The sequence below is a fragment of the Streptomyces sp. NPDC001941 genome, from assembly GCF_040296945.1.
Classification (GTDB): Bacteria; Actinomycetota; Actinomycetes; order Streptomycetales; family Streptomycetaceae; genus Streptomyces.
The window spans coordinates 1-53,224 of sequence record NZ_JBEOYE010000066.1; the positions used below are offsets into that span (position 1 = coordinate 1).

A 53,224-nucleotide genomic window follows, 5' to 3' on the forward strand; every position below is an offset into this window, starting at 1 on the left:
GGGGGGCCCCGGCGCCCCCCACCCCCCCGGGCCCCCGGCCCGCCCCTCCGGCCGCGGGGGGCGGGCCCGCCAAACACCCCCGCCCCCCCCCCCTGTCGGTGGAGCGGGTGGCGTCAGGCGCCGTACGGGGCGGCGCCGCCCGGGTAGGCCCCGACACCCTTCGGGTTCGGGCCGTACGCGTTGTGCTGCGGCTCGCTGTCCAGGCAGAGGAAGACGAGCAGGATGATCCCGCCGACCAGCGGCACGAAGGCGATGAAGAACCAGCCGCCGGAGCGGCCGGTGTCGTGCAGCCTGCGGACCACGACCGCCAGGCTCGGGAGCAGCACCGCGAGGACGTACAGGCCGTAGAGGGCCGCGAAGACGGTGGACCTGGTCGTCATGGCCAGGATGACCAGGACGAGGATGACGAGCGCGTTGAAGAGCGCGAACATCCAGTACTCGGACCGGCGGGCCCTTCCCTGGAAAGTGGCGTACTTCTTCAGTACGTCGGTGTAGTGGTGCACGGGTCCCCCCACTGAGCTGCTGGCTTGAACCTTGTCATCTGTGCATGACAAGGCGACTGAAGGTAAGGCCGGGGAAGGCCCTTGGTCAAGCGGGTTGGGCGCCCGATATAAAGATTCCGTTTATGTCCCGGGCGGTTGGCCGCCGGCCTCGGGTTTGGCTGATCCTCGCCGTTGCGGAGGAGGCGCGTCCACGTCCTCCCGCGCGGGCGTGCGCGCTCGCTCCGGTTCGCCGCAAGGTATGTGACGGTACGTCAGAAATGCGTGGCGATCCCGAAGGCCGACCGCAGCCGGGCCATGTCGTGCAGGTCCCGCTCCGACGGCTCGTACCCCTGGTGGAAGTACACCTGCTGCTCGGCCGACAGGCAGGGGACGGGCCTGCCGCCGACCGTGCCCGAGACGAAGGACGAGGGCGCGTAGGCGAACGGGTGCTCTGGTTCCAGGGAGGACTGGAGCGCCGAGCCGTCCGCCGCGAACACCAGCGGGTGCAGGTCGAGTTCACGTCCGTCCGCACGGGCCAGGACGAACCGTACGGGTCGCCAGTCCACCGTCTCCGCGTACCCCGCCGCCCCCAGACAGGCGAGCAGCGCACCCTCCTGGTCCCGGCGGTGCATGAGGTCGAGGTCGCGGTGCTCGCGGGTCTGCTCGCCGAGCAGCGCGTCGACGCCCCAGCCCCCGCCGATCCAGACGTCCAGGCCGGCGCGGCGCAGCAGGTCGAGGACGCCCAGCACGTCGTCGGGTGTCATCACGTCAGCGGTCCCTCTTCCCGTCCCGGTACGCGGCGGCCTTGATCCTCACGGTCGCCGGCGGCTTCCGCAAGTGGCCGCTACCCGAGGTCTTCGGCGTGCCTCCCCAGCAGGGTCAGCGCCCCGTCCGCAGCGCGGCGCGCGGACATCCCCGTCCGCAGGAAGCCGTCCGCGGTGAAGGCCCGGGCGTCGTGCTCGGGGGCGCGGTAGTGGCCGCGCGGCGTGTACGGGCCGCGGACCAGCAACTCGCCCCGCGCGCCGTCCTCGACGGCCCCGCCCTCCGCGTCGGCCACCCGCACCTCGTCGTCCGGCGACAGCGGCCTCCCGCGCCCCGCCGACGGTGCGTCGCCCGGCTCCGTCAGCACGACCGGCCCCGTGACGGGCGCCCAGACGGACTGCACCCGGCAGCCGAACCCGGCGGCGATCCGCTCGCCCACCGAGCCGTCGAACGGCGCGCCCTCCACCTGCACCAGCCGCAGGCTTCCCACCGCGGCACCTCCGCCCGCCAGCGCCTCCAGCCAGGCCCGGCCGGTTGCCGGCGCCATCGACGCGACGGTGACCCGCTCTTCCTCGACCGCGCGCAGGCAGGCCCCGGCGTCCCCGTCCACCAGCACGACCGTGCCGCCCACCGCGAAGGTGCCGACGATCCCGGGCCCGCCGAGGGCGGCCCCCGGTCCCAGGGGCGACGCGGCGAGGTACACGTCGTCCGGACCGAGCGCCACCGCCCCGGCCGCGGCGCGCGCCTGGTACGCGTAGTCGTTGTGCGTGCGCGGCACCAGGAGGGGCCCGGCCCCCGCGTCGCCCTCGGAGCCGGCCGAGGAGGGGAGGAGGAACGCCACCTCGCTGGAAGCGTGCGAGGGCGGAGGCTCCACGGGAGCGTCGACGGACGACAGGGGGAAGTAGTGGCAGCCCGCCGCGTCCGCCCTGAGACCGCCGTAAGAGGACGGGGCGTTCGGCGGCTCGTACGTGAACACCCTGCGCAGGAAGGGACGTCGGGCGGCGACGTCCGCCACCGCCGCCGCGTGGTCGTGGCCTCCGTACGCCGACGGGCCGACGTACCCCACGGCCTCGGCGGCCTCCACGAGCCGGGACAGCTCGGGCGCGCGGGCGTCCACGGGGCAGGGCACCGGGACGGCGCCCACGCGCAGCAGCGCGAAGACGGTCGTGACGTACTCGGGGACGTCCGGGAGCTGGACGACGACCCGCTGCCCCGGGCCGAGGCCGCGCAGCCGGAAGCCGGCCGCCACGCGGTCCACCCGGCGGTTGAGGGCCGCGTACGTCAGGCGCGTCCCACCCTGGACGAGCGCGGTGCGCGGGCCGTGCTCCCGCGCCGCGTCCCGCAGCACGCCGTCCAGGGTGACGCCGCGCCAGTGCCCGGCCAGCCAGTAACGGTCGACGAATTCCTCGGGCCAGGGTGTACAGCCGTGGAGCATGGGTGCCAGTCGCTTCCTGTGCGGTCCTCGCGGGCGTACGGCACGGTCGCGAAAGGGAGTTGCCGGTCCCCGGGAGTCCGCGCCGCCCCGGACCCGGCCATCCAAACCGCCGGGTGCGCCACGGGCAATGCGCTGTCCCGACCACGCGGGCGGGCGGCGCTCGGCGGAAGGTCCAAAGAGCGGGGACCGGCGCGGAGCGCGGCTGCCGGCGGCGGTGTGCGCGCGGGGCCGCGTCAGCCGTGCTGCTGGCCGGGCACGGCGGTGGCTCCCGCCGGGGCCGAGCCGTCCGTGGCCGGTGGCGTCGGCGTCCTGGGCTCGGCCAGGTTCCAGGTGGCGGAGACCGTGAAGCTGGCCTCGCCGCTGCCCGAGAAGACGCCCAGGCTCAGGTCCGAGCCCAGGGTCACGCCGAACTCGACGGTCACCTCGTCAGGCCGCTGCGCGAACTGCGAGAAGCTGCGGTGGATGCCGCCGAGCACCCCGCCCAGCGGACGCAGCGCGTCGGTGAGGGCCTGGCCGCTGCGGGTCAGGGCCTGCGCCGTGCGGCCGCCCGCGCTGACCGGCCGCGCCGAGCCGAAGCCGTCGGGAAGGTCGAGGTCCTCGTCGGCCGGTTCCTCGTCGGCCGGGACCGCCGGAACGATGTCGTTGCTCTCCGGCGCCAGGTGCAGCCGCACCGTGGAACCGTCTTCGAAGGTCAGCCTCACGTCCCCCATGGGCGCATTCTGGCACGTGGGGCAGTCCGGATCCCCCCGTTCCCGGAACCGCTCATCTCCGAATCGGCCGTCGGCTCCTTCCAGGTCGATGTGACGGAACGTCAGGGTGCCTCACGACCTCGCTCCCGGTGCTGGGAGAGCATCGCTTCCAGGTCCTCGACGCGGTCGAGGCCCGAAAGCATGGGGCGCATGCGGTGGTTGTGGGAGAGTCGCTCGCGGTGGCGGTGCAGGAAGGACCAGTACCCCGTGGTGTACGGGCAGGCCGTGTCGCCGACGCGCTGGGAGGGCCGGTAGGCGCAGCCCTCGCACAGGTCGCTCATCTTGTTGATGTAGGCGCCGCCGGAGGTGTACGGCTTGGTCGTCATCCGGCCGCCGTCCGCGTACTGGGACATGCCGATGACGTTCGGCAGCATCACCCAGTCGTAGCCGTCGGTGAAGTTGCGGTGGAACCAGTCGTTGACGGCGGCAGGGTCCCAGCCCTGCTGGAGCGCGTAGCTGCCCAGCACCATCAGGCGCGGGATGTGGTGCACCCAGCCCCGGTCGCGGACGTCCGCGAGCACCGTGCTCAGGCACCGCGCGGTCACCCGGTCCGCGTCGAGCTCCTGGAACCAGTCGGGCAGGACCCTGCGGTGGCGCAGCACGTTGCGGTGCCGGTAGTCCTCGCCGAAGTGCCAGTACAGGTTCCACACGTACTCCCGCCAGCCCGCGATCTGGCGCACGAACCCCTCCGCGGACGCGAGCGGCACCCGGCCCTCCCGCCACGCCCGCTCGGCCGCCTCCACGACCTCGTACGGGTCCAGCAGGCCGAGGTTGAGCGGTACGGAGAGCATGCTGTGGCTCATCCACGGGTCGCGGGCGAGCATCGCGTCCTCGTACCTGCCGAAGTCCGCCAGGCGGAAGTCGACGAACTGGTGCAGCGCCTCCAGCGCCTCGGCGCGGGTCACCGGGAAGACCCGCGGCCCGTCCGCACCGGTGAACGCGACCTCGCCCGAGCGCTCCCAGGCGTCGAGGTCGCGCCGCACCTCCTCGTCGATCTCGTCCTCCGTGGCGGTCCACGGGGCGGGCGCGCCCAGCACCCGCGCCCCGGACGGGGGCGGCCGGCGGTTGTCGTGGTCGAAGTTCCACCGGCCGCCGGCCGGCTGGTCGCCGTCCATGAGGAGGTCCTGGTCGCGGCGCACCCAGCGGTAGAAGTCCTCGAACAGCAGCCGGTGGCCGTCGCGCCCTGCGAGCCACTCCCCGAACCGGTCCTCGCCCACCAGGAAGCCCCGGGCGGGCAGCGTCCGCACCCACTCCAGGTCCGCCACCAGCGCCCGCGCCGCCCGTGTGGTGGGGGCGCTGACGGTGACGTCGGCCCGCCGGTGGCCGAGGGCCCGGGCGAGGCCCTCGCGGTACGTGGCGGCGCGGACGTACGTCACCCGGTCGCCGAGCTCCGCCGCCCGGTGGCGCATCGCGGACAGGACGAGGTGGGCCTTGGCGCGGTGGAACCGCCTGCGCCGCAGCACCGCGCGGGACTCGACCATGACCAGGGGGGTGTCGGGTCCCGGACCCGGCTCGGGCCCGTCGGCTGCGTCGGGTCCGCCGGGGGAGGGGGCGAGGAAGTGCGGTCCGAGCTGGTCGCCGAACAGCCAGTGAAGGGATCGTGCCACGGGGCCTGCCTAGCACTCGGGCGGGACCACTCCAAGCACCTCGGGCGCGAAACGGCGCGGGGGCCCTCGGGCGCGTCGCGAAAGGCCCGCCCGCACCCCGTCGTGTGGGCACCCGGCCGTGGACAGTGGTTGTCTGGAACCCGAGACCCTTTTCAGCCACTTTGAGAGGTAGTGCCGTGTCGAAGCCCCTGATCGTCATCACCGGTGCCAGCTCCGGCATCGGCGCGGCCACCGCCCGCCTGCTGTCCGGCGCGGGCCACCCGCTGCTCCTCCTCGCCCGGCGGCTGGAGAAGCTGGAGGCGCTGGGGCTGCCCGACACCCTGTGCCGCAAGGTCGACGTCACCGACCGGGACGCGGTCGGGGCGGCCGTGCGCGAGGCGGAGGAGCGCCACGGCCCGGTGGACGCCCTGGTCAACAACGCCGGGGCCATGCTGCTCAGCCGGCTCGTGGACCAGGACCCCGACGAGTGGGACCGCATGATCGACCTGAACGTGAAGGGCGTGCTGTACGGCATCCACGCGGTCCTGCCGGGCATGCTCGCGCGGGGCGCCGGGACGATCGTCAACGTCAGCTCCATCGCGGGCCGCAAGACCTTCCCCAACCACACGGCGTACGTGGGCACGAAGTTCGCCGTGCACGCCATGTCGGAGAACCTGCGCGAGGAGGTCGCGCCGTCCGGCGTGCGGGTGGTGACCATCGCGCCCGGCGCGGTGGAGACCGAACTGCTCTCGCACACCAGCGACGAGCGCATCAAGGCGGACTACCAGGAGTGGAAGGAGTCCGCGGGCGGCGCGCTGGACCCGCAGGTGGTGGCCGAGGCCATCGCGTACGCGTACCGGCAGCCCCCGAACGTCACGATCCGCGAGATCGTCCTCGCCGCCACGGGTCAGGAGGCGTGACCCGCGGGCACCCCCTTTAGGCCGTCACGCCGGATTTGCCCAGAGGAGAAGGGTGTCAAATCTTCCAGGAACGAACACAGTTTGATCACAAACAGCGGAACTGGTGATTTCGGCCATCTCCTGGCTCATACGCTTCGCTCGGCTGTCGCGCGGCTCGTGTCGCAGCTCCGGGTACCAGGCCGCGCGCACGTGCACCGGTCGCACCGTCGCGCGGCAGGACGCCCTCCATGGACGCAAGCCCCTCCGGCAGACGCGACGTCGCCGTCGTGCTCGGCACCCGGCCCGAGATCATCAAGCTGGCCCCGCTCATCCGGCTGCTCGGCGCCCGCGCCCGCGTCGTCCACACCGGACAGCACTACGACAGCGCCCTGTCCGGCACCTTCTTCGCCAACTTCCGCCTGCCCGCGCCCCACCTGCTCCTCGACGGCGCGACCGGGCCGTGGGGGCGCGGCGCGCAGATCGGCGCGCTCACCGCCGAACTCGCCCGCTCCTTCGTCGCCGACCCGCCCCGCGCGGTCGTCGTCCAGGGCGACACCAACAGCACCTCCGCAGGGGCCCAGGCCGCCCACTACTGCGGCATACCCGTCGTCCACGTCGAAGCCGGCCTGCGCTCCGGCGACCGGGCCATGCCCGAGGAGATCAACCGCCTCGTGGTCGGCGTCCTCGCCGACGTCCACTGCGCCGCCACCGAGCGGGCCGCCGCCAACCTGCGTGCCACCGGCACCGCCCCCGACCGCATCCGGGTCACCGGCAACACGGTCGTCGAAGCCACCCTGATGTCGCTGCCCGAGCCCGCCGAGCGCGAGCGCATCGCCCGCGAGCACGGCACCCGCGAACCGTACGTCCCGTACGTCCTCGCCACCGTCCACCGGCCCGAGAACACCGACGCGCCCGAACGCCTCGAAGCGCTCCTCACCTCCCTCGCCGCCCTCGGCGCGCCCGTCGTGATGCCCCTGCACCCGCGCACCCGGGCCAAGGCCAAGGAGTTCGGCCTCGAACGCCTCCTGGACCGGCTCCGGGTCGTCGACCCCGTCGACCACCCCACCTTCCTCGCCCTGGCCGACCGCGCCCGGCTGCTCGTCTCCGACTCCGGCGGCGTCCAGGAGGAGGCCACCGTCCTGAAGAAGCCGCTGCTCGTCGTGCGCACCAGCACCGAGCGCCCCGAGGCCGTCGACGCGGGCTTCAGCAGGCTCGTCGAACCCGGGCCGCCGCTCGTCGCCGCCGCCCGCGCCCTGCTCGACGACGGCGACCTCGACGAGAGGCTGCGGGCCACCGCGTCCCCGTACGGCGACGGGAGCGCCTCGCGCCGGATCCACGCCCTCGCCACGGCCCTGGCGGACGGGGAGCCCCTGCCGCGGATCGAAGCGGGCCAGTGAACCGCGTCGCGTGAACAGCGTCGCGTGAACCGCGCCGTGTGAAGCGTGCCGCGTGAACCGCGCCGCATGAAGCGTGCCGTTGGGGTGGTCGTCCCACCGGACATAGAACGGGCTCGTCGAACAACTCACAGCAGCCGCCGCCGACCGCGCGGCGGACCCGGAGCACGGCGTGGCGAACGCCGGGCTCCCCGACGAAAGGAGGACCCGTGTACGGGTCGGCAGGAAAGGGCGCCGTGGGCGCCGGAGTGGTCGTGGGCGGGGGCCAGCTCGCCGTCACCGGCGGCACGTTCGGGGTGGCGACGACGCTCCTGGCCGTCGCCCTGCTCCTCGGCGGCGCCCTGATGATGCGCTCGGCGCGCCTGAGAGCCGCCAGGGGCTGAACCAGCCCGGCCGGCCCGCCCGCCCCACGCAGGCCGGGCCGGCCTCCCCTCACCCGCCCGGCCCCCTCATCCGCCCGGCCCCCGCCCCGAACCGCCCTGCCCCGCCTCGACCCAGGAACCCCCGTGACGTCCTCCGAGCCCTCCGGCCTGCTCGGCCTGCTCTCCGACTTCAGCCTCGTCCTGAGCCTGTTCTTCCCGCTGTACCTGCTCGGGCTCGTCCTCCCGCTGCTCGTGCGCCGCAAACGCCGCAAGGGCAAGGCGGGCGACTACCAGTGGCACCTGTTCGTGCCCTGCCGCGACGAGGAGGCCGTCATCGGGGACACCATCGCCTACCTGCGCGCCTCCTGTCCCGAGGCGCACGTCTGGGTCATCGACGACGACTCCGAGGACCGCACCGGCGAGATCGTCCGGCGCGCCGCCGCCCACGACCCGGGCGTCCACCTCGTCCAGCGCCGCCGCCCCAACGCCCGCCTCGGCAAGGGCGAGGCCCTCAACGCCGCCTACGACACGCTCACCTCACTGCTGCCGCCCGGGGCCGACCGCGACCGGATCGTCGTCGGCGTCTTCGACGCGGACGGCCGGCCCGCGCCCGGCTGCCTCGACCACGTCGCCGCCCGCCGCTTCTTCGGGCGCCCGGACATCGGCGGCGTACAGATCGAGGTGCGCATGATGAACCGCGACGACCCGCGCCCCGCCCGTGACGGCGGGGCCCTGCGCAACCTCTACAGCCGGCTGCTCATCCGTATGCAGGACCTGGAGTTCCGCGCCCCGGTCGCCGCGCTGCAGCACGCCCGCAAGACCTCCCGCACCGTCTGCCTCGGAGGCAACGGGCAGTTCGTACGCCTCTCCGCGCTCGACGACCTGAACGCCGAGCGCGGCCGCCCCTGGACCGGACGGCTCCTGGAGGACTTCGAACTCGGCATCCACCTGATGCTCGTCGGCTGGATCAACTCCTTCTGCGCCGACACCTACGTCGAGCAGGAGGCCCTCTTCGACACCAAGCGCTTCCTCACCCAGCGCACCCGCTGGGCGCAGGGCGTCATGCAGTGCTTCGGCTACATCCCGGCGATCTGGCGCAGCAACAAGATCCCCAACGTGGGCTTCCTGGAACTCACGTTCTTCCTCAGCCAGCCCTGGCTGCAGATGCTCGGCGCGCTGCTCTACCCCATCCCGCTGATCGCCCTCGGGCTGTCCTACGCGCGCCATCCCGAGGCCGCCGCCGCGTACTTCACGGGCGGCGGATGGCGGGGAGTGGCGCTGTACGTGGCCATGGCCCTGGGCCAGTTCGTCGTCTGGGGGCCGATCTACCGCCGCAAGTGCGAGCCGGACAGCGGCTTCTGGCGCGCGCTGGGCTGGGGGTTCGTCTACCCGCTGTACCTGATGTTCCTGTACGTCGTCTCCTGGCGCGCCGTCGGCCGCATGCTCAGCGGCCGCAACGGCTGGGCCAAGACGCGCCGCAACGCGGAGGCACCGACGGCCGGCCCGGTGGCCAAGGAGGCCTGACACGCTCCGGGCGGACGATACGGCACCCTTCTCGGCCGCATGAGCGGGCCTTCCCGGGGAAACCGGGATCTGCGATCGCGGATCACCACGGCTGTGCTCAGCCGTACGAAGGGGGAGGGCCACCATGACGACCGCCGGGCACTGGAGCGAGAGAGCCGCGTGCGACAGCGGCGACGCCGACGACCTCTTCGCGGAGAGCGACCGCCAGAAGCGGGCCAAGGAAGTCTGCGCGCACTGCCCCGTACGTACCGAGTGCCTGGTCGAGGCCCTGGACCAGCGCATCGAGTTCGGGGTCTGGGGCGGCATGACGGAACGCGAACGCCGGGCGCTGGTCCGCAGGCGCCCCAAGGTCACGTCCTGGCGCGAGGTGCTCGACGACGCCCGCCGCGCCCACGAACAGGCGGACGTGGTCGGCGCGGGCCGCTGAGGGGCCGCGGCCGACTCCTCGCGGTCGTGACGCGCCCCGTTTCCCGGCCCCTCGTCGCACGCGCCGATGAGGGAGCCCGGGTTCGCGGCCGCGGGGCCCGGTGGTCGTCCCAGGGCCCCGCGGTCGCGCTCGTGCCGTCAGCGGCAGGTGATGATCAGCGGAGTCACCGCCGTGCAGGTGCGGCTCGCCGTGTCGTTGGCCGCGTTGCCGTCGACCGGGGCCGAGACCGTGCGGGTGGCCGTCACGGTGTACGGCGTGCCGAGGCTCAGCAGGCCGACCGGTACGTGGAAGCGCCGCGTCGTCGTCGCCCCGGGGGCGAGCGAGGTCAGCGCGCAGGTCGCCCTCGTGCCGGAGACCGCGCAGTCGGGGCTGGTCGGACGGGAGTTGGGCAGCGTCACCGAGATGGTGCCCGAAGTCAGCGGCGCGGGGCCGTTGTTGGTGACCGTCAGCGTGTAGTCGACGCTGCCGCCGAGGCCGGGCCGGGGTGTCGCGGTGAGGGACAGGCCCAGGTCCGCGGGGCGCGTGGGCACCAGCGCGACGGCGAACGGGCCGTCGCCCACGGGGAAGGCGTCCTTCTTGCCGAGCGCCGTCGCGTCGACGACCGTCACGTTGTCGTCCCCGCCGCACGCCACGTAGGCACTGGCGCCGTCGGAGGCGACGGCCACGTCCAGCGGGTACGCGCACACGGGCTGCGACGCGGTCACGGCGTTGGTCGCGGTGTCGACGACGGCCAGCGCGCCCGCGCGCTCGCGCGTGACGTACAGCCGCTTCCCGTCCGGTGACAGGGCCATCCCGTAGGGGCGGTTCGCGACGGGGATGGCCGTACTCGGGGTGAGGGTCCGGGTGTCGACGACGGCGACCGCGTCCTGGTCTCCGTCCAGTTCGGTCGTCGCGTACAGCCGTGCCCCGTCGGCGGAGGCGAGCACGGTGTTCACGTCTGCCGACAACGCCACGGTGGCGCTGACCGCGCGGGTCGCGGTGTTCACCACCAGGACCGACCGGCCGGCGGCGACGTAGGCGCGCGAGCCGTCGGGGGAGACCGCGACCGAGGTGGGCCGGGCGCCGAGGGGGACCGTCGCCGCGACGGTCTGGGTGGCGGTGTCGACCAAGGACAGCGAATCCGAACCGGAGTTGGGCACGTACAGGCGTGCCCCGTCCGGTGACAGGGCCATGTTCTGCGGCGCCTCGCCCACCGCGACGGTCGCGACGACGGCGCGGCTGTCCGTGTTCACCACGGACACCGACCCGGACCCGCCGTTGGCCACGTAGGCCCGGCCGCCGTCGCGCGCGAGCACGATGTCGTCGGGGCGCTCGCCGACGGGGATCGTCCCGACGGTCGCCCGGGTCGCGAGGTCGATCACGGAGACGGTGCCGTCGAAGACGTTCGCGGCGTAGGCCACCGCGTCGGCCGTCGCGGCCGCGCGCGGCGCGGGCACGGTGGCCGCGTGCGCGGCCGTGACCGGCAGGGAGAGGGCCAGGGCGCCGGCCGCTGCGGCGACCGCGCCGAGGGTCCTGCCCCGTGGTGCCCGGGGTGCGGCCGTGGCGGGCCGCGACGATCTGGAGTTCACACGTGGCACAGGTACTTCGCCTCGCATTCGGTGACGGAACACGGCGTCGCCGCAGGGAGGCCGAGGACGCCCTCCCCCTGGGCGACACCTACTGCTGTCAAGTGAGTGCAGCGAGTGAAGCCTTGTGGCCGGTGCGGCATGCGCACAAGGCGTGTTTCCGCCACACGGATCCGGTCAAGGGCGTGACAGGGGTGCGTGAGACGGCGTCGCAGGGGTGCGTGAGGGTGCGTCAGGGGGCGTATGGTCGGCGCCCGGTGGTGCGAGTCCCGTCACGGAAGGCTCCGTTACCAGTGCGGATCCTCGTACCGCGCGTCCCCGGCGATCCCCATCAGGCGGACGCGGTGCACCAGTTGACCGGAGGCGCCCGCATTCCGGAGCCGTTCCGGCGCGACGCCGACGAGCCAGCCCGTCAGCTCCGTACGCCATGCCTCCTCGCGCTCCTCGCCCTCGCCGGTGTGCCAGGGGAGTTCGTCCCTGAGCAGGTCGTACTCCCACTGCCCGACCGCCCGCGCCAGGTGCCGGTCGGCCGGGTGACCCGTGCGCCCGTTCCAGATGCCGAGCCAGGGCGCGAGCGTGCCGGACGCCTCGGCGCAGACGACGAGGACGTCGTGCGCGGGCACGGCCGGAGCCGGGTCGCCCAGCACCCACGTCCACCAGGCCCGCAGGAAGGCGTCCACGGCAGCCGCTTGGCGGCGCGGCCACTCCCGCCACCGGCCCCGGGCGAACGACCGTCCGGCCTCCGCCGGGTCGACGTCGCGCGCGCCCCGGCCGTCGACCAGCGACCGGGCGAACTGCGGGAGGACACGGCGCAGTACGGCGGCGTGGTCGTCCCAGTCGACGGCCCGCCAGGTGCGGCGCAACAGGTCGGGGTCGAGGGGGACGTCCGGCACCTTGAGCAGCGCCAGTTCCTCGGCGCTGCCCCAGTGGCAGACGCAGTTGTCCTCCTCCGGGCGCGCGGTCATCCCGCGGAAGACGGAGCCGAGCCCGTGCAGCGCGGCGTCGAGGCGGGCGCGGTCGGGGGTGAGCGCGGGGGCGTGGTGCGAATCCGGCATGCCGGTGACTCCGGGTGGGCTCCGGGGGCCGACGCCGCCCGAAGAGCGCGATGCTACCCGAGCGCCGGGGCACGCACGGTATCGCTCCACTTCGGGACCGGCCCCGGCAGTCGGGTGATCATCATCTGTTCTGCCTCGGCAATCCCGGCGCGGGGCGCGACCGTCTGCTGTCGTGTCCGTATGTCCCCGTTCCGCTCGTCCCTGGTTCGTCGTGCGTCCCGCGCGTCCCGTGCGTCCCGCCCCGTCCCCGCTGCGGTACCCGTTGTGGTCCCCGTTCCGGCCGTGGGGCCGTGCTCGCGCGGGGGTGGCTCGTGAGGCGCACCGCGGCCGTCCTTGCGCTCCTCGCCGCCCTCCTCGTCGCGGCGCCGCCCGCCGGCGCGACCCCCCGGGGCTGCGGTGACACCAGCAACGGCCAGTTGTGCGTCGACGGCCCCTTCCCCGTGGCCGGTCTCTACTGCGCGAGCTACTGGCGCACCCGCACGGCCGGAGAGATCCGTCCGCGCCTGGGGTACCAACTCGGGCTCAAGAACAGCGACAGCGTCGACGTCAGACGCTGGTGGGGCTCGAAGGCGACCAGGAATGGCTACGTGCGGCTCTGCGGTCACGTGGCCGGGAAGTCCGTCGAGACCTGCATCCGCAGCGTGATGTCGTACAAGGGAGCCATCTACGCCTCGAAGTGGCGCTGTTGAGCCCTCCCCACCGCAACGGGGCTGCTGTCGCGGGTGGTCATCCTGGCTGATCCGTCCCAGGCGCGGCCGGGTGACCGAACCAGTGCGTCAAGGCCCTCTCCACCTCGTCCGGGGCGACGTCCCGCGCCCCGGACCACCCCGCGTGCCCGTCCGGTCGTACGAGCACGGCCGCCGCGCCCTCCGGCAGGCCCGCCGGGACCACGACGGTCGTCACCCGGTCCGCCCAGGGCCGGGCGGCCGAAGCGAGGGCGTCCTCGGTCAACTCGCCCCCGCTCAGCAGCAGTACACCGCCGACCGTGCGTGACAGCAGCCCGGCGAGCGTGTCGCCGCCCGCGCCCCCTGCCAGCTCCAGGTCCGGCACCATCCGGCCGGACCACGGCGAGGGCGCGCCCAGGGCCGGGTAGCGCGTCCCCACGCCGGTGACGGACTCGGCCAGCGGCCCGGCCGTCCCCGGGTCCCCGGCCAGCTCGGCGAGCAGGTCGAGGACCGGCGTCAGCGGGTGGTCGTCCGCCCCCGCGCCGGCCAGGGCGGCCTGTGCGCGCGTGTTGCGGAGCAACCGTGCGCCCGCCGCGTGGCGTTCGTCGTGGTACGTGTCGAGGAGTGTGTCCGGCGCCTGCCCGCGGGCGACCAGCGCGAGCTTCCAGCCCAGGTTGAAGGCGTCGTCCAGCGCCGCGTTCACCCCGATCGCGCCCGCCGGGGGATGGACGTGCGCGGCGTCCCCGGCCAGCAGCACCCGACCGGTGCGGAACCGCTCGGCGAGCCGCGCCGCGTCCCCGAACCGCGTCAGCCACCGCACCTCGGCGATCTCGACGGGCCGTTCCAGGACGGACTCGACGGCGTTCCGGAAGGCCTCGGGCCGTACCGCTTCGCGGGGATCCGCGGGCGGGGCCGGGTCGGCGGTGATCAGGCGTACGTAGCCGGGGCGCGGGATCGCGAAGACGCTGCCGCCGCCGGGGCCGGTGTGGGGGCCGAACGGCACGGCTGACGGATCGGCGAGCACCACGTCCCCGAGCAGGGTGTACGTCCGCGCGGGCGTCCCGGGAAAGGCGATCCCGACGGCCTTGCGCACCGTACTACGGCCTCCGTCACAGCCAACCAGCCAGTGGGAACGGTGAACTGATGGACCATCATTTCCATCTGTGGTGACCGTGACGCCTTCGTCGTCCTGCCGCAGCCCCGTCAGGTTCCTGCCGCGGACGATCCGCACGCCGTGCTCCTGCGCCCACTCGGCGAGCAGCTCCTCCACCCGGGTCTGGGGGATGCCGAGCACATAGGGGTGAGCGGTCCGCATGGCGGTGAGGTCGAGGCGGGACGCCCCGACGAAGGCCGTGGACGGCACGGTCGGGCCTTCCGCGAGGAAGCGGTCGACGACGCCCCGGCGCCCGAGGAGTTCCAGGCTGCGGGCGTTGAGGTTGAAACCGCGGCAGAAGCCCGGTGGTTCGGGGTCGCGCTCCAGGACGACGGTGCGCACTCCCGCGCGCCCCAGCTCGGCGGCGAGGGCGAGGCCCGCGGGCCCGGCCCCCGCTATGAGGACGTCCGCGTCCACGTCCGGCTCCGCGTTCACGCGCCCGCCTCCTCGTCCGCGCCCCGCGGCCAGGTCAGCGCGCCGCGCTCGATCTCGGCGGCCGTGCCCTCCGCCCAGTCCCGCTCGGCGCGGGCCATCGCGAGGGCGTACTCGGTCTCGATGACGAACAGGCGAGGCGCACCGTGCTCCTGGCGTGCCGCGCGGTGGGCCTCCGTGGCCTCCGCGATCCGCGTGCCGAGCGCGGCGGCCCGTTCGCGCAGGGCCTGCGCGGCGCGGACGGGTCCCAGCGCGCCGAGGTAGCCGACCGCGGACAGGAAGCGCGGGTACTCCAGGGAGGGCTCCCTGATCAGCTCGTCCAGCCACGCGGTGAAGCCCTCCCGGCCCGCCGCGGTGTGGCGGTACACGGTGCGCGCGGGCCGGTTGCCGACCTGCTCGGTGCCGTCCGCCTCGATCCAGCCGTCTCGCGCGAGGGCGCGGACCGTGTCGTAGAGCGATCCGGTCGTGAGCTTGAAGGCCCGGTCCATGCCGCGCTCGCGCAGGGCCGTGGCCATGGCATGGGGGTGCATCGGCTGCTCCAGGAGCAGGCCGAGCACGGCGAGGGCGAGGGAGTTGGCGGGGCGCTTGGGGGAGGGGTCGGGGGCGGAGGGCATGGGGCTCCAGACGGCGAGGGACTGCGTGGTCGTGTGGACGGTCGATCGTCAGGACCGCGGGTCGGTGATGCGGACGGGCGGCAGTCTTTTGAATGCTCGGTCTCGATTACTCGGATCCGAGTATACCGATCGAGCGGGCTTGCGAAAGGCAACGGGATGTTCCGGCGGACACCGCCGCCGCGCGGCCGCCCCGTGTGACGGATGGGGCTGACTGGGCGTCCGATACGGCCGATGCGTGGGTTGCTGCCAGAAATCTGTTGCCGGGCCCGCGGATGGGTAACTCATAGTGGAGCCGCATCCCCATTCACCACCCTCCAAGAGGACGGCCGTGACGACTGTCTCCAGCGAAACCACCACTGAGCGCACCCCCGGGCGCGCCTGGACCATCCGCCTCACCGGACACAGCGACCGCACCGCCACACTGAGCTGCAGCACGGGCGCCTGCCGGATGCCGGCGCGTTCCAGGGACCTCGCGGCACTCCGGGCCTTCGCCGCCCGGCACGCCCAGGCCCACGCGCGCGCCGCGACCGTGCGCCCGCACGCCTCCTGCCACTGCCGCGCCGAACAGTGCGCCGCCCACTCCGAGACCCGCGCGTACTGCGCCGGGGCCGTACTGCTGATCCTCCGTCACGACGCCTCCGTCGGCCGGGTCTGGAGCGTCGAGGAGGTCTGCGAGGCCTGCGCCCCGCTGATCCCGCACGCCGCCGTCGTCGCCCGGGCCGTACGTCCGCGCCGCACCGTGGAGACCCCCGCGCCCCCGTCGACCGAGCCCGCCGCCGCCCGCCCGATCGTGCCCGGCGGCTTCTCCTCGCCGACCGCCGGATCCATGGACGACGTCCGCGCCCCCAACGTGCGGCGCCCGCGCCGCACCGCGAAGCGTCGCGACTGACCGCGGGAGCGACCATCCCACCGGCGCCCGGAGCCCGCGCCTCCTCCCGCACCGCGTGACCTCACCCCGCACCACCTCTCGCCACTCCACCTGACCCCACCCACGCACGCCCACGGCCAGCGGCGGCCCACGGCGTTGTCAGTGGTGCGCGATAGCTTCTGAAGTGTTCGAGGAGCTGTGCGAAAGGGGGGTATCTCGTGGGTGTCGCGGGGACGTTGAGGGTGGTGCTGGTCGATGTCAACGACGAGGTGGTCGCGGCCTGGAGGTCCGCGTTCGCGGACACGCCCGGGGTCGAGATCCGACGGGGATCGCTGCTGGACGAGGACGTCGACGCGTGGGTGTCGCCGACCAACGCCCTGGGGCGGATGGACGGCGGCGTCGACGCCCTGGTCAAGCGCCGCCTCGGCGCGGGCATCCAGGCGCGCGTCCAGCGCGTGATCCGGACGCGGTTCGGCGGCAGCCTGCCGGTGGGCAGCGCGGTGTGCGTGCCGTCCGGCGCGTCCGTACCGCGCTACCTCATCTCGACGCCGACCATGCGGCAGTCGTCGCAGGACGTCAGCGAGACGATGAACGTGGCGCTGGCGTGTGCCGCCGCGTTCCAGGCGGTGCACCTGCAGAACCGCGAGAAGCCCGGCAGCATCCGCTCCGTGGCGCTGGTGGGACTGGGCGCGCGCACGGGCAAGGTGCCCGCGAGCGTCTGCGCGAACCTGATGTGGACCGGCTACACCCTCTTCCACGACCACGACTTCCCCGACTACGACGCCCTGCGCGCGGCGGTTCTGGCCCACCTCGACGACATCGAGGCGGCCGGCCCCGCCAAGCGGATACGGATCACCGTGCCGGGCGTCGCCGCCACGGGACCCGTGCAGGGCGTCTGCCAGGGCTCAGCCACGCCGGCCGCCTCCGACGACCCGCTGGGTCTCACCGAGTTGTTCACCGGGGGCGGGGAGCCGTGGCTCCCGCTGCTGCGCCCGGTGATCGAGGCCCGGCCGGGCGCGGCCGCCTTCATCGGCCCCCAGCGCGGCCCCGAGGTCGTCCCGGTGCGCGAACTCACCTTCCAGGCGCTGAAACCGCACGCGCCGCACCAGTGGAAGGTGGTGGTCTTCGGACAGAACCCGTACCCCCGGGCCGAGAGCGCCACCGGCATCGCGATGTTCGACAACACCTTCAACGACTGGAAGGACAGCCAGTTCGGCCGGGTGGTCAGCATCCGCTGCCTCATCAAGGCGGCGGCGATGTGGAAGCACGGCATCGCCAAGAAGACGCCGATCGCCGATGTGCGCGCACTGCTGGCCAAGGAGGACACGGTCCAGCCGCCGGAGTGGTTCCAGGCGATGCTCACCCAGGGCGTCCTCCTGCTGAACGCGTCACTCACGGCCAGTGCGGACGGCTCGACGGCCACCGACCAGCACACGGCCTTCTGGCGTCCCGTCGCCGAGCAGATCGTCGAGGAGATCCTGCGGGCCAAGCAGGACGCCGCGCCACAGGACCGGGGGGTGGTGTTCGCCTGGTGGGGAGCGCACGCGCGCAGCCTGAAGAAGGTCGTGCAGCGGCTGGAGAAGAAGTACCCGGGCGTCGAGGTGCGCCACCTGGACCACGCCAACCCGGCGGCCCAGGGCGACGTCTTCTGTGAGGGCGACCACTTCGCTCAGGTCAACGACGCACTGGCGGCGGTCGGGGCCGAGCCGGTCGACTGGCTGCCGCGCAAGGGCTGGGACAAGCAGGCGTCCGGCGCGGGCACCGGGCAGGGCGGTGGTGTCGCCGAGCGGATGGGGGCGTTCATCGCCTCCACGATGGAACTGCACCAGCTCTACCTGGAGCGCCTCTCCAGCGTCAAGGACGAGGGCCTCGTCCTGCCGCCGGTCACCGGGGTGTTCGACACCCCGCTGATGGACTTCCGCAAGGCCGTCGCACCGGTGTCGGACGTACTGGCCGGCCTCTCCCGGCACATCGAGCGGTCGAGCGCCTTCGGCGAGAAGAAGGCGGCGGCAGCGCAGGGCGCGCTCAGCGGCCAGGAGGAGTACGCGGACGGGCTGAGCGCCGACGCGATGTCGGCGCTGTACCTCTACACCTGCGAGTCGGCCTTCTACCGCGAGATCAACGCGGTGCTCAGGTCCGCCGACCGGGACCTCGTCGCGCCCTACCTGCCGTACCTGAGGCTGTTGTTCTCGGCGGTGGACGCACTGCCGGTGCGCAAGGAGCCGCTCTGGCGCGGCGTCGCCCTCGACCTGCGCTCCCAGTACCCGCTGGGGCGGACGGTGACCTGGTGGGGCGTGTCCTCGTGCACGTCGGAGCCGGGCGTCGCCAGGTCGTTCCTCGGCAGCCGCGGCAAGCGCACCCTCTTCGAGGTCACCCCGGCACGCGCGGTCGGCATCCGCAGGTTCTCCGCGTTCACGGGCGAGGAGGAGTACTTGCTCACGCCGGGCACCCGGCTGAAGGTCACCGAGGTGAAGGCCGAGCGGGGCGGCCTGTGCACCGTACGGCTCAGCGAACTGGAAGGACAGGGTCAGGTGTCCTGAGTTCACGGGGGTTCACGAGATGGACACTTCTGTCTCAACAGAATCAAAAATGTCCTGAAAACCAGAAGCGTCAAATCCCCTCCTGTGTATCGCGGTTGAGCACCTGTTCCGTGCGACCCATACTGCGCAGACCGGTGGCGGCGCCTTGTGCGCCGCCACCGCCGCACGGATCGGTTGACCGACCAGGCTCCAGGGGGAGACTTGCGCAGACACGTGCACAGAGCAGCCGCCTTCACCGTCGCAGCGGCCACGTCACTGGCCCTCACCGCAGGCATGACCGGCCCCGCGGTGGCGACCGGGACGGGCGGCGGGAGCATCGGCCCCGGCGCCGCGCGCGCCGAGGGCAACCAGCGAATACCACTCATCACCGGTGACCGCGTGGTGGTGGGTGCCGGGGGCCAGGTGGTCGGCTTCGAGCCCGCCAAGGGCCGCGAGCGGATCCCCGTACAGGTGCGGCGCGGCAAGGACCACACGCTGGTCCTGCCCGCCGACGCCCAGGGCCTGGTCGCCCGGGGCAGGCTCGACCAGCGGCTCTTCGACGTCACCGAGCTCTCGGACGCGCAGCTGCGCAGGAGCCACGGGGACGGTCTCAAGCTGATCGTGGAGTACGAGGGCGGGGCGGCCGCGGCCCGTGCCGGGGTGCGGGCGGCCGGGGACACCCGGGTGAGCCGTACGTTCCCGGCGCTGAACGCCGACGCGGTCCGTGCCTCGCGGGACGGCGTGGCCAAGGTGTGGGAGGCGCTGACCGACCAGCGACGCGGCGTGCGCTCCACCGCGTCCGGGATCGGCAAGGTGTGGCTCGACGGGGTGCGCAGGGCCAGCCTGGACAAGAGCGTCAAGCAGATCGGCGCCGACAAGGCGTGGCAGGCCGGCTACGACGGCAAGGGCGTGAAGATCGCCGTCCTCGACACCGGTGTCGACAAGACCCACGACGACCTCAAGGACCAGGTCGTGGGGGAGAAGAACTTCTCCACCTCGGCCGACGCGGTCGACCGCGTCGGCCACGGCACCCACGTGGCGTCCATCGCGGCCGGTACGGGGGCGAAGTCGGGCGGGAAGTACCGGGGCGTCGCCCCGGGCGCCAAGGTGATCAGCGGCAAGGTGCTCGACGACCAGGGCTACGGCGACGAGTCCGGCATCATCGCGGGCATGGAGTGGGCCGCGGCCGAGGGCGCGGACGTCGTCAACCTCAGCCTGGGCGGCGGCGACACCCCGGGTGTCGACCCGATGGAGGAGACGGTCAACCGGCTCTCCGCCGAGAAGGGCCTGCTGTTCGCGATCGCGGCGGGCAACGAGGGCGACTTCGGTGACTCCACCGTCGGCTCGCCCGGCAGCGCGGACGCCGCGCTGACCGTGGGGGCCGTGGACAAGGACGACAAGCTCGCCTCGTTCTCCAGCAAGGGCCCGCGCGTCGGCGACGGCGCGATCAAGCCCGACGTCACCGCGCCGGGCGTCGACATCACGGCCGCCGCCGCGCCCGGCACCCTGATCGACAGCGACCCCGGCGTCCCGCACCCGGCCCCCGGCTACCTGTCGATCTCGGGCACCTCGATGGCCACCCCGCACGCGGCCGGGGCCGCCGCGATCCTCAAGCAGCAGCACCTCGGCTGGAAGTCCGCCGATCTCAAGGGCGCGCTGACGGCATCGGCCAAGGACGGCGGCTACACGGCCTTCCAGCAGGGCTCGGGCCGCATCCAGGTCGACCGGGCCATCGCCCAGAGCGTCATCGCCGACCCCGTGTCGGTCAGCCTCGGCGTCGCCCAGTGGCCGCACACCGACGACCAGCCGGTGTCCAAGAAGGTCGGCTACCGCAACCTCGGCACCACCGACGTCACCCTCGACCTGTCGGTGGCCGCGCTCGACCCGACGGGCAAGCCCGCCCCGGCCGGCTTCTTCACCCTCGGCGCCACCAAGGTGACCGTGCCCGCGGGCGGCCGCGCGGAGGTCGGCCTGACGGCCGACACCCGCCTCGGCGGCGACACCGACGGCTCCTACTCGGCGTACGTCACCGCGACCGGCGGCGGCCAGTCGGTGCGCACCGCCGCCGCGGTGGTCCGCGAGGTCGAGTCGTACGACCTCACCGTCCGCCACCTCGGCGCCGACGGCAAGGACACCACGACCTACTTCGACTTCCTGGTGGGCCTCACCGGGAACGCCCGGGGCTACCAGGCCTTCCTCTCCGGCCAGTCCGGCCCGGTGAAGATCCGCGTGCCCAAGGGCCGTTACGTACTGAACGGCAGCACCTACCTCGACCCGTCGAGCCCCACCGGCGGCGTCGCCTGGCTGGCCAGGCCCGACCTGACCGTCACCGGCGACACCACGGTCACCTCCGACGCCCGCACCGCCAAGCCCGTCGACATCACCGTCCCCGGCCTGAGCACCACCGACTTCGCCGGGCCCGGGTACGACGTCAACGCGGAGGGCAACTACACCGGCTTCGGCTGGTTCCTCGACAACTACACCGGGTTCCGCAGCGCCCACCTGGGCCCGGCGGTCAGCGACGGCTCGCTGCAGCAGACCTGGGACGGGCACTTCCTCAAGGACGCCACCACCCAGTACTCGGTGATGTTCGGCGGGAAGACCCGCAAGCTGGCCACCGGCTACACCAAGCACGTCAAGGCCGGTGAACTGGCGACGCTGAAGACCGGACTCGGGGCGTCCGTCCCCGGCAAGGAGTCCTCGTCCATCCCGTTCGGCTGGCTGCCCGGCGCCGTCTCGACCGTCGGCTTCACGGCGGGACAGGCCGCACCCGGAGTGCGCACCGTGCACCTCTCCACCGGTGACGGCATCCAGTGGGAGGTGTCGTTCGAGCAGCGCGGCGAGCCCGACCCGGACGGCTGGCCCACCTCGGACGCGTACTACGTGGGCCAGAAGAAGCACTACCGGGCGGGCCGCACCTACCACGACACGTTCAACACCGCCGTCTTCGGACCGGTCGTGGGCCGCAACGAGGGAGTCTTCCGCACCGCGCCCGACCCGGTCACCGGTGACCAGCGGATCTACGGCAGCCTCTCGCTGCTCGCCGACGGCGCGGGCCACCCCGGCTTCGCCGCGTACACGGCCGCGAAGTCCACGCTCTACCGCAACGGCGTCAAGGTCGGCGAGAACACGGACCCGCTCTCCGGACAGGAGACGTTCCCGGTGACCGGTGAGGCCGCCGAGTACCGGCTGACCAGCACCATCGAGCGTTCGCTCAAGGCCGCCTCGGTCTCCTCGCGCGTCGACGTCAGCTTCACGTTCCGCTCGAAGCAGGTGGCGGCCCCCACGGCGCTGCCCGTCTCCACGGTCCGTTTCGCCGCCCCGGTCGACCTGACCTCGCGCGCCGAGGCCGGCAAGCGGGTCTCCGTACCCGTCGTGGTGCAGGGCGCGGCGGCCGGTAAGAACCTCAAGTCGCTGACGGTGTACGTGAGTTACGACAGCGGCAAGACCTGGAAGGCCGTCCAGGTCCGGGGCGGGAAGATCTCCGTGAAGAACCCGGCCAAGGACAAGGGCATCTCACTGCGCGCCAAGGTCACGGACAAGAAGGGCAACAAGTCGGAGGTCACCATCCGGGACGCCTACTTCGGCAAGTGATCCCGACCGGCGAGTGATACCACCCCGACGGTCACGGACAGGGGCACCACCCGCATGACGACGTGCCGGAAAGCGTCCCAGGACGCCTTCCGGCACGTCTCGTCGGCTCAGCGCACGCGCAGCGCCTCGCGGATCGTGGTGAACAGGTCCGTCTGGTTGGTGACGCCCAGCACCCGGAAGGCCTGCGGGCCCTGGGCCGCGATGCGGACCTCGGTGCCGGTGTGCTCCTGGGACTGGCCCGGCGTGTTGGTCGAGTAGTTGACCTTCAGTTGCTGGCCCTCGTCGGTGACCAGGACGGAGGACAGGCCGGGAGGGTTGGCCTCCAGGGGCACGATCTGGCTGGTGTGCCCGTGGTCGGCGGTGGTGACCACCAGGGTGTCGGGGTGCTTCGCCGCGTAGGCGCGCGCCACGGCCACCGCGCGGTCGAACGCGGCGGTCTCGCCGATCTGGCCGCACGGGTCGGCGGCGTGGTCCTGCTTGTCGATCGACGCGCCCTCCACCTGGAGGAAGAAGCCCTTGTCCCGGCCCCCGTGCCGGGCCTTCTGCTTGGCCTCCAGGAGCTGGATGGCCTTGGTGGTCTGGTCGGCCAGGTTCGGCGTCGAGGCGGGGCGGGCGGGGTTGGAGGTGACGCAGCGCTGCGGCGCGGTGCCGCCGACGGCGGCAGTCTTGCCGGTCCACTCGGTCGGTACGTTGCCGGTGGCGAAGAGGCCGAGGACCGGCGCGCCGCCCTTGAACGCGGCCATCGAGGCGTTGTCGGTGACGACCTGGTAGCCCAGCTTCCGCGCCTGCTCGGTGACGGAGAGGCCCTTGAACTTCCCGTCGGTCACCTTCTGGTCGAAGCGCTGCTTGCCACCGCCGAACAGGACGTCCACCTTGTGGTTGACGCTCTGCTCGGCGATCGAGCCGGGGCCGCCCTTGGCGATGGTGTCCGACGCGCACTTGGCCATGTCGGCGGGGCCCTGGCAGGAGCGGTCCGTCACGTGCGAGGCGAGCACGGCCGGGGTGGCGTCGGTGAGCTCGGCGGTCGTGACGCTGCCGGTCGCGTACCCGCCCTTCTGCGCCAGCTCCAGGATGGTCGGCACGGCCTTGTCGGTGCCGGGGGTCTTCGAGATGCGGCCGTTGACCGTCTTCACGCCGGTCGCCCAGCCGGAGCCGCTGGCGGCCGAGTCGGTGACGTAGTCCGGCGTGCCGTCCGCGTGCACCGCGTACGTCGTGTACGCGCCGGTGAGCGGGAACTTGTCCATGTTGAGACGGCCGTTGGCGCCCACCGTGTAGTCCCGGGCGAGGGTGATCTCGGAGTCGCCCATGCCGTCGCCGATGAGCAGGATGACGTTCTTCGCCTTGCCGCCCTTGATGGCGTGCTGCGCCTGCTCCTTGGGCCCGAAGGCGCCGGCCGACGCGGAGAACGCGACGGCGGCGGTGGCCGCGGCGACGGCGGTGGCGGCCACCACCTGACGGCGGGACGGACGAAGTGTGGACATGCGGAGCTCCTCAACAGATCAGGGGGCCTGCGGTGGTCAGCGGGCCTTGTCGGAACTCCAACAAGCCCGTGTGAACCGACGGCGACGCGAGGGGGCGTCCCCGGTGAAGCACCGGCGACGGGAGAAGGTGCGAAACGGGTGGTGCGAGTCAAAGGGCGTGACGGGGCGGACGGGGAACGACCGGGGTGATTCTGCACCTCGCCGCCGGGCCGCAGCAGTCGACTTTCGGCTGTCACGGGTGGGGCGGGAGCGGCGTGGATTACGGATGGGAGAGGAGTGGGGCGGACTCCGCACGGCTCCGCAGGGTGTCCACGGCGACCTCCAGGAAGTCCCGTACGAGGGGGTCGTGTTCGTCCTCCGCGACGGCCAGGCAGAGCTCCACCGGCGGGGCGTCGGTGACGGGCCGGTACATCAGGTCGCCGCGCGGGTGCGAGTCCGCGACGCTGACCGGGACGAGCGCGACGGCCTGGCCCGAGGCTATGAGCTCGAACTTCTCGTCCAGCGAGGACACCGGACGGGTACGCCCGTCGAGCAGCGGCTCACCCTCCAGGTCGGCCCGTGTGACCTCCGGCCGGCCCGCCAGGCGGTGCGTCAGGGGCAGGCAGACCAGCTTGGCCTCGTGGCCCACCGGCACCGCGTGCAGACCCGCGTCGTCGAACGGCCGCCGCAGGTAGGCCACGTGGGCCCGGCCCTCGCGCAGGTCGAGGTCCATGCCCCGAAGCTACCCATGCCCGTACGGCATCAGTGCCGCGTCGCACCGATGCCCTGGTGGCATCAATGGGGACGCAAGGGTATTGGACGCCGGGACGGGCGCCTCGGAGACTCGACCCGTGATCGCCGCCGGGCTTCCGGGTGAGCGAGCGCTTGGTCCGAGCCTGTCCGGAACCCGCCTCTCCGCGCCCCCTGTCGTGAACATCACAGCCCCGGCGCACCCGCCCCCACGTCACGGCCGCGGCACGCCACCCGACGGCGCTGCACCCGCGCACACCCGTTTGAGGAGACCCCATGACCGACACCCGCAGGACCGCACTGATCGTCGGCGCCTCCCGCACCCTGGGCCTCGCCCTCGCCGCCGACTACCTGGCGCGCGGCTCCGAACAGGGGAGCGTCGGCCTGAACGCCCGGGGCGGCCAGGACCTGTACCGGGCGAGCAAGTCCGCCCTCAACCAGCTGATGCGCAGCTTCGCCGCCCGCCACGCCGACGACGCGTACACGCTGCTCCTGATGGACCCCGGCTGGGTCCGCACCGAACTGGGCGGACCCGAGACCGAGTTGAGCGTCGAGGAGAGCATTCCCGGAGTCACCGCGACCATCGAGGGCCACCGGGGCGAGCGGGGGCTCCACTTCGTGGACCACCTGGGCCGGGTCGTGGCCTGGTAGCCGCGGGGCGCGCGGGGGCGGGGTCACCTTCCTCCGCCGGCCGTGCCGATTCCTTGACCGACGGCCCCCGCGCCCGGGCTTCCGCCATCTGTGCGAGTAACGTCCAACCGGTCGACAGGTGCTCCCACCTGGGGTGATCACTCAGGCGAAGGTTTTGCGGTGTCCAAGATCCGGTAAAGGCCACCGCTCATGCCCCTGCTCGGCGCGCAGCCCCGAAGCGAGCTCCCCTACGATCATTTTCGGAGGCCGTCGTCGCGCCTCCTGCTCCGCACACGAGGAACCACCACGTCATGGAACGCTGCTCAGCCCCCAGTCACCACGACAGAGCCGGGAACGACCGGCTGGACCCGACCACCCGCGAGCGCTACTCGCAGGCGACGCCCGTGCGTTGCATGGGCCGCGTCTACCGCATCGACCCCACCCCTACCGGTGTCTGCTTCCGCGACATCACCGACCCGTTCCGCCACCAGGCCATCGGGACGGCGAGCCGCTCCGCCGACAACTCCGGCTGGGACGTGCACAATTCGCGCGGCCGCCTGCTGGCACGCGCCACCGAGACGCTCACCGCGATCGCCATCCTGCGCAGCGCGTACTGGCCCTGACGCCCGAACTGCCCGCGTACGCAGGGCAGTCCGCGTGCGACGAGGAGCCTGCGCACGAAGGTGATCGCGCGTACGCAGGGCCGTCCGCGTCACTCCACCAGTGACTGGGTCCCCACCACGGACAGCAGTGCCAGCCGCTCCGCGTCCGGTGACCCAGGTTCCGCGGTGTAGACCATGATGCGCAGGTCGTCGCCCGCGACCTGGAGCACGTCGCAGTCCAGCGTGAGCGCCCCCACCAGGGGGTGGTCGATCGTCTTGCGCGCGGCCCGGTGCTCGGCGGTCGCGCCCCTGGACCACAGCTCGGCGAAGCGGGTGCTGCCCGCCCGCAAGCGGGCCAGCAGGCTCCGCAGCGCCGGGTCGTCGGGATAGCGGGCCGCCGTGCGCCGCAGGTCGGCCACCAGGAGTTCCTGCAGCGCGCCGTTGGACTCCGGAGTGTGCCGCACCCGCGTCCGCGTACTCATGAACGCCCTCCAGACGCCGTTGAGTTCGTCGCCCTCCCACTCACCGATCAGCGCCGCGTGTAGCGGGTTGGCGAGCAACTGGGTCCAGGCCGCGTCGTACACGGCGACCGCCGCGCCGTCCAGCCGGTCCAGGACGCGGTGCACCCCGGGCGTGATGTGCCGGGGAACGACCCCGGGCCCGGGCACCGCCAGGCCCGCCAGGTGGAACAGGTGCTCCCGCTCCGCCCGGTCCAGGCGCAGCGCGCGGGCCAGCGCCTCGACGACCTGGGACGAGGGGTTGGCGGCGCGCCCCTGCTCCAGCCTGACGAGGTAGTCCGCCGAGATGCCCGCGAGCTGGGACAGCTCCTCGCGGCGCAGCCCCCGCGCGCGCCGCCGTCCGCCGGAGGGCAGGCCGACCGTGCCGGGGGCGAGGCGGTCGCGCCAGACGCGCAGCGCGTCACCGAGTTCCGTTCGAGGCATGCGTCCATTGTGGGCGCCGCACGGCGGGTTTTCCTGGTACTGCCGGTCCCAGGACGGCGGGGCTACTGTCTGCGGCCGCCCGCGACGCGCACGCTGGAACCAGGACCGCCACGCGGTCGCACCACGCGCACTACTCGCACCACCCGCACCACGGAGGGACCACCCCATGAGCAAGCTCGCCCTCGTCACCGGCGCCACCTCGGGCATCGGCAAGGCCTTCGCCGAGCGGTTCGCCGCCGAAGGACACGACCTGATCGTCGTCGGACGGCGCACCGAGCGGCTGGAGGAGTTCGCCGCCGCCCACCCCGAGGTCGCGGTCCGCGTGGTCACGGCGGACCTGGCCACCAGTGAGGGCGTGGACGCCGTCGCCGCGCTCTGCGCCCGGGAACCGCTGGACGTCCTGGTGAACAACGCGGGCGTCGCCCACTACATGCCGCTCGCCGACCTGCCGGCCGACAAGGCCCGCGAGCTGGTCAGCGTCAAGGTCCTCGCGCCCACCCTGCTCACCCACGCCGTCGTCGGCGGGATGCTGGAGCGCGGCCTGGGCACCGTCATCAACGTCGCCGGGATGATCGCCTTCAGCGGCCCTGCCGACCCCTCCGTGATGCCGCGCCGCGCGATCTACACCGGCACCCTCGCGCACCTCGTCGCCATGAGCCAGACCCTCGCCGCCGAGCTGGACGGCACGGGCGTCGGCGTGCACGTGGTCTGCCCGGGCGTGGTGGCCACCGAGTTCCACTCGGCCCAGGGCCTCGACCTGAGCGCGGTGCCCCGGATGAGCCCGGAGGACGTGGTGACCGGGGCGCTGCGCGGCATCGAGCTGGGCGAGACGGTCAGCGCCCCCGGCGTCGAGGACTACGACCTCCTGCGGACCGTGTTCTCCGCCGACCTCGCCGCCTTCGGAGGCCAGAGCCCGGCGCTGGCCTCCCGCTACCGCACGAGCTGACCCGGCCCGGCTTGCGACGACGGCTCCGGGCCGCGTCCCCGGACCACGTCCTCGTCCGCTACGTCTCCGTCCGCGCCCCGGCCGCCGCGGCCTCCCTGTCCGCGCCGCGCAGTTCCGCCGCGAACTGCGCGCCCGCGAGCAGCGCCAGGTTCGACAGCCACAGCCAGATCAGGAAGACGACGATGCCCGCGAGCGACCCGTACAGACGGCTGTACGTACCGAGCACCGAGGTGTACACGGCGAAGCCCGCGGAGACGATCAGCCACAGGGCGGCGGCCAGCGCCCCGCCCGGCAAGCTGTAGCGGCGCCGGCGGGCCGGGGGCGGCCCCGTGTGGAACACGATGACCACGAGCACCGCCACCAGCACGAGCAGCAGCGGCCAGCGCACCGCGCCCCAGATCAGCGGAACCGTTCCGTCCATGTGCAGGAACTCCCCGATCGCCTCCGCGATCGGACCCGTCAGCATCAGCACCAGCGCGCTGACCAGCAGCAGCGAGAGCAGCACCAGGGCGGTGGCGACGATGCGGTGCGCCTTGCGCCACGGCGAGCGCCGGTCCGGGATGCGGTGCATGCTGTGCAGCGCCCGTCGGAAGACCGCCAGGTAGCTGCAGGACGACCACAGCGCGCTGGCGCCGCCCGCGGCGAGCAGCGTCCAGGCCGCCTTCTGCTCGGTCAGCATCCCGGCGAGCACCTCGTGCAGGGAGGCGCCCGACTGGCCGGGCGCGTAGTGCGTGACGTGAGCGATGAACTTCTCCGCCGTGTCCGGGCTGATCAGCCCGAAGGACAGCACGGTGACCAGCATCGCCGGGAGCACCGCGAGGATCGAGTAGTACGTGAGCGCCGCCGCGTAGTCGGCGACGTCGTCGTTCCACATGGTCACCGGCGTACGGCGCAGGGCGGGCCACCAGCGCCGGCCGGACCGGGCGGAGGAGCGGGGGGAATCGGTCGCGTGGTCGTGGGCGGCGGGCTGTGCGTCAGCGGACATGCGGCTTCCGGTGTGCGCGGTGGCCGAACCGCAGCCGCGCGTCGAGCGTGTAGGGGACGGTGGCGCGTTCGGCCTCGGCGACGAGGGCCGTGAGGGGTTCGATGACGGTCTCCGGTGGGGTGTCCGGGTCCAGCCGCACGTACAGGGACAGCCGCAGGTGCTGTCGACGTGCGTGCAGGTCGGCGCGGCAATGGGCGATGCCGTCGATGGTAGCGGCGCGCTCGGACAGGGCCGCCGACAGCGCGTGCGTGCGCAGGGATCCGCCGGGCGCGGCGAGCGGCAGCCGGGAGCGGCCCCGGACGACGAGCTGTCCGGCGAACCACCACACGAGCAGCAGGGTCAGGACCGCGCCGCCCGCGATGACCGCGGGCGTCCACCAGTCGTGGGCCCGCAGGTCGGCCAGCGCGTCACGGTCCCACAGCGCGCTGTCGGGGGAGGGGACGGGCCACCACGAGGGCAGCCGGCCGACGACGGAGGTCCCGGCCGTGGCCAGCCAGGCGCCACCGGCGAGCAGGGCGAGACCGACGGCGGCGAGTGCGCCTCGGTTGGCGGTGGTACGCGGCTGGGGCATCAGGGGCCGTCTTTCCTGAGCGGAACGGGCGGAGTGCCGTGCGGGGGCGTGCCGTACGCGGGCGTGCCGTCAGTGGACGCGGACGGGTCGTACGCGGAGGCGCCCCCGGTGGACGCGGTCTCCTCGGGCGCCTGCCACGCGGCGTCCGGCACCACCGACACCTTCGGGCGGAGCGGCCGTCGCAGCAGGCACCCCCGCAGGGCGAGCCCGGTGGCCTCCAGGGCCTGCGCGCGCGCCGCCCCGACCTCGCCGAAGGCCAGCACCGCACGGACGCGCACCCGCCTGCGGCCGACCCGCACCCGTACCGCCGCGACCCCGTCGACGTCACCGACCGCGTCGCGCACCAGCGACGCCACCGCCTGGCGGTCCACCACGGCGGTGACGGGACCCCCGGGCGCCGCCAGGACCAGCAGCCCCCGGCGCCCCGGGGTGAGCGCGAGCACCAGCAGCCAGGCGCCCAGCACCACCGCCACCAGACCGGCCACGCGCAGTGGCAGCTGGCCGGGACCGTGCCCGGCCAGCCAGTCCACCGCCCGGGTCCGCCACAGGGCGGCCGGGGCGCCGGTGGCGTGCACCCGTACGACATCGGCGGTCACCGCGCCGCAGGCCGCGGCCGCAAGGAGCAGCACTACCGCCGTGGGGCCGCGCCGGGCCGACCACCAGCGGCGCGGGGCACGCGCCCCGGGCCCGTCGGCCGCCACCGGCTCCACGTCCCGGGCCGCCGAAGCGGCGAGCCGGGTCGTGGTCAGCCGGGGCCGGGCGACGTCCAGTCCGGTCAGCTGCCCGGTGCGCTCGGCCACGTACGCCTGCACGTCGCGCGCCGTCTCCGAGAGCGGAGCCGGGTAGGGCAGCGTCACCCGCAGGGCCACGGCCGCCCGCCGTCCGCGCACGGTCGCCGAACCCCGCACGTCACCGGCGGCCGAGGCGGGCAGCACCTCGCCCGCCGCCCGCTGGGCGATCTTGCGCACGGCCTTCTCCGACACGGTCGTCGTGCCGCGCAGGGCGGCGGCGGTCCGTGCGGGCTCCCGCGCGGCACGGACCGCCGCGTGCGGCTCCCCGGTGGCGGGGGAGCGCCGCGCCGGGGTCGTCATCGACGGCCCCGTTCGAACAGGTCACGCAGGTCGCGCGGCTGCCCGCCGCCGTCAAGCCACGTACCCACGGCGTACCCGGCGCCGCCGAGCGCGGCGACGAGCAGGAAGGCCAAGAACCCCCCGAAGTAGCCGGCGAACGCCAGCGCCATTCCCACGAACATCCCGACAACCGCTCTGCTCATCTCTCCCGCCTCCCGCCGGCCGCTCCGGGTTCACCGGAGCGCCGCGCCGCGCACCTGTCGTCCAACGCCGGTCCGCCCGCGGGTCACTCGACGCGGGACTCGGCCGGGGACTCGTCGTCGCCGTCGTCGGGCAGGTGGACGTCGTTGATGGTGATGTTGACCTCCACCACATCGAGGCCGGTGATGCGCTCCACCGCGCCGATCACGTTCTCCCGCACGTCGGTGGCGACGTCCGCGATGGACACGCCGTACTCCACGACCAGGTCCAGGTCGATCGCGGTCTGCCGCTCGCCCACCTCGACCTTCACGCCGCGGCTGACGTTGGGGCGTCCGCCGGGGACGCGGTCGCGCACCACGCCGATGGTCCGGGACAGGCCGCCGCCCATGTCGTGCACCCCGGGGATCTCACGCGCCGCGATGCCCGCCACCTTCACGACGACCACGTCGGCGATCGAGGTCTTCCCCCGGGTCCCGGCGGGCTCGTTCACACCGGCGACACCCAGGGCGACGTCGGTCGTGCCCGAAGCCGGCTTGTCCGTACGCGGCAGGGAGATGCCCTGGGCCTGCGGAGCCGACTGCTGGATGGTCATGGCTGTACGTCCTCTCGCCGGGCGCCGCACGGTGCGGCGCCGCGATGTGCTGTCACTCAAGGGACACCGGCGAGTGCCGGCTGTGACGCGTCTGCCCGGAAAAACTTCCGGCACCCACGTCCGGACACCCGGCCGGAGGCCCTGATTCCGCACACTGTCGGTGGCCCGGGACCCGGCCGGGTGAACCCCGCGGTGCGCCGCGCCGCGGAGGAATCACAATGAGGGACCGGAACACCCGTCACACACGCCGGGCCGACGTGTCCCACCAGTAGCACCGAAACGAGAGGAGTCGCCCCGTGGCGGGGGATCTCACACCGACCAGGCCACCCGATCAGGTGGTATCCGATGACGCGCTGTTGACCGTGCGGGCGGTCGAGGGCGACGAGGAGGCCTTCGCCGTACTCGTCCGTCAGCACGCCCCGGTCCTGGTGCGGTTGGCCGTACGGCTGCTCGGCGACCGTACGGAGGCGGAGGACGCCGTGCAGGACGCGCTCATCAGCGCCTGGCGCAGGCTCCCCGAGTTCCGCGGCGACTCCGCCTTCGGCACCTGGCTCTACCGCATCGTCACCAACCGCTGCCTCAACGTCCTGCGGGCCCGCAGGCCCCGCGCCGAGCTGGAGGACGCGGAACTTCTCGCCGCGCCCGAGCACACCGTGGCACCCGACCGCATCACCGAGGGGCGCGCCGCCGTGGACGCGCTGTACGGAGCACTGGCGGAGCTCTCCGCGGAACAACGCACCTGCTGGGTGCTCAGAGAGCTGGACGGCCAGTCCTACGACTTCATCGCGGACGCGGTCGGCATCACCCAGCAGGCCGTCCGCGCCCGCGTCTTCCGCGCCCGACGCCAACTGACCGACTCCTTGGGGGCCTGGCGATGACCACACGCATCCACCCGCCCGACGCACCCCCGCCGCCCGACGACGAACAGCTCCCCTGCGGACGGCTGCTCTCCGACGTCTGGGCGGACTGGGAGGACGGCGTCACCGACCCGCACCGCGACACCTGCCCGCACTGCCGGGAGGCCGTCGCCGAACTGGAGCGCCTGGAAACGGCCGTGGGGCGGCTGCGCGAGGCCACCGAGGACGAGGACGGGTACGACGCCGCCTCGCTGACGGAGCGCGTCATGGACGTCGTACGCCTGGAACTGCGCCCCGGCCGCCCGCTGCCGCTGGGCGGACCCGAGGAGGACAGCTGGGTCATGGAGTCGGTGGCCGCCCGCGCGCTGCGCGCCGCCGCCGAGGAGGTCCCGGGCGTACGGGCCGGCTCCTGCCGGATCGAACCCGTGCCCGGGGCGGACACCAGCCGGGTCACCGTGACCCTCGGCGTCCACGTCCCGCTCACCACCGCCCACCTGCCCGAACTCGCCGACCGGATCCGCGCCCGGGTCAGGCGGGCCGCCGACGCCGGGATCGGCCTGGACGTCGTCGGCGTCGACGTGCACGTCACCGACTTCACCGACGCGGCGGACGACCGCCAGGAGGGCACCGGCCGATGACCGCGCACCCGCTCAGCGACACCCTGGCCACGGCCGTGCAGGAGGTGCCCGGCGTCGCCTTCCTCACCCCCGGCATCACCGACCGGCTCCTGTCGGCGTTCGACCGCTCCCGGGCCCCGGGCGCCTCGTCCGCCGCGGTGCGGATCAGCGCCGCCGACGGCACGGGCCCGGCGACGGTCGACGTCCGCGTCGTCACCCGCGCGAACACCCGCACCCTGGACGTCACCCGGGCCATCCGCACCGCGCTCGGACCCCACCTGGCGCTCGCCTACCCGGAGCGGGACGTACGGGTCACGGTGACGGTGACCGGCATGGTGTGACCGCGCGGGGCACCCGGCGGGAAGGCCCGTCCGGGTGCCCGGCCGTCACCAGCGGCTCACCAGACCGCGGCGGCCGACACCGGCGCCGTCAGCCACAGGTACAGCAGCGCCGTCCACACCCCGGTCGCCGCGGCGCAGCGCCTCAGCCGTCTGTGCCGCGCGGGCGACACCGGGTCGACGCCCCCGCCCACGGCCACCACAGGTACCCGCGGGCGCCGCCCGGTCACCAGGGCCCGGGGCACCCGGAGCCGTACCTGCTGCGCCGGTACGGGACGGGCCGGTGCCCCCGGTCCGGCGTCCGGCTCCCGCCGCGCGCCCGACCACAGGCCCGTCGCCCCTCCCGGCTCCTGCCGCTGCCCCGGCGCGGAGCCCCGCCCGAAGTCCCGCCCGAGCCCCGGCCCCTGCCCCAGACCCGCCAGGAACCGGCCGTACGCCGCACGGCGAGCACCGCGCGGCTCGCTCTGGCCGGTCTCCCAGGACCGGACGGTCGCCGTCGTGACGCCGAAGGCCTCGGCGACCTGCTGACGGCTCAGGCCCCAGGCCTCGCGCACCTGCTGACGGCGGCGCGGCGGGGGCAGGGCGACGGAGTGGCGCGGGGGGACGACGTGCCGTACGGCTTCATGTGTACTCATGACAAGTCGGACAATCCGGAGGTCCGAATGGCACGCTGTTCCCGTGGATATCACCCGTGCGGCGCAGCAACGCGGACCCGGCACCCGTACGGAGGAACCCGGTCAACGCCCGTCGTACGGGGTCACCCTCCGATAGGCGGCCCGGGCGTGCGCGATGCGGCCGGTCACGGTACCCAGCAGCGCGGCGCCCAGCAGGCACGCCATCCACTCGGGGTCCCGGTGGCCGGCCCAGGACAGTTCGCCGGTGGGGGCGGTGCCGAAGACGTTCAGGAACATCCAGCACAGCAGCGCCGTACCCGGGGCGGCGGTGAACCGGCCGCGCAGCCCGAGGAGCGCCGCGAGCAGTGACAGCACGGCGAGCGCGAACCCCGTTTCGTCCCCGGCGTCCAGGGCGTAGAGCAGCCCCATGAAGGCGGCGGCGCCGACCGCGGCGGCGGTCCACGTCAGGGGCGCGGCGGCCGGTGAGGGCACGGGCCTCACACCGGTCGCGATACGGCGCCAGACCAGCATGTTCCACTCCTGTCTCGTCCCGCCGCGCCCCGCCAGGCGACGGTGCCGAACGCCACCGCCGTGGGGTGCCCCCGGGGCTCCCGCGCGTCGTCCCTATCTACTCGCCCCGTACGGATCCGTCCATGACGAGCCCCACAGTGCGCTGCCACCGCGCCTCCGTGAGACCCCCGTCCGCCCTCCGCCCCAGCGGCCCGTCGAAGGCCGCCGGCGGAGGCGGAGCACCGGTGGCGTCCTCCCGGATCCGGGCCGCACGCGGGGGCGGTGGCGGGCGGTCAGTGGGCGGTGCGGCTGCCGGACCAGGCCCGCCAGAGCGTGGCGTAGGGGCCGTCGGCCGCGCGCAGCCGCTCGTGGGTGCCCACCTCGACGACCCGCCCGGCCTCCAGCACGACGATCCGGTCCGCGGCGACCGCCTGCGTCAGCCGGTGGGCCACCACCAGCGCGGTCCGTCCGGACAGGGCGGCCTCGGCGGAGCGTTCGAGGACCCGGGCCCCGGCGCTGCCCGCCTCGGCGGTCGCCTCGTCGAGCACGGCGACGGCCGGGTCGGCAAGCACGAGCCGGGCCAGGGCGAGTTGCTGGGCGCGCGCCGGGTCGAGCCGGTGACCGCCCTCGCCGACCACGGTGTCCAGACCCTCGGGCAGCGCCTGCGCCCACTCCAGTGCGTGCACCGTGGCGAGCGCCGCGCGCAACTCGTCGTCGGCGGCCCCCGGGCGGGCCAGCCGCAGGTCCTCGGCGAGGGTCCCGCTGAACACGTGGACCTCCTGCGTGACCAGCGCGACCTCCGTCCCGGTCGCGGCGGGCGCCAGGCGCACCTCGCCCTCGGTGGGCCGCTGGACGCCCGCCACGATCCGGGCGAGCGTCGACTTGCCGGCGCCGCTGGTGCCCACCAGGGCCACGTGCTCGCCCTGTTCGAGGGTGAGCGACACCTCGTGCAGGACCGGGCGGCCGGGGCCGTAGGAGTGGCCGACCGCGTGCACGGTGACGGCCGGCTTGCCCGGCGCACGGACGGCGGCGGACGCGTCGTCCGCACCTGTCCCACCCGCCGTACCCACCCCACCCGTCGTACGCGGCAGGGGCGCCTCCTCGCGCAGATCGGTCACGCCCACCAGGCGAGCGAGGCCCGCCGCCGCCGACTGGGCGTCGTCGAGCAGCACCAGCGCGGCGTTGACCGGCCCGAACAGGCTGTGGAAGTACAGCGCTGCCGCCGTGGCCGTACCCACCGACACGGCGTCCTCGCGCACCAGCCAGTACCCGGCGAACAGTACGGCCGCCAGGCCCAGGTACTCCGCGATGTGCAGCCGCTGGTAGAAGCCGAGCACCAGGTCGACCCCGCGCATGGTCAGGGCCACCGCGTCGCGCGAGCGCACGGCGCTGCGCTCGGTGTGCTCCGCGCCGAGCAGGTGCCCGCGCACGGTCGCCGCCCCGCCGACGGTCTCCAGGAGCTGTTGCTGCTGCGCCCCGTTGGCGACGCGCTGCTCCGCGTACAGGGTGAGCGCGCGGCGTACGTACCACCGCGCGGTCAGCAGTTGCACCGGCACCGCGAGGAGCGCCGCCAGCAGGAACCGCCAGTCGAGCACCGCCAGCGCGCCCAGCGTCAGCACGATCGCCAGGGTGGAACGGGCCATCTCGGGCAGCGCCGAACGCACCGCCTCCGCCACCCGCGCCACGTCACCGGTGACCCGGGCCGTCAGGTCGCCGGCCCCGGCGCGCTCGAGGCGGTCGGCGGGCAGCGCCAGCGCCCGCTCGACGAACTCCTCGCGCAGCCGGGCCAGCACCCGCTCGCCCAGCTGGGCCACCTGCGCCAGACCGACCGTCGTGGTGACGCCCTGCGCCACCGCGACGACCGCCAACAGCACGATGGGAAGCGTAAGTTCGGAGGCGCCTCGGCCGTCGGCGACGATGTCGACCACCCGGCCGAGCAGCGGCTGCACCAGCAGGCCCACCGCGGTCGCGGCGACCAGCACCCCCAGGCCGAGCACCGCGCGCCACCGGTCGGGCCGCACCAGCACGCGCAGCGCGGCCCAGGTGCGGGCCGGGGTGGCCACCGGCAGCAGCTCGCGGCCGGACTCCGGCGCGGCCGCGGTGGCCTGGGCGCCCTCGGGGAACGCGGTCATGTGAGCACCACCGAACGGTAGACGGGATGGTCGCGCACGAGCTCGTCGTGCGCGCCCTCGGCGGCCAGCGCGCCGCCGTCGATCAGCACCACCCGGTCGGTGGCGGCCAGGAGCGCCGGACTGCTGGTCACCAGCACCGTCGTACGGCCCTCGCGGTGACGGCGCACACCGGCGGCGATCCGCGCCTCGGTCGCCGCGTCCACGGCCGTGGTCGGGTCGTGGACCACCAGCACGCCGCGCCCGGCGGCGAGCGCGCGGGCCAGCGCGACCCGCTGGCGCTGCCCGCCCGACAGGGCGCTGCCGCGCTCGCCGATCCGGCCGTCCACCCCGCCGTCGACGGCGGAGGCGACCTCGTCCACCGCGGCCGCCTCCATCGCGGCCCGCGGGTCGGTGCCCTCGGGGGCGGCGGCCGTGACGTTCTCCAGGAGGGTGCCGTCGAAGAGCTGCGCGTCGTGGTCGGCCACCAGGACCGCCGCGCGCAGCGCCTCGGGCGCCAGCTCCGCGAGCGGTACGCCGTCCAGCTCGACGACGCCCGCGTCGGGGTCGCGGCGCCTGGCCAGGCAGTGCAGCAGCGCCGCCGCGTGCGCGGGGTCGGTGACCACCACGCCCAGGTGTTCGCCCGCTCGCACGGTTAGGTCGAGGTCCCGCAGGCCGTCGTGCGCCAGAGCGCGCAGCCGCACCTCGCCGACGGTCGGCAGCGCGGGCTCGGCTGTGCCCCCCGCTACCTCGCCGGGGGAGGAGAGCACCTGCGCGATCCGGGTGGCGGAGGCCCGCGCCTTGGCGAGCTCCGCGCCCACCCAGGCCAGCGTCGCCACCGGCCCCGGCAGGAAGAGCGCGAGGCCGACCGCCGAGACCAGCGCGCCCAGGCCGATCGAGTCACTGAGCACCAGGCGCGCGCCGACCAGCGCCACCAGGGCGATGAACAGGCCCGTCAGCGTCAGCATCAGGCCCGTCTGCAGCGCCGCCGCGCGCGCCGCGCGCACACTGGCCGCCCGCGCGCCCTGGCTGGTGCCCCGGTAGCGCGCGACCGCCGCGGCCTCGGCCCGCAGCCCCTTCAGCACCCGCACCCCGGCGACCAGGTCGGCCGCGACGCCGGACGCGTCCGCGGCCCGCTCCTGCTCGGCCTCGCTGCGCGCCTCCAGGGGACGCGCGAGGAAGTGCCCGAGCGCCATCAGGGCGGGAGCGCCCAAGAGGACGAGCAGGCCCAGCGGTACGGAGGCGCGGAGCAGCAGCACCGCGCCCGCCACGGCGCCGACGACCGCGGCGACGCCCATCGTCAGCGCCATGTTGAAGGCCCCGACCCGGCGCGCGTCCTCGGTCGCGACGTTCACCAGCGCACCCGGAGGACGCCCCGCCTCGGCCCCGCCGCGCGGCGCCAGGATGCGGCGTACGAGATCCATGCGCAGCTCGTGCCCGGCCTGTTCGGCGGCGCGCTCACCGGCCTTGGCCCCGAACCGGAAGCCGTACGAGAGCACGGCGTAGACCAGGGCGAGCACCACGAGCCAGGCGCCGAGCGCGCCCGCGTCGGGGCGGGCGACCGCGCGGTCCACGACCACACCGATCAGCACCGGTACGAGTGCCTCGCACAGCTGGTGCGCCGAGCCCAGCAAGGAGCCGGCCACCACGTCCCCGCGCTGTCCCCTGACAGCGCGGCGTATGACGTCCCGCCCGGACGTGTCTGCGCCCACCCCAACCGCTCCTCGTCCCACGCCGTGTCACCGGGGCCGGCACGTGTCCCCAAGGCCGCACCCCTGATCATGAAAAGGTAAGGCTTACCTTAACCTCACGCGGTCGCGGTCGTTCAAGGGCTACCCGACGTGACCGTGCCACGCTCCGTCGATGCGGCGGTGGGAGTGGTCGAACTGTGCGGCAGTTGCTACTTGATCTGCGGTTTTGTCCACCCGAGGGCAAGGTCGCGCGACGTGCGCGACGGTGCCGGATCCAGTGACCGAGAGTAACGGTTTGCGCACGTAAAGATCTGGGTGTGGCGTGCTCGGTTAAATGTCTTGATTTATGACGCCGCCCGTAGACTCGCCACAACGCAAAGGGGAGTTCCCCGGGTTCACGGCCCGGGAACCTGCCGGTACGGACTCCCCGCGTGGCGCCCCGCCAACCCGAGTCGCAGACCGAGTGGAGATGCCATTTTGCACCAGCCCAGCAACAAGCGTCCGTCGCTCACCGCACTGCCGGCCGCGCTGCGCGCATCGCTGCGCCAGTGGAGCCGCAGGCACGGGCGCGCGGTCTGTCACCAGATGCTGCGCGGCGCCGCCTACAGCGCCGGATCCGGAGCCGTCAGCCTCTTCGTCGTCTGGTTCCAGAACCACATGTGACACCCGCCGGACCGCTCGTCAGAGGATCGGCGCGGCGGCCCGTACGGCACCGTGGACGGCGCGCGCGAGCCGGGCGCCCCACGTCGAACGAGGGCCCGCGAAGGCCTCGACTCCCGTACCGGGCAACGGAGTTCGCGCCGCCACGCACACCGCGTCGGTCGGCGTCCCCGAGCAGTCGTAGCCGCTGTCGAGCAGGGCCTGCACCTTCGCCTCGGTGGCGGTGGCGACCGCGTTGACCAGCGCCCCGTCGGTCAGTGCCACCGGCAGGGCGACCACGATGTTCACCGTGCCCGGCCGCGTCGGCGCCGCCGACCCCTCGGCAGGTGAGGCCGCCCAGCCGCGCACGCCGAGCCCCGCCGTGGCCACGACCTCGACACCGCCGTCTCCGCTCCGGCCGTACGCCGTGATGTCCGCGGCCGTCATCAGGCCCACCCCGGGCCCGGTCGCACCCGCGGCCGCCGCCAGGCGGGCCAGGTGCCGGGCGGGATCGGTGCGCCGGTAGCCGTGCGACACCTGCGCGTTGAGGACCCACTCGCGGGCGCCGACACCCCCGCCGAGGACCGCGCTGCTGACCATCCGCCAGCCGGTGCCGGCCCGCCACAGGTGCGCGGGCAGCACCTCGCCGTCCTCGATCCGCGTGAGGGCCTCTATCCGGAGCGGACCCGTCGGGAGCGGACCTGCGGCGGTGCGGGGTGACGGAACGGCGGCGCTCACCGGGGTCTCTCCTCGGTCGACGGATGACCGGGCGATCCTAACGGGGGCGCCGACGCGCGCTCAGGCGGCCGCGGCGGGCGCGGGCGCGGTACCGGACTCGTGTGTCGCGGAGCCCTGCGCCGGGACGGCGGGGCGGCCGGGCGCGGGCGGGGCCAGGAGGGTGGCGAGGGCCGGCGGGACCGCCTTCACCATGCGCTCGGTGTGCGCCCACACCGCGGCCCGGCCGCGGACGGGGGAGTGGCCCGTGCGCTGGGCGAGTACGGCCCCGAGGACCAGGTAACGGGTGCCGTGGACCTCGGTGTTCACGGCCCACAGCACGTTCCCGCCCGCCGGGGTGGTCGTACCGGTCTTCAGACCGACCACGCCGTGGCGGCCGAGCAGGCGGTTGGTGGTGAACCCGGGCTCGCCGGTGGACAGGACCACCTCGGAGGTGCCGACGATGGCGCTGATGACCCGGTCCGTCATCACCGCGTGCGCCAGCTTCAGCAGGTCCGACGCGGTACTGCGGTTGCCCAGGTCCATCCCGCACGAGCCGGTGTAGGTGGTGCTGGTCATGCCGAGGTCGGCGGCCGTACGGTTCATCAGCGCGACGAAGGCGGCCTCGGACCCCGCGGACCAGCGGGCGAGCAGCCGCGCCACGTTGTTGCCCGAGGGCACGAGCAGGAACTCCAGCATCCGCCGCAGCGGGAAACTCTGCCCCTCCTCCAGCGGCACCACCGACTCGATCGCCGACGACGACTCGCGGGCCGCGTCCGCGTCGACGCGGACCAGCGGGCCCTGCTCCAGCGGCCGCAGCGGATGCTGCCGGAGCACCACGAGCGCGGTCATGACCTTGGTGATGCTGGCGATGGGCACCGGCGTCCGGTCCCCCGAGGAGCCCAGGCCGCCGAGCCCGACGACCTCGACGCAGGCCTGCCCCTCGTGCGGCCAGGGCAGCACGTCCGGCGAACCGAGGCGGTGGGCCCGGGCGACGGCGGCGTCCGCGTAACGGCCCGCGGCGACCAGGCCGCGCTGAGGGAAGGTGGCGATCTTGCTCAGTCGGGCGCGGTTCGGCATGGCGTTCTCCAAGGGCTGCGGAGGGGAGTCGGGACCGGCCCGCCGACGGCGTTCGGGCCCCTGCATCCAGTCTCGGAGGCGAGAAGCGCCCGGGGGTCAGCCCGGGGGACGAAACCGGGGCTCCGACCAACGGCAGAGGGCCTGGGCCGAGGGGGAGAGACGGGGCACCGCCGCCTTCGGCGAGCACGTCGACGTACCTCTCCGGTCACCAGTCGCCGTACCCCTCCGGTCACCAGCCGATCGGGAACGTGCGAATCCGATCGGAAACGCATGAATCGCAGAAGAAAGCGCAGGTACCCATGCGAGCGCACCACATCACCCACGGGAATCGCACCGCCCATACGCTCCACACCGGCCCCGGGAATGGCCGGCCGCCCCCGGCGCCCCGCTCGGACCAATCCGGGCCCCCGGCCGCTCCGAATCACGTCACACGAGGAAGGCCGCGGCCAGGCGGCGGACCAGGAGGGCCATGACGACGAGGCACGAACCCGCACCCCCCGCGCCCGGCGCGCTCACCGTCCACCGCCGGGGAGCGCCCACCCCGCGCGCCGCCGTCCTCTTCCTCCACGGCGGCCGGGCGGACAGCCACGCACCCTCACGCCCCTGGCACCTCGCGGCCCTGCGCATGCGGCCCTTCGTCCGGGCCGCCGCCCGCACGACCGCCGACGACGTGCTCCTCGCGACGGTCCGCTACCGCCTCAGGGGGTGGAACGGCGGCGACGCCGACGCCCTGCGCGACACCCGCCGCGCGCTGGAAGAGCTCTCCCGCCGCTTCGGACCCGTGCCCACCGTCCTGGTGGGCCACTCGATGGGAGGACGGGCCGCCCTGCGCGCCGCCGACGCACCCCAGGTCGCCGGCGTCGTCGCCCTCGCGCCCTGGTGCCCCGACGGGGAACCCGTCGCGCAACTGCGCGGCAAGGGCGTCCTCGTCCTGCACGGCGACCGGGACCGCATCACCGACCCCACGGCCTCGGCCGACCTCGTACGCCGCGCCCGCACCGCCGGCGCACGGGCCCGGACGGTGCGGGTGCCCGGCGGCGACCACGCGATGCTGCGCGACGCCGCCCACTGGCACACGACGGCGGCCGAGGCCGTCAGGGACTTCCTCGCCGAAGCCGGACCACCAGCCGGGGACCCGCCCCGCTGAAGGCGGTCCCTACGCGTACTCGCGGCCCCTACGCGTACTCGTCGACGACTTGTCTACTTGTCGTCGTTCCAGCGCGGGTCCTCGTTCCAGTCCTCGTTGCGCTTCTCCGCGGTCTCGATGGCCCGCTCGGCCTCCTCGCGCGTCGCGTACGGACCCATCCGGTCCGCCTGCGAGCTCTGGGTGCCCTGCTCGACGCTGCGCGTCTTCACGTTGTAGTACCACTGGCCCTCGTCGCTGGCGGTCATGTCCCGTCTCCCTGCTGTCTCGGCGACTGCTGCCCGACGATCATGGCAGTGCGCCCCGCGCCCTGCCACTACACCCTCACCGCGTACGGTGCGTCACAACGGACACGTTTCTCGCATGTTCGTGTGGTGAGGGTGTAGATGCGGAATCCAGGGGTAGACGCGGCGGCGTCAGCCGTTGTGCCACGCGCACGGCGGACGACGAAGGTCGAGTCCGGAACCGGGAGGGGTAACGACATGGCGCTCATCGGCGCGACGGCGGTCCACACGCGGGGCAGAACGCTGCCCGAGGTCGAGGATCCGTCCCAGGTGGCACCGAAGGACGCCCGTGAGCTGTCGAAGGTGTTCTTCGACCGCCTCGGACGGCTCGAAGAGGGCACGCCCGAGTACAGCTACGCCCGCAACACGCTCATCGAGATGAACATGTCCCTCGTCCGCTACGCCGCGGGACGCTTCCGCAGCCGCGGACCCGAGGAGATGGACGACATCGTCCAGGTCGGCATGATCGGCCTCATCAAGGCGATCGACCGGTTCGAGCTGACCCGCGAGGTCGAGTTCACCACCTTCGCCATCCCGTACATCGTCGGCGAGATCAAGCGCTTCTTCCGCGACACCACCTGGGCCGTGCACGTGCCGCGCCGCCTCCAGGAAGCCCGCGTCGAACTGGCCAAGGCCACCGAGGAGCTCCGCAGCCGCCTGGGCCGCACCCCCTCCGTCAAGGAGCTCTCCGAGCTGATGAGCCTGGCCGAGGACGAGGTCCGCGAGGCCCAGCTCGCCTCCAACGGCTACAACTCCCACTCGCTGGACGCCGCGATGAGCTCGGGCGACGACGGCGAGGCCGCCCTGCAGGACTTCATCGGCGTCGAGGACGAGGCACTCGGACTCGTCGAGGACTTCCACGCCCTCGCCCCGCTGATCGCCGAACTCGGCGAGCGCGAGCGCTGCCTGATCCACATGCGGTTCGTGGACGAGCTGACGCAGTCCCAGATCGGCGCCCACCTCGGCATCTCCCAGATGCAGGTCTCGCGGCTGCTCACCCGCACCCTGAACCGGCTCCGCGAGGGCATGCTCGTCACGCGGTGACCGGCGGCGCGGGCCCGGTCGTGACCGGTGACCGGCGGCGGGGGCCCGGCGGTCGTGACCGGTGACCGCGCGGACACGCGCGTCGTGCCGGCCGGCGGGCGGAAACCGCGGCCTGGCCGGCAGGTGGAGGTCCCGGCCTAGCCGACGGGCGGGAGCCCCTGCTCGGGCGGGGCCGTACGCAGGTGCAGGTGGGCCACCACCTGCTTGCCCGTCTCCAGTACGGTGGTCTGCAACTGCGTGCACAGCCGGTTGACCAGGTTCAGGCCGTGCCCGCCAATGCGCCGCGCGTCATGCGCCCGGGGCGCCAGCGGGGCCGGGGAGCTGTCCCGTACGACGATGCGCAGCAGCGCCGAGTCGGGGAGCACCTCCAGCTCGATCCCGCCCGGTCCCGGCGCGTGCCGGTGCGCGTTGGTGACCAGCTCGCTGACCACGAGCTGCGCGTCCTGGCTCACCCGGTGCTCGGGCAGGTGACCGGCCCGGGCGAGCAGCGCGCGTACCGCCTTGCGGGCCTCGGCGATCGGCGCGTGCTCCTCTTCCCAGGCGGTGGAGTACCGCAGGGGCGGGGTCGGCTCTTGTCCACCCGGGGCCTGGTTCCTGCGCGGGATGACCATGGGACCGTTCCTGTGAGTTGTTGCTCGTCTCGTGAACACGCGAGGCGCGATCACGCGGGTCTGCGCACTGGTATGGCGCCTACCCCCTGTCTCCACTCTCATGAAGCGTCGCCGTCAACTCACCTGTGAGGGTCCGGTGCCGGTTCGGGTGACCGTGAAGAGCTCGCGCGTGCCGCTGACGGTCAGCAGCCTGTCCACCGCCTCCGTCAGCGGCCCCACCAGGACGAGCGTCCGGCCGCCCTCCTCGTGGCGGCGCAGCCCGTCGAGCAGTGCGTTGAGGAGCATGCTGTCCGCGAAGGTGACGCGCGACAGGTCCACCTCGGTGGTGGGCAGCGCGGCGCGGTCGGCCGCGCCCCACGCGGCGTCGAACTCGGAACCGTCGTCGTAGTCCGTCTCACCGCTCACCGTGATCAAGAAGACCTTCTCGTGACGGGTGACGTGCACTTTCCTCTCGGGAGCCGCTCGCATGGCGACATCCTCACATCTTCAACCGCCCGCTGTCAGCCAGGGTGGCGAGGAAGCACCCCAGGAGCGCCGGATCCGGCGGGTCTTCAGTACACCGGCGGCTCTTCAGCACAGGGGTTCGCACCCTCTAGGATCACCGTCATGACCGACAACGGACCGCACAGGACGGCGCTCAGCGCCGCCGTGCCCGTCCCCTGTTGTCGCTGTCGTTGTCGCCGTCGGCACTGTCACCGCTGACGCCCCGCGCCGCCTCCGGCGCCCCCGCCATGCCCCCGTACCTCGTAACCCCCTGCCGAGGAGCCCCCGCGCATGCCTACCCGCCGTACCCTGCTCAAGGCCGCCGCAGTCGCCCCCGTCCTCTCCCAACTACCGCTCGCGCGGAAGGCGTTCGCCGACGCACCCACCGCTCCGGGCATCGTCAAGCCGCTGCCCGGCGAGTACTTCACCGTGCGCGGGACCAACGCCGAGGCGAACTTCGCCGCGCTCGCCGACACCGGACCGCTCACCCCGGCCGACCGCTTCTTCGTCCGCAACCACACCACCACGCCCCGCCTCGACGCTTCGGACTGGAAGCTCACCGTCTGGGGCGACGGGCTGCACCGCCGCTCACCGGTGACGTTCACGTACGGCCAGCTGCGCAGCCTGCCCTCGGTCACGCGGACCGCCGTCCTGGAGTGCGCGGGCAACGGCCGCAGCCTGTTCACGGCGCAACAGGGCGAGACCGTCACCGGCACCTCCTGGACGTACGGCGCGATCGGCGCGGCACGCTGGCGCGGGGTACGGCTGCGAGACGTGCTGCACCGGGCGGGGATCGCCTCCGACGCCGTCGCGGTGATGCCGCGCGGACTCGACGACGAGTACGTCACCGGCGGCGTCAACCTCGGCCGGGTGCGCAGGCCCCTGCCTGCGGCGAAGGCCCTCGACGACGTCATCCTCGCGTACGAGATGAACGGCGAACCCCTCCCGTACGACCACGGCCACCCGGTCCGGGTGATCGCGCCCTCCTGGATCGGCATCGCGTCCGTGAAGTGGCTGGGCGACCTCCAGGTCTCCGCCAGCCCCCTCGCATCGCCGTGGACGACGGACTACTACCGGCTGTTCGGTGCGGCCTACCCGCCCGGCGGCAGCGAACCGCTGACCCGTCAGACGCTGAAGAGCGGATTCCACCTGCCGTACGGGGCGGTGCTGGACGCGGGGGCCACGCACCGGCTCACGGGCCGCGCCTGGTCCGCGTACGCCCCCGTGCACCGCGTCGACGTCAGCACCGACGGCGGAACGCGCTGGCGCCGCGCCGAACTGCTCGACGCGCCCCGACGCGGCGGCTGGGTCCGCTTCACCACCCCGTGGCATCCGCGTCGGACCGGCCCCGTGACGCTGCTGTCCCGCACGACGGATGCTTCGGGCCGGACACAGCCGGAGCGGACGGTTCACAACACGCAGGGGTACTTGTTTGACGCGGTGGTAAGGCATGCGGTGACCGTGGTCTGACGGATGACGGATGACGGATGACGGATGACGGATGACGGATGACGGATGACGGATGACGGATGACGGATGACGGATGACGGATGACGGATGACGGGCATCAGCTGTCAGACAACAGACGACAGACGACAGACGACAGACGACAGACGACAGACGACAGACGACAGCTGTCAGCTGACAGCTGACGGCCGCAGTCAGGTGAACTGGCCCCGGCCGTCAGGCCGGGCCACCGCAGCGAGTCCGGTGGCCCGGCTCCCTCTCACCCCACGAGCAGGACGATCTTCCCGCGTACGCCGCCCGACTCGCCGGCCCGTTGCGCCTCCGCGATGTCGCCGAGCGGGAAGGTCCGCCCGACCGGGAGGGCGAAGCGGCCCGCCTCGATCAGTGCGCCGATCTCGCCGAGCACGTGCACCGCGCGTCCGGAGTCGCCCCGGCTGAAGCGGACCCCGTGTCGCTGCGCCCCCGTGAAGTCGGCCACCGTCAGCACGTGTTGGGGGCCGCCCGCCAGATCGACCAGTTCCGGCAGCACACCGCTTCCGGCGACGTCGAGCGCCAGGTCGACGCCCTCGGGGCGCAGGGCGCGCACGCGCGCGGCCATGCCGTCCCCGTACGCGACGGGCTCGGCGCCCAGTGAGCGCAGGTAGTCGTGGTTGGCCGGGCTCGCCGTGCCGATCACCCGTGCCCCGCGCGCCACGGCGAACTGGACCGCCGAGCTGCCCACGCTGCCCGAGGCGCCGTTGACCAGCAGGGTGTGGCCCTCCGCGACACCGAGCTGGTCCAGGGCCCGCATCGCCGTCTCGGTGACGGCGGGCAGCGCGGCGGCGCCCGCGAAGTCCAGGGACGGCGGGACGGGTGCGTAGAAGGAGAGCACCGCCAGTTCCGCCTGGGCGGCGCCCTCGGTGTCGAAGCCGAACACCGGGTCCCCGACCGACACGTCCGTCACGCCCTCGCCGACCTCGTCGACGACGCCGGCCGCCTCGTAGCCCAGGGTCTGGGGGAGTTGCTCGTCCATCTGCCCGGCGCGCTTCTTCCAGTCGCTCGCGTTCACCCCGGCCGCGCGCACGGCGATCCGGACCTGTCCGGGGCCCGGGTGCGGGTCGGGCAGGTCGGCGACCTCCAGGACCTCGGGACCTCCGAACCGGCGGAAGAGGGCTGCCTTCATGCTTCGCTCCGATCTGCTCGCGGGTGCGGCGCCGGTACGGCGCGGTCGGCGGGGAGCGCCGCACGCTGCGCACACCGTACGGAACACCGCTACCGGCGGGGCGAAGCACACGCCATGGGGAGGGTGGCGAGCGTCAGCGGACGAGGCCGCTGACCAGGCTGCCGAGGCCGGCCGGGTCCTCGATGTGGGCCAGGTGGCCCTGACCGGGGAGTACGTGGATGCCGGCGCGGGCGGTGACGTGGCGGCGTACGTCGTCGAAGGAGGTTCCGTAGGGGGCTCGGCCCTGGTTGCGCTCGCCGACGACCAGGTCGACGCGGGAGGCCCGCAGGGCGAGTTCCCCGGGGAGGTCGACGGCGTTGAGGGCGGCCAGCTCGGCGTGGGCGGGCTTGCCGAGCTCCCGCAGGGCGGACCAGGTGGGCGCGTCGGCGCGCAGGGCCTCGACGTGGGCGGCGTCGAAGCCGGAGACCCGCTGGTTCACGAGGGCGACGACGCCGTCCCAGTCACCGGCGTCCGTGGCGGCTTTGAGCGCGGGGAGGACGTCGGCCGCGAACGGGCGCATCACCGGTTCGTAGGCGATGAGGTGAGGGACCGGGCGGTCGTTGGTGGCGAGCAGGGCTATCAGGCCGCCGTAGCTCCAGCCGAAGAGGGCGCTGGGGGAGGGGAGTTGGTCGAGCACGGTGTTGAGGTCCGCCACTTCGGCGTGCAGCGTGTAGGCGGCGGTCAACGGGCCGGAGGGGGTGCGTCCGCGCCGGTTGACGACCGACACGGAGGGCCAGGCGTCGAGGGCGGTCGCCACGTGCCGCCAGGTGTGGGCGTCGCTCATCGCGCCGGGGACGACGACGATCCCGGGGGCGTCGGGATCTCCGTACACGTCGATCGTGACCCATGAGTCGTCGGCGACGGGAATGGTCTTCTGGATCGTTCGCTCCATAAATCTATTATGGAGCGAACGCTCTACAATGCAAGGGTGACCCAGCCCACGCGTGGCCGTCCGCGTTCCTTCGACCGCGACCGAGCCCTCCTCGACGCCGCCCGCCTCTTCTGGCGCCGCGGCTACTCCGGCACGTCCACGCGCGACCTCACCTCGGCGCTCGGGCTGTCCACCTCCAGCCTGTACGCCGCCTTCGGGAGCAAGGCCGGACTCTTCGAGGAGGCGGTGCGGACCTACGCCGAGCGCTACCGCGAGATCTACCGGGAGGCCGTGAAGGAGCCGGACCTGCGGTCCGTGGTCGAGCGGATCCTCGTGGAATCGGTGCGCGAGTACACCCGGCCCGCCGACACGCATCCGGGCTGCCTGCTCAGCAGCGCGGCGATGACGGACAGCACCGGCACGCTCGACACCACCGCCTACTTCGAGGAACTGCACGGCTGGAACGAACGGGCTCTTCGCGCCCGAGTCCAGCAGGCCGATGCGGCGGGGGAGTTGACGGAGGGGACGGACGTCGACGCGCTGACGGGGGTCGTCCAGGCGGTCGTCCACGGACTGTCGGTGCAGTCGAACCTCGGCGCGGACCAAGGTGAGTTGATGGCCACGGCGCGACTCGCGCACGAAGTGATCGGGCAGCACATCACGCCGTGATGTGTCGTGATGTACGGGGTGGGCCTCCGAGACGCACGGAGCAGGCCCCCGACCCCGCCGGTGGGACCGGAGCGCGGTCAGGAGGACGCGGCGGCGCGGTCCGAGTCGCTGCGCAGGACGCAGAACTCATTGCCCTCCGGATCGGCCAGCACCGCCCATCCCGTGCCGTCCGGGTTGCGGTGGTCGCCGACGAGGGACGCACCGAGTCCCAGCAGCCGCTCCACCTCCTGGTCCCGCGAGGTCTCCGGGCGCAGGCACAGGTGGAGGCGGTTCTTGCTGGTCTTGGGCTCGGGCACCTGGTTGAAGTACAGCACCAACCCCTCCGCCAGCAGCACCTGCACCTCGGCGTCGCCGGGCCTGTCGTCCGGGTGCAGCGGCTGTCCGGTCACCTCGCTCCAGAACCGGGCCAGCCCATAGGCATCCGCACAGTCGACCGCCACGTTCTGCACCACTGAGACCATGGGCGCGAGCCTGCCGCATCGACGGGCCGCGCGCCACCTCACGGATCTTTTCGTGATCATGGTTACGGGCCGGAGCACCCGTCCGGCATGATGTCCCGGTGCCCACCGAGGAGTTCAGCCACAGCGTCACCGTGCCCGTTCCGCCGACGCGGGTCTTCGACCACCTCGCGGACCCGGAGAGCTACATCGGGCTCTCCCCGCTGATCGTCGCCGTACGCGACGTCGACGCCGCCGGCGAGGCCGTCCGGTACACCGCCGTCGAGCGCTTCCGGTTCGGGCCCCTGCGCTGGGACAACCCGATACGGGTCACCATGACGTTCCCCGCACCCGGCCGGCGGCTCCGGAGCGACGTCCACAGCCCCGGCCGGGTGCGGCTGGTCGCGGACGTCACCCTCACCCCCGAGGGCGAGGGGACGCACGTCAACGAGGCGGTGACCGTCAGCTACCCGAAGGGCCTGCGCCGCCTCGTCATCGGCCAGGCGACCAAGGTCCAGCACTACCGACTGGCGGAGCTGGAGCGGAGGATGGCCCGCGGGTAGGGCCGCCGACGGGTCTTTCCTGGAGCCGCGTTGCCTGCCCCCGGCCGCCCAAGAGGCCGGCCCTGCGCCTTCCTTTGGCACACTGTGCGGGCCCGGGTGAAGGAGGAACAGTATGTCGATGGTCGGCAACCTGCGGAAAGTGGCGAGGCTGGCGCGTCGCCGCCCCCGACGCGTCGACCTGAGCCACCCGGCGCGGTCGCCGCTCGGCTCGACCGTGGTCAACTGCGTCGTCTACCGCGACGGATGCCGTCAGCACGGCACCGGATCGGTCGAGGAGGCCGTGCGGTACGCGCGCAAACAGCGCGGCGGTTTCGTCTGGCTCGGGCTCCACGAGCCGACGCAGGACGAGTTCGCCGGTGTCGCCGAGCTGTTCGGCCTCCACCCGCTGGCCGTCGAGGACGCGGTCCAGGCCCACCAGCGGCCCAAGGTCGAGCAGTACGACGACGTGCTCTTCGCCGTCTTCAAGACCGTCGCCTACGTGGAGCACGACCGGCTCACCGCCACCAGCGAGGTCGTCAACACCGGGGAGATCATGGTCTTCACCGGACCGGACTTCGTTGTGACCGTGCGGCACGGGCGCCACGGCTCGCTCGGTCCGGTGCGCGAGGACCTGGAGGCCCTGCCGGAGCAACTCGCCAAGGGGCCTTCGGCCGTCCTGCACGCCATCGCCGACCATGTGGTCGACGACTACGTGGCCGTCGCGGACGCCGTGCAGGACGACATCGACGAAGTCGAGAGCGATGTCTTCGCCCCACGCAGCCCGCGCTATGCGGATGTGGGTCGCATCTATCAGCTCAAGCGGGAGCTCCTGGAACTGAAGAGGGCCGTGGTCCCGCTGGCCCGACCGCTCGCCCAGCTGGCCAGCGCGCCCAGGCGCGCGGTCCGCCCGGAGATACAGGCGTACTTCCGCGACGTCGTCGACCACCTCACCCGCGTCACGGAACAGGTCACCTCCTTCGACGCCCTGCTCGACTCGATCCTCCAGGCCCACCTCGCACAGGTCACCGTCGCGCAGAACGAGGACATGCGGAAGATCACCGCGTGGGCCGCCATCGTCGCCGTGCCCACGATGGTGTGCGGCGTCTACGGCATGAACTTCGACCACATGCCGGAACTGCGCTGGCGCTTCGGCTACCCGCTCGTCGTCGGCGTCATCGCGATCGCGTGCTTCGCCATCCACCGCGGGTTCAAGCGCAACGGGTGGTTGTGAGGCGGAGGGGACGAGCGCGCCGATCGGTTCGCGGTGAGCGGCACCCGAGGTTCCTGACCTGAACGGGCCCTCGGCGAGGGCTGGTTGGGCCCGGAGTGGGTCCGTGGGCCCTCCCGGTGGGCCCCGGGGCGCGCGATAGCGTGAAAGCGCTCTCGGGGGACGTGCGCGTAGAGGGGCGGTCGGCCGGCTGTGGTGTGTGGCCGTCACCGCCCCCGCTTTCTGTGACATGGGGCTGTGACACGGGGTTCTGGCCGATTCGCACGCAGATGGCGGAAGTTCGCAGAAGTAGGGTGAGGCGTTTGTCCGGGCTCGGTCTCCCAGCATCCACCGGTGGTGCCCAGCCATCCGGTGCCTTACCGTTACGCCCGCTCTCCGAGGGCGAGATGGCGCACGGCCTGCCGCAGTCCCTGCGGGCCGTGCGCATCCTGTTGTTCGCCCTGTTCGGCTTCACCGTCGTGGGCGCCTTGGGCGTGGTCGTCGGGGGGTTCGCCACCGGCGTGATGACGGCCGCCCTGGTCGGTGTGTGCCTGTACGCGGTCGCTCCCGGTGCCGCCGCCGGGTTCCTGGTGCGCCGACTGGCGGTGCGCAGGCCGTGGGTGTGGTTCGCCCTCCTCGCGGTGCAGCTGTGGCTGGCCGCGGGCAGCGTGCTGAACCTCTTCTCCGGATCCGTGCTCGGCCTGAGCCAGTTGCTCATCCCGGTGGTGAGCGGGGTGCTGCTCTGCCGGGCGGAGTGCCGCGAGTGGTTCGACGTACCACCGCTGTCCCTCCGGATGCTGCCCGAGCTCGCGCGGTTCCCGGGTGCGCGACTGCGCCGGCGGCTGCGGGAGCGGGGCCAGACGGCGGTGGAGTACCTCGGACTGATCGTCGTCGTGGTGCTGATCATCCTCGGGATCGTCTCGGCCGGCATGTCCGCCCGCATCAACCGGGGGCTCGACCAGGCGGTGTGCGACATCACCGGTACGTCGTGCGGTGGGGGCGTGGGCGGCGGGACCGGGGGCCGGTCCGGTGGCGGAAGCGGTGGCAGCGGGGGAAGCGGGAACAGCGGAGGGAGCGGGGAGAACAGCGGCGGTACCGGGGGAGCGAGCGGGGGCGCGGGGGCGGGCGGTGCCTCGGGTACCTCGGGGAATTCAGGGGGTTCGGGGAGCTCTGGGACCTCCGGCGGGAGTGGAAGTTCCGGGGACAACGGGAACTCGGGGAGTTCGGGTGCCTCGGGGACCTCGGGTGCTTCCGGGAACAGTGGTGGGGACCGGTCCGGTGGAGCGGGGGCGACCGGGGGAGATTCCAGTGGGGGTGCTCACGGGGGCGTTGACGGGGGTGCCGACGGTGGTACGGACTCGGGTGGGGCGGGGGCTGGTGGGAGCGGATCCGGGAGCGGGTCTGGTTCGGGAAGCGGGTCCGGGTCCGGTGGTTCGGGGTCTGGATCCGGATCGTCGGGGTCGGGGTCGGCGTCCGTATCCGGGTCCGGCTCCATTTCTGGTTCTGGTTCCGGGTCGGGCTCCGGGGGTTCCTCCGGCACGGACGGGGGCGACGACAGCAGTGGAGGGGCGGTAGTAGGAGGGTCGGGGAACGGCTCCGGCTCCGGGTCGGGATCGGGGTCCGGTGGGTCGAGCGGTTCGGGCTCGGCCTCGGGCTCCGGCGGTTCGCACGGCGGGAGCAACGGCAGCGGCGGGGCCTCGGGCGCGAGTGGATCCGTATCCGGGTCCGGGTCCGGCTCGGGTTCCGGCTCCGGGTCGGGCGGTTCGAGTGGCGGTTCTTCGTCCGGCGGTGCCAATGGGAGCGGGAGCGGCGGCGCGAGCGGTGGGAGCAACGGCAGCGGCGGAACCGGCGGAAGCGGCAGTTCGTCCGGTGGGAGCAGTGGCGGAGCATCCGGCTCATCGGGATCGGGGTCAGGTTCCGGCTCGGGATCGGGCTCTGGTTCGGGCTCCGGCTCCGGCTCCGGCGGTTCCGGTTCGAGTTCCGGCGGTTCCGGTTCCGGCGGTGCGAGTGGCAGCGGCAGTGGGTCGAGCGGCGGGAGCAGTGGCGGCTCCAGCGGGGGTTCGGGCGGTTCGAGCGGCGGCCTCATCGGCGGTCTGATCTCGGGCGGCGCCTCCGGTGGTTCGTCCGGCGGTTCGGGCTCCTCCGGCGGCTCGGGCTCCTCCGGCGGCTCGGGCTCCTCCGGTGGATCCAGCGGTGGCAGCTCCTCCAGCGGTGGCAACTCCTCCGGAGGCTCGAACGGCTCCACCTCCGGCGAGCCCACCCCTCAGCCCTCCGGTCAGGAGTCCCCCGACCCGGACGACAAGGACAAGGACAAGGACAAGGACGACACGAAGAAGGACTGCCATGCGGGCTCGGCGGTCTACGGCTCCGGGACGACCGTCCTCGCGTACGGCTCGCACGGCCTCGTCACGCTCGCGGCGCCCACCGGGGGCCAGGGTTCGGGAGGCGGGGACCAATCGCTGTCGGGACTGCAACAGGCGATGCAGGACCTGGCCAACGCGGCGATGTCGACGAGCGGGGTCGCCCTCTCCGGCATGGGCACGTACCAGGATGCGGAGAACGCGGCGATGGACACCTTCGGCGACTGCCCGGACCGCAGCGGTGACGACAACACCGACGAGATGGACCGCGAGCACGACGACACCGACAACGACATGGGCCACGACGACCACGGGGACAACACCGTCGGCCACGGGCCGCCGCCCAACCCCCACCCGGAAGTGGCGATCGACCCCGACGTCGACATCGAGTCGATCGAGGAGAGCATCGAGGGCAAGGGCCACGTGAAGTGGCGGGACACGCGCGAGCAGCTGTTCCGCAACGACGACCGCCCGCCCAACGTCGTCTTCAACGAGGGGTTCAAGCCTCCGAACGACTACAACACCGACCTGGACAGCTACGTCAACGAGAACGAGCCGTCCGTCTTCGTCGGCACCACGTCGAACGTCGACTTCGCGTCCAAGTGGGGCGGGAAGTACGTGTACGACATCGACGCCCCGGGCGGCATCGACGTCAACGAGAGCTTCTACGACAGTCCGTACGAACACGAGGGTGAGATCGCGTTCCCGGGCGGGATCAAACCCGAGTACATCAAGGGTGCGTGGGAAGTGAAGCCCGACGGCAGCCTCGGCAAGTACATCCCGAACAAGAACTACAAGGGCTAGAGAAGGGCTAGGGCGTGTCTGATGGCTCTTGTCCGGAGGGTGGATCTGCTGCTGTTCCGGGCAGGGGCCTGGCATGGTGCGTCGGCATGAACTGAGCAA

General features: G+C 73.3%; 52 protein-coding genes. 23 read left to right on the plus strand and 29 right to left on the minus strand.

What is annotated here, in order from left to right; translation table 11 throughout:
• Nucleotides 1-113 precede the first annotated feature (113 nt).
• The 5 genes from ABT160_RS33065 to ABT160_RS33085 form a co-directional block, all read right to left on the minus strand.
• Nucleotides 114-503, minus strand: a complete 390-nt coding sequence (locus ABT160_RS33065; protein WP_351651633.1) for a DUF805 domain-containing protein — start codon at nt 501-503, stop codon at nt 114-116.
• 251 nt (nt 504-754) lie between these two features.
• On the minus strand, nt 755-1,246 hold the full coding sequence (locus tag ABT160_RS33070; RefSeq protein WP_351651634.1) for a nucleotidyltransferase domain-containing protein: 492 nt from the start codon (nt 1,244-1,246) through the stop codon (nt 755-757).
• Between the two features lie 80 nt (nt 1,247-1,326).
• Entirely contained in the window at nt 1,327-2,679 is a 1,353-nt protein-coding gene (locus tag ABT160_RS33075) for an AMP-binding protein (protein WP_351651635.1), read from the minus strand.
• Nucleotides 2,680-2,912: 233 nt separating this feature from the next.
• The gene (locus tag ABT160_RS33080; RefSeq protein ID WP_351651636.1) at nt 2,913-3,389 is read right to left on the minus strand and encodes a CU044_2847 family protein; all 477 of its coding nucleotides are present in this window, start codon (nt 3,387-3,389) and stop codon (nt 2,913-2,915) included.
• Between the two features lie 101 nt (nt 3,390-3,490).
• Nucleotides 3,491-5,035, minus strand: a complete 1,545-nt coding sequence (locus ABT160_RS33085; protein ID WP_351651637.1) for a cryptochrome/photolyase family protein — start codon at nt 5,033-5,035, stop codon at nt 3,491-3,493.
• 176 nt (nt 5,036-5,211) lie between these two features.
• Between ABT160_RS33085 and ABT160_RS33090 the strand changes: the two genes are divergently transcribed.
• From ABT160_RS33090 to ABT160_RS33110, 5 genes are all read left to right on the plus strand, one after another.
• Nucleotides 5,212-5,934 carry an SDR family oxidoreductase gene (locus ABT160_RS33090; RefSeq protein WP_351651638.1) on the plus strand — a complete coding sequence of 241 codons (723 nt, stop codon included), beginning with the start codon at nt 5,212-5,214 and terminating at the stop codon, nt 5,932-5,934.
• 227 nt (nt 5,935-6,161) lie between these two features.
• The gene (gene wecB / locus ABT160_RS33095) at nt 6,162-7,310 is read left to right on the plus strand and encodes a non-hydrolyzing UDP-N-acetylglucosamine 2-epimerase (RefSeq protein ID WP_351651639.1); all 1,149 of its coding nucleotides are present in this window, start codon (nt 6,162-6,164) and stop codon (nt 7,308-7,310) included.
• A gap of 206 nt (nt 7,311-7,516) precedes the next feature.
• Nucleotides 7,517-7,690, plus strand: coding sequence for a hypothetical protein (locus ABT160_RS33100; protein WP_351651640.1), 174 nt, complete (start codon nt 7,517-7,519; stop codon nt 7,688-7,690).
• Nucleotides 7,691-7,813: 123 nt separating this feature from the next.
• Complete coding sequence (locus ABT160_RS33105) at nt 7,814-9,193, plus strand: XrtP-associated glycosyltransferase (RefSeq protein ID WP_351651641.1); 1,380 nt, start codon at nt 7,814-7,816, stop codon at nt 9,191-9,193.
• Nucleotides 9,194-9,317: 124 nt separating this feature from the next.
• On the plus strand, nt 9,318-9,620 hold the full coding sequence (locus tag ABT160_RS33110; protein ID WP_351651642.1) for a WhiB family transcriptional regulator: 303 nt from the start codon (nt 9,318-9,320) through the stop codon (nt 9,618-9,620).
• A 137-nt stretch (nt 9,621-9,757) separates the two neighbouring features.
• On the opposite strand, the gene ABT160_RS33115 is transcribed toward ABT160_RS33110, so the two are convergent.
• Together ABT160_RS33115 and ABT160_RS33120 are read right to left on the minus strand one after the other, a co-directional pair.
• Complete coding sequence (locus ABT160_RS33115) at nt 9,758-11,188, minus strand: cell surface protein (RefSeq protein WP_351651643.1); 1,431 nt, start codon at nt 11,186-11,188, stop codon at nt 9,758-9,760.
• 284 nt (nt 11,189-11,472) lie between these two features.
• Nucleotides 11,473-12,240 carry a hypothetical protein gene (locus ABT160_RS33120; protein ID WP_351651644.1) on the minus strand — a complete coding sequence of 256 codons (768 nt, stop codon included), beginning with the start codon at nt 12,238-12,240 and terminating at the stop codon, nt 11,473-11,475.
• A gap of 311 nt (nt 12,241-12,551) precedes the next feature.
• Between ABT160_RS33120 and ABT160_RS33125 the strand changes: the two genes are divergently transcribed.
• Entirely contained in the window at nt 12,552-12,929 is a 378-nt protein-coding gene (locus ABT160_RS33125; protein ID WP_351651645.1) for a hypothetical protein, read from the plus strand.
• A gap of 37 nt (nt 12,930-12,966) precedes the next feature.
• On the opposite strand, the gene ABT160_RS33130 is transcribed toward ABT160_RS33125, so the two are convergent.
• Nucleotides 12,967-14,493 carry an FAD-dependent monooxygenase gene (locus ABT160_RS33130; protein ID WP_351651646.1) on the minus strand — a complete coding sequence of 509 codons (1,527 nt, stop codon included), beginning with the start codon at nt 14,491-14,493 and terminating at the stop codon, nt 12,967-12,969.
• The gene (locus ABT160_RS33135; RefSeq protein ID WP_351651647.1) at nt 14,490-15,104 is read right to left on the minus strand and encodes a PadR family transcriptional regulator; all 615 of its coding nucleotides are present in this window, start codon (nt 15,102-15,104) and stop codon (nt 14,490-14,492) included. Before ABT160_RS33135 ends, ABT160_RS33130 begins: the two co-directional genes overlap by 4 nt.
• A 328-nt stretch (nt 15,105-15,432) precedes the next feature.
• Between ABT160_RS33135 and ABT160_RS33140 the strand changes: the two genes are divergently transcribed.
• The 3 genes from ABT160_RS33140 (at nt 15,433) to ABT160_RS33150 (ending at nt 22,085) form a co-directional block, all read left to right on the plus strand.
• Nucleotides 15,433-15,993 (plus strand): hypothetical protein, encoded by a 561-nt coding sequence (locus ABT160_RS33140; protein ID WP_351651648.1) that lies wholly within the window; start codon nt 15,433-15,435, stop codon nt 15,991-15,993.
• A gap of 224 nt (nt 15,994-16,217) precedes the next feature.
• On the plus strand, nt 16,218-18,512 hold the full coding sequence (locus tag ABT160_RS33145) for an ADP-ribosyltransferase domain-containing protein (RefSeq protein WP_351651649.1): 2,295 nt from the start codon (nt 16,218-16,220) through the stop codon (nt 18,510-18,512).
• Nucleotides 18,513-18,725: 213 nt separating this feature from the next.
• Complete coding sequence (locus tag ABT160_RS33150) at nt 18,726-22,085, plus strand: S8 family peptidase (RefSeq protein WP_351651650.1); 3,360 nt, start codon at nt 18,726-18,728, stop codon at nt 22,083-22,085.
• A 107-nt stretch (nt 22,086-22,192) separates the two neighbouring features.
• Here ABT160_RS33150 and ABT160_RS33155 read toward each other — a convergent pair whose 3' ends face one another.
• Together ABT160_RS33155 and ABT160_RS33160 are read right to left on the minus strand one after the other, a co-directional pair.
• Nucleotides 22,193-23,566, minus strand: a complete 1,374-nt coding sequence (locus ABT160_RS33155; RefSeq protein ID WP_351651651.1) for an alkaline phosphatase — start codon at nt 23,564-23,566, stop codon at nt 22,193-22,195.
• Between the two features lie 259 nt (nt 23,567-23,825).
• Nucleotides 23,826-24,278: a LysR substrate-binding domain-containing protein gene (locus tag ABT160_RS33160; RefSeq protein WP_351651652.1), complete on the minus strand. Its 453-nt coding sequence runs from the start codon at nt 24,276-24,278 to the stop codon at nt 23,826-23,828.
• A gap of 293 nt (nt 24,279-24,571) precedes the next feature.
• On the opposite strand from ABT160_RS33160, the gene ABT160_RS33165 reads away from it, so the two are divergent.
• Both ABT160_RS33165 and ABT160_RS33170 read left to right on the plus strand, forming a co-directional pair.
• Nucleotides 24,572-24,946: a Rossmann-fold NAD(P)-binding domain-containing protein gene (locus ABT160_RS33165; RefSeq protein WP_351651653.1), complete on the plus strand. Its 375-nt coding sequence runs from the start codon at nt 24,572-24,574 to the stop codon at nt 24,944-24,946.
• Nucleotides 24,947-25,236: 290 nt separating this feature from the next.
• On the plus strand, nt 25,237-25,548 hold the full coding sequence (locus ABT160_RS33170) for a hypothetical protein (RefSeq protein WP_351651654.1): 312 nt from the start codon (nt 25,237-25,239) through the stop codon (nt 25,546-25,548).
• Nucleotides 25,549-25,637: 89 nt separating this feature from the next.
• On the opposite strand, the gene ABT160_RS33175 is transcribed toward ABT160_RS33170, so the two are convergent.
• Nucleotides 25,638-26,468, minus strand: coding sequence for a helix-turn-helix transcriptional regulator (locus ABT160_RS33175; RefSeq protein WP_351651655.1), 831 nt, complete (start codon nt 26,466-26,468; stop codon nt 25,638-25,640).
• Between the two features lie 166 nt (nt 26,469-26,634).
• Here ABT160_RS33175 and ABT160_RS33180 point away from each other — a divergent pair, with 166 nt between their 5' ends.
• Entirely contained in the window at nt 26,635-27,414 is a 780-nt protein-coding gene (locus tag ABT160_RS33180) for an SDR family NAD(P)-dependent oxidoreductase (RefSeq protein ID WP_351651656.1), read from the plus strand.
• Nucleotides 27,415-27,472: 58 nt separating this feature from the next.
• Here the strand turns inward: ABT160_RS33180 and ABT160_RS33185 are convergent, their stop codons facing one another.
• The 5 genes from ABT160_RS33185 to ABT160_RS33205 all read right to left on the minus strand — a co-directional run bounded on the left by ABT160_RS33185 (nt 27,473) and on the right by ABT160_RS33205 (nt 30,833).
• Entirely contained in the window at nt 27,473-28,399 is a 927-nt protein-coding gene (locus ABT160_RS33185) for a YihY/virulence factor BrkB family protein (RefSeq protein ID WP_502984345.1), read from the minus strand.
• On the minus strand, nt 28,389-28,970 hold the full coding sequence (locus ABT160_RS33190) for an Asp23/Gls24 family envelope stress response protein (protein ID WP_351651657.1): 582 nt from the start codon (nt 28,968-28,970) through the stop codon (nt 28,389-28,391). The genes ABT160_RS33185 and ABT160_RS33190 overlap by 11 nt, the downstream gene beginning before the upstream one ends.
• The gene (locus tag ABT160_RS33195; protein WP_351651658.1) at nt 28,970-30,061 is read right to left on the minus strand and encodes a DUF6286 domain-containing protein; all 1,092 of its coding nucleotides are present in this window, start codon (nt 30,059-30,061) and stop codon (nt 28,970-28,972) included. The genes ABT160_RS33190 and ABT160_RS33195 overlap by 1 nt, the downstream gene beginning before the upstream one ends.
• Nucleotides 30,058-30,243: a hypothetical protein gene (locus ABT160_RS33200; RefSeq protein ID WP_351651659.1), complete on the minus strand. Its 186-nt coding sequence runs from the start codon at nt 30,241-30,243 to the stop codon at nt 30,058-30,060. Before ABT160_RS33200 ends, ABT160_RS33195 begins: the two co-directional genes overlap by 4 nt.
• 83 nt (nt 30,244-30,326) lie before the next feature.
• The gene (locus tag ABT160_RS33205; RefSeq protein WP_351651660.1) at nt 30,327-30,833 is read right to left on the minus strand and encodes an Asp23/Gls24 family envelope stress response protein; all 507 of its coding nucleotides are present in this window, start codon (nt 30,831-30,833) and stop codon (nt 30,327-30,329) included.
• Between the two features lie 296 nt (nt 30,834-31,129).
• On the opposite strand from ABT160_RS33205, the gene ABT160_RS33210 reads away from it, so the two are divergent.
• From ABT160_RS33210 to ABT160_RS33220, 3 genes are read left to right on the plus strand one after another with little or no spacing between them, the layout of a single operon-like run.
• Entirely contained in the window at nt 31,130-31,711 is a 582-nt protein-coding gene (locus ABT160_RS33210; protein ID WP_502984346.1) for an RNA polymerase sigma factor, read from the plus strand.
• The gene (locus tag ABT160_RS33215) at nt 31,708-32,328 is read left to right on the plus strand and encodes an Asp23/Gls24 family envelope stress response protein (protein ID WP_351651662.1); all 621 of its coding nucleotides are present in this window, start codon (nt 31,708-31,710) and stop codon (nt 32,326-32,328) included. Before ABT160_RS33210 ends, ABT160_RS33215 begins: the two co-directional genes overlap by 4 nt.
• On the plus strand, nt 32,325-32,648 hold the full coding sequence (locus tag ABT160_RS33220) for a hypothetical protein (protein ID WP_351651663.1): 324 nt from the start codon (nt 32,325-32,327) through the stop codon (nt 32,646-32,648). Before ABT160_RS33215 ends, ABT160_RS33220 begins: the two co-directional genes overlap by 4 nt.
• A 56-nt stretch (nt 32,649-32,704) precedes the next feature.
• Here ABT160_RS33220 and ABT160_RS33225 read toward each other — a convergent pair whose 3' ends face one another.
• The 4 genes from ABT160_RS33225 to ABT160_RS33240 all read right to left on the minus strand — a co-directional run bounded on the left by ABT160_RS33225 (nt 32,705) and on the right by ABT160_RS33240 (nt 37,589).
• A complete protein-coding gene (locus tag ABT160_RS33225; RefSeq protein ID WP_351651664.1) occupies nt 32,705-33,280 on the minus strand; it encodes a helix-turn-helix domain-containing protein in 576 nt (191 codons plus the stop codon).
• 102 nt (nt 33,281-33,382) lie between these two features.
• On the minus strand, nt 33,383-33,790 hold the full coding sequence (locus tag ABT160_RS33230; protein ID WP_351651665.1) for a hypothetical protein: 408 nt from the start codon (nt 33,788-33,790) through the stop codon (nt 33,383-33,385).
• Between the two features lie 272 nt (nt 33,791-34,062).
• Nucleotides 34,063-35,901, minus strand: a complete 1,839-nt coding sequence (locus ABT160_RS33235) for an ABC transporter ATP-binding protein (protein ID WP_351651666.1) — start codon at nt 35,899-35,901, stop codon at nt 34,063-34,065.
• Nucleotides 35,898-37,589 carry an ABC transporter ATP-binding protein gene (locus ABT160_RS33240; protein ID WP_351651667.1) on the minus strand — a complete coding sequence of 564 codons (1,692 nt, stop codon included), beginning with the start codon at nt 37,587-37,589 and terminating at the stop codon, nt 35,898-35,900. The genes ABT160_RS33235 and ABT160_RS33240 overlap by 4 nt, the downstream gene beginning before the upstream one ends.
• A gap of 456 nt (nt 37,590-38,045) precedes the next feature.
• On the opposite strand from ABT160_RS33240, the gene ABT160_RS33245 reads away from it, so the two are divergent.
• On the plus strand, nt 38,046-38,231 hold the full coding sequence (locus ABT160_RS33245; RefSeq protein ID WP_351651668.1) for a hypothetical protein: 186 nt from the start codon (nt 38,046-38,048) through the stop codon (nt 38,229-38,231).
• An 18-nt stretch (nt 38,232-38,249) separates the two neighbouring features.
• Here ABT160_RS33245 and ABT160_RS33250 read toward each other — a convergent pair whose 3' ends face one another.
• Together ABT160_RS33250 and ABT160_RS33255 are read right to left on the minus strand one after the other, a co-directional pair.
• On the minus strand, nt 38,250-38,945 hold the full coding sequence (locus tag ABT160_RS33250; RefSeq protein WP_351651669.1) for an adenosylcobinamide amidohydrolase: 696 nt from the start codon (nt 38,943-38,945) through the stop codon (nt 38,250-38,252).
• Between the two features lie 60 nt (nt 38,946-39,005).
• A complete protein-coding gene (locus ABT160_RS33255; RefSeq protein ID WP_351651670.1) occupies nt 39,006-40,001 on the minus strand; it encodes a D-alanyl-D-alanine carboxypeptidase family protein in 996 nt (331 codons plus the stop codon).
• A gap of 469 nt (nt 40,002-40,470) precedes the next feature.
• On the opposite strand from ABT160_RS33255, the gene ABT160_RS33260 reads away from it, so the two are divergent.
• Nucleotides 40,471-41,148: an alpha/beta hydrolase gene (locus ABT160_RS33260; RefSeq protein WP_351651671.1), complete on the plus strand. Its 678-nt coding sequence runs from the start codon at nt 40,471-40,473 to the stop codon at nt 41,146-41,148.
• Nucleotides 41,149-41,201: 53 nt separating this feature from the next.
• On the opposite strand, the gene ABT160_RS33265 is transcribed toward ABT160_RS33260, so the two are convergent.
• On the minus strand, nt 41,202-41,393 hold the full coding sequence (locus tag ABT160_RS33265) for a hypothetical protein (RefSeq protein WP_351651672.1): 192 nt from the start codon (nt 41,391-41,393) through the stop codon (nt 41,202-41,204).
• Nucleotides 41,394-41,627: 234 nt separating this feature from the next.
• On the opposite strand from ABT160_RS33265, the gene ABT160_RS33270 reads away from it, so the two are divergent.
• Nucleotides 41,628-42,473, plus strand: a complete 846-nt coding sequence (locus ABT160_RS33270) for an RNA polymerase sigma factor SigF (RefSeq protein ID WP_351651673.1) — start codon at nt 41,628-41,630, stop codon at nt 42,471-42,473.
• A gap of 137 nt (nt 42,474-42,610) precedes the next feature.
• On the opposite strand, the gene ABT160_RS33275 is transcribed toward ABT160_RS33270, so the two are convergent.
• Both ABT160_RS33275 and ABT160_RS33280 read right to left on the minus strand, forming a co-directional pair.
• Nucleotides 42,611-43,084, minus strand: a complete 474-nt coding sequence (locus ABT160_RS33275; protein WP_351651674.1) for an ATP-binding protein — start codon at nt 43,082-43,084, stop codon at nt 42,611-42,613.
• Between the two features lie 114 nt (nt 43,085-43,198).
• On the minus strand, nt 43,199-43,552 hold the full coding sequence (locus tag ABT160_RS33280) for an STAS domain-containing protein (RefSeq protein WP_351651675.1): 354 nt from the start codon (nt 43,550-43,552) through the stop codon (nt 43,199-43,201).
• 306 nt (nt 43,553-43,858) lie between these two features.
• Here ABT160_RS33280 and ABT160_RS33285 point away from each other — a divergent pair, with 306 nt between their 5' ends.
• The gene (locus ABT160_RS33285) at nt 43,859-45,037 is read left to right on the plus strand and encodes a sulfite oxidase (protein WP_351651676.1); all 1,179 of its coding nucleotides are present in this window, start codon (nt 43,859-43,861) and stop codon (nt 45,035-45,037) included.
• A 256-nt stretch (nt 45,038-45,293) separates the two neighbouring features.
• Here the strand turns inward: ABT160_RS33285 and ABT160_RS33290 are convergent, their stop codons facing one another.
• Together ABT160_RS33290 and ABT160_RS33295 are read right to left on the minus strand one after the other, a co-directional pair.
• A complete protein-coding gene (locus ABT160_RS33290; RefSeq protein ID WP_351651677.1) occupies nt 45,294-46,196 on the minus strand; it encodes an NADP-dependent oxidoreductase in 903 nt (300 codons plus the stop codon).
• A 133-nt stretch (nt 46,197-46,329) separates the two neighbouring features.
• Nucleotides 46,330-47,127: an alpha/beta fold hydrolase gene (locus tag ABT160_RS33295; RefSeq protein WP_351651678.1), complete on the minus strand. Its 798-nt coding sequence runs from the start codon at nt 47,125-47,127 to the stop codon at nt 46,330-46,332.
• Between the two features lie 36 nt (nt 47,128-47,163).
• Here ABT160_RS33295 and ABT160_RS33300 point away from each other — a divergent pair, with 36 nt between their 5' ends.
• Nucleotides 47,164-47,775 (plus strand): TetR/AcrR family transcriptional regulator, encoded by a 612-nt coding sequence (locus ABT160_RS33300; protein WP_351651679.1) that lies wholly within the window; start codon nt 47,164-47,166, stop codon nt 47,773-47,775.
• Nucleotides 47,776-47,852: 77 nt separating this feature from the next.
• Here the strand turns inward: ABT160_RS33300 and ABT160_RS33305 are convergent, their stop codons facing one another.
• Nucleotides 47,853-48,236 (minus strand): VOC family protein, encoded by a 384-nt coding sequence (locus ABT160_RS33305; protein WP_351651680.1) that lies wholly within the window; start codon nt 48,234-48,236, stop codon nt 47,853-47,855.
• A 98-nt stretch (nt 48,237-48,334) separates the two neighbouring features.
• On the opposite strand from ABT160_RS33305, the gene ABT160_RS33310 reads away from it, so the two are divergent.
• The 3 genes from ABT160_RS33310 (at nt 48,335) to ABT160_RS33320 (ending at nt 53,125) form a co-directional block, all read left to right on the plus strand.
• Entirely contained in the window at nt 48,335-48,775 is a 441-nt protein-coding gene (locus tag ABT160_RS33310; RefSeq protein ID WP_351651681.1) for an SRPBCC family protein, read from the plus strand.
• Nucleotides 48,776-48,887: 112 nt separating this feature from the next.
• Complete coding sequence (locus ABT160_RS33315) at nt 48,888-49,985, plus strand: magnesium and cobalt transport protein CorA (protein WP_351651682.1); 1,098 nt, start codon at nt 48,888-48,890, stop codon at nt 49,983-49,985.
• A gap of 2,456 nt (nt 49,986-52,441) precedes the next feature.
• A complete protein-coding gene (locus tag ABT160_RS33320) occupies nt 52,442-53,125 on the plus strand; it encodes a scabin-related ADP-ribosyltransferase (RefSeq protein WP_351651683.1) in 684 nt (227 codons plus the stop codon).
• Nucleotides 53,126-53,224: the final 99 nt, after the last annotated feature.

Coding starts and splice junctions, on each gene's coding strand:
- ABT160_RS33070 (WP_351651634.1), bottom strand. CDS start 1,246: ATGACACCCGACGACGTGCTGGGCGTCCTCGACCTGCTGCGCCGCGCC.
- ABT160_RS33075 (WP_351651635.1), bottom strand. CDS start 2,679: ATGCTCCACGGCTGTACACCCTGGCCCGAGGAATTCGTCGACCGTTAC.
- ABT160_RS33080 (WP_351651636.1), bottom strand. CDS start 3,389: ATGGGGGACGTGAGGCTGACCTTCGAAGACGGTTCCACGGTGCGGCTG.
- wecB (WP_351651639.1), top strand. CDS start 6,162: ATGGACGCAAGCCCCTCCGGCAGACGCGACGTCGCCGTCGTGCTCGGC.
- ABT160_RS33110 (WP_351651642.1), top strand. CDS start 9,318: ATGACGACCGCCGGGCACTGGAGCGAGAGAGCCGCGTGCGACAGCGGC.
- ABT160_RS33120 (WP_351651644.1), bottom strand. CDS start 12,240: ATGCCGGATTCGCACCACGCCCCCGCGCTCACCCCCGACCGCGCCCGC.
- ABT160_RS33135 (WP_351651647.1), bottom strand. CDS start 15,104: ATGCCCTCCGCCCCCGACCCCTCCCCCAAGCGCCCCGCCAACTCCCTC.
- ABT160_RS33155 (WP_351651651.1), bottom strand. CDS start 23,566: ATGTCCACACTTCGTCCGTCCCGCCGTCAGGTGGTGGCCGCCACCGCC.
- ABT160_RS33160 (WP_351651652.1), bottom strand. CDS start 24,278: ATGGACCTCGACCTGCGCGAGGGCCGGGCCCACGTGGCCTACCTGCGG.
- ABT160_RS33165 (WP_351651653.1), top strand. CDS start 24,572: ATGACCGACACCCGCAGGACCGCACTGATCGTCGGCGCCTCCCGCACC.
- ABT160_RS33170 (WP_351651654.1), top strand. CDS start 25,237: ATGGAACGCTGCTCAGCCCCCAGTCACCACGACAGAGCCGGGAACGAC.
- ABT160_RS33175 (WP_351651655.1), bottom strand. CDS start 26,468: ATGCCTCGAACGGAACTCGGTGACGCGCTGCGCGTCTGGCGCGACCGC.
- ABT160_RS33180 (WP_351651656.1), top strand. CDS start 26,635: ATGAGCAAGCTCGCCCTCGTCACCGGCGCCACCTCGGGCATCGGCAAG.
- ABT160_RS33185 (WP_502984345.1), bottom strand. CDS start 28,399: ATGTCCGCTGACGCACAGCCCGCCGCCCACGACCACGCGACCGATTCC.
- ABT160_RS33190 (WP_351651657.1), bottom strand. CDS start 28,970: ATGCCCCAGCCGCGTACCACCGCCAACCGAGGCGCACTCGCCGCCGTC.
- ABT160_RS33195 (WP_351651658.1), bottom strand. CDS start 30,061: ATGACGACCCCGGCGCGGCGCTCCCCCGCCACCGGGGAGCCGCACGCG.
- ABT160_RS33200 (WP_351651659.1), bottom strand. CDS start 30,243: ATGAGCAGAGCGGTTGTCGGGATGTTCGTGGGAATGGCGCTGGCGTTC.
- ABT160_RS33205 (WP_351651660.1), bottom strand. CDS start 30,833: ATGACCATCCAGCAGTCGGCTCCGCAGGCCCAGGGCATCTCCCTGCCG.
- ABT160_RS33215 (WP_351651662.1), top strand. CDS start 31,708: ATGACCACACGCATCCACCCGCCCGACGCACCCCCGCCGCCCGACGAC.
- ABT160_RS33220 (WP_351651663.1), top strand. CDS start 32,325: ATGACCGCGCACCCGCTCAGCGACACCCTGGCCACGGCCGTGCAGGAG.
- ABT160_RS33225 (WP_351651664.1), bottom strand. CDS start 33,280: ATGAGTACACATGAAGCCGTACGGCACGTCGTCCCCCCGCGCCACTCC.
- ABT160_RS33230 (WP_351651665.1), bottom strand. CDS start 33,790: ATGCTGGTCTGGCGCCGTATCGCGACCGGTGTGAGGCCCGTGCCCTCA.
- ABT160_RS33235 (WP_351651666.1), bottom strand. CDS start 35,901: ATGACCGCGTTCCCCGAGGGCGCCCAGGCCACCGCGGCCGCGCCGGAG.
- ABT160_RS33255 (WP_351651670.1), bottom strand. CDS start 40,001: ATGCCGAACCGCGCCCGACTGAGCAAGATCGCCACCTTCCCTCAGCGC.
- ABT160_RS33260 (WP_351651671.1), top strand. CDS start 40,471: ATGACGACGAGGCACGAACCCGCACCCCCCGCGCCCGGCGCGCTCACC.
- ABT160_RS33265 (WP_351651672.1), bottom strand. CDS start 41,393: ATGACCGCCAGCGACGAGGGCCAGTGGTACTACAACGTGAAGACGCGC.
- ABT160_RS33270 (WP_351651673.1), top strand. CDS start 41,628: ATGGCGCTCATCGGCGCGACGGCGGTCCACACGCGGGGCAGAACGCTG.
- ABT160_RS33275 (WP_351651674.1), bottom strand. CDS start 43,084: ATGGTCATCCCGCGCAGGAACCAGGCCCCGGGTGGACAAGAGCCGACC.
- ABT160_RS33280 (WP_351651675.1), bottom strand. CDS start 43,552: ATGCGAGCGGCTCCCGAGAGGAAAGTGCACGTCACCCGTCACGAGAAG.
- ABT160_RS33285 (WP_351651676.1), top strand. CDS start 43,859: ATGCCTACCCGCCGTACCCTGCTCAAGGCCGCCGCAGTCGCCCCCGTC.
- ABT160_RS33290 (WP_351651677.1), bottom strand. CDS start 46,196: ATGAAGGCAGCCCTCTTCCGCCGGTTCGGAGGTCCCGAGGTCCTGGAG.
- ABT160_RS33295 (WP_351651678.1), bottom strand. CDS start 47,127: ATGGAGCGAACGATCCAGAAGACCATTCCCGTCGCCGACGACTCATGG.
- ABT160_RS33305 (WP_351651680.1), bottom strand. CDS start 48,236: ATGGTCTCAGTGGTGCAGAACGTGGCGGTCGACTGTGCGGATGCCTAT.
- ABT160_RS33315 (WP_351651682.1), top strand. CDS start 48,888: ATGTCGATGGTCGGCAACCTGCGGAAAGTGGCGAGGCTGGCGCGTCGC.
- ABT160_RS33320 (WP_351651683.1), top strand. CDS start 52,442: ATGCAGGACCTGGCCAACGCGGCGATGTCGACGAGCGGGGTCGCCCTC.